Origin of the sequence: Pseudomonas sp. MS15a(2019) (genome assembly GCF_013277805.1) — a bacterium.
Classification (GTDB): Bacteria; Pseudomonadota; Gammaproteobacteria; order Pseudomonadales; family Pseudomonadaceae; genus Chryseomonas; species Chryseomonas benzopyrenica.
The window spans coordinates 1-57,671 of record NZ_VBTN01000023.1; the positions used below are offsets into that span (position 1 = coordinate 1).

Genomic DNA, 57,671 nt, shown 5'->3' on the forward strand with positions numbered 1-57,671 from the left:
AATCGGCTTTTAGCGCCTGCTCTAGCGTGACGTGAAAAGGGCTGAGTTTGTTAAAGATCGCGCGGCGTTGGTAGACCGGCGGCTTGGCCTCAGGTGCTCTGACCCACTTGCGAATCGTGTTGCGCGCCAACCCGGTGCGCTTGGCTATCTCATGCAGCGACAGCTTGTCGCGGAAATACATCCGGCGGATTTTGCCCATCATTTCCATACTGATCACCCTGTGTTCTCCTGCTCAAAAATTGAGCAGAAGCAGTTGAACACCTGGGTCAGTTTTCAGTCGGCAGAACAGCCTCTACTGGGTCAGTTTTCGGTCAGCGGCAACACTGCAGGTTCTTCTTGAACAGGTCGAGCTGATCCACCTGCTCGCCGGCTTCCTTCACGGCTGCTTCGGCCTTTTTCACGCCGGCGCTGTCGCCGTTCTGCTCGGCGACACGCTTGAACTCCAGCGCATGCTGGCGTGATTCCTGGGCCAGCTTGTAGCGCTTGGAGAAGCGCTCCTTGGCCGGCGCGCAGTAGTAGCTGAGCTTGCTGGCAGCGGCCTTGGGGTCGAAGAAGGCCAGCGCAAACGCCGCCACTTCCTCCCAGTGGTAAATGCCCTCGGCATCCAGCTTCTTCTGCAGGTCATAGATGAGCTGCGGGTCGGTCACGTCAGTCAGCTCGGCCTTGGTGTAGTACGGCAGAAAGGCGTCGAGAATGTCCTGGGCGTCGTTGAAGAAGTCGAGGATGAAGGTGGGTTTGCTGTCGCCGAAGGTGCGGTTCAGCCGCGACAGGGTTTGCACGCAGTCCACGCCCTGCAGCTTCTTGTCCACGTACATCGCGCACAGCTTGGGCTGATCGAAGCCGGTCTGGTACTTGTTGGCGGCGATCATCACGTTGAAGTCCTGGGTGTCGAAGGCTTCCGCCAGGTCGCGCCCATTCAGGCCGGGGTTGAGCAGGCTGCTGCTTTCCGTCACTTCTTCGGGGATCACGCCATCCGGCAGCACACTGCCGGAGAAGGCCACCAGCGGGTGCACATCGGTGTAGCCCATCTGCTTCACATAGGCCTGCACTGCCAACTGGTAACGCACTGCTTCCTGCCGGCTGCTGGTGACCACCATGGCCTTGGCCTGGCCGCCCAGCAGGTGGCGGATATTGGCGCGGAAGTGTTCGACGATCACCTCCACCTTCTGGCTGATGTTGTACGGATGCAGGCGCACCCAGCGCGCCAGTTTCATGCGCGCCTTCTTCGAGTCCACTTCCTCGTCGTCGCCGTCCGGGTGGGCGATCTTCCAGGCGGTGCTGTAGGTGGTGTAGTTCTGCAGCACATCAAGGATGAAGCCTTCCTCGATGGCCTGACGCATGGAGTAGAGGTGGAACGCCTCGGGCTTGTTGTCGGCGCTCGCCGGCAGCGCCGGGTTGGCCGGGCGGCCGAACAGCTCCAGGGTCTTGGCCTTGGGCGTGGCGGTAAAGGCGTAGTAGCTGATGCGCTCGTTGGGCGCGCGGGCGGCCACGGCGGCGTCCAGCAGCTCTTCGGCGCTGATCTCTTCGGCGTCCGGCGCATCGCTGCCGAGAATCTGCTTCAGCTTGCTGGCCGATGAGCCGGTCTGCGAGGAATGCGCCTCGTCGGCGATCACCGCATAGCGGCCGCTGGCCAGCTTGGGGTATTTGTCCAGGGCATCGAACAGCGCCGGAAAGGTCTGGATGGTGACGATGATGATGCGCGTCTGCTCGGCCAGCGCCTCGGCGAGTTGCTCGGACTTGCTCTGGTTGCCGATATCGCGGGTGATGCACTTGACCACGCCCTGGGCATGCTCGAACTGGTAGATGGTGTCCTGCAGCTGCTTGTCCAGCACGGTACGGTCGGTAATCACGATCACCGAGTTGAACAGCCGCTGGCCCTCGGCATCGTAGAGCGAGGCCAGTTGATGCGCCGTCCAGGCAATCGAGTTGGACTTGCCGGAGCCCGCGCTGTGCTGGATCAGGTAACGCTTGCCCGGGCCTTCGGCACGGGTGGTCTCGATCAGTGTGTTGACCACTTCCCACTGGTGGTAGCGCGGGAAGATCATGGTTTCTTTGGTGACGCGCTTGCCGTCGGCATCCTCTTTCACGCTCTTCTGCAGGTGCAGGAAGCGGCCCAGCACCTTGAGCCAGGCATCCGGCTGGAACAGGCGCTGCCACAGGTAGCCGGTGGCGTACTGGCTGTCATCCGGCGCAGGCGGGTTGCCGGCGCCGCCGTCGAGGCTGCCCAGGTTGAACGGCAGGAAGAAGGTTTCCTTGCCGGCCAGCTGGGTGGTCATCGCCACTTCATCCTGGCTCACGGCAAAGTGCACCAGCGCGCCACGTTTGAAGGTCAGCAGCGGCTCGGGTTTGCGCGTCAGCGGGTCTTTTACCGGGCGGTCGTAGCGGTACTGGCGCTTGGCGTTTTCCACGCTCTGCTTGAACTCGCTTTTCAGCTCCAGCGTGGCAACAGGAATGCCGTTGACGAACAGCACCAGATCCAGACGGGGGTTGTATTCCCCCTCGCGGAAGTGAGGGGAATAAGACACCTCCGGCACCACGCGCAGGCGGTTGCACTGGTAGCGCTTGAGGGTGTCCGGGTTCATGCCGTGGTCGGGTTTGAAGCTGCACGCCTCGACCTTCACTCCCGGCAGTTTGAAGCCGTGGCGCAGCACATCGAGGGTGCCGTCCTGCTCCAGCTCGCGCACCAGTTTCTGCACCAGCACGGCGTCCGGGTTATTCGGGTTGGCCTTGGCGAACTTGTCCCAGCGCTCCGGCCAGGCGTCTTTGAAGTAGACGAGAAAGTCCTCGGTATACAGCGCCGTGCGCCGGTCAAAGCCGCTGGCCGGGCCGGTGAGCCAGCCCTGGGCGACCATGGCGGTGATGATGTCCTGCTGAAACTGGGCTTCCTTGCTGTCCGCCATTTATACGGCCTCTGCTACTGCTGTTTCGGGGGCTTGGGCGCTGGCTGGAGGCTGCCAGCCGCGTACGTCGATTTTGCCGGTAACAGCGGCAGAAATTAGGGCAGAGCGGCGCTCTTGAAGAAGTCCTATCGTGCCTCGGCACTCTGCAAGCAACGAGTCAAATTGTCCGGTTTCACTGTTGAGGTAATCAGCAATTAGTTTTTGTTCTTTCTCCGGTGGCATTGGCACCACGAGACCACGAATATCCTCAACGTTCACTCGCTTGAAGGTCGAACCAATCATCAGGTTATCAAGCTGAACGGTTACTACCGGGGAGCGCAAAACGGCCTGCAAGTAATCACTAGAAAGCCATTGGTATTGTTTTTTCAGCACACACACGTCTTGACCCATGGCAAAAGGAGGATGCCAATTAGCGACTTGCGCGACCTCACCAACCGTTGCGTTACGGCTGAATATTAAATCGCCTGCGACAAGCTCTCGGCCACCCTCAATAAGCTGCCGATAAAATACTTCCGTGGTCTGCTTTGCGTTATCGAGATCGACGTAACGACTCTGCACTTCACGAATGCTCGCGAGAGGGATGCCTTCGTCCACAAACTCAGCAGTGATGTGCTTACAGTCTGTTACTGACCAGAACCTTTTCAGGCCAGCCACCACCCAATGCGCCGGCACCTCACCCAGCCACTCCACGCCGGAGTCTTTCATCGGTGCAGTGGGGTCGAGGCCTTTGGTGACGGCGTGGGAGATCACGGCCTGGCGCTTTTCCTTGAGCAGCTCGATCAGGCGCTGCTGCTCTTCGATCAGCGCGTCGATGCGGGCGGTTTCGTGGTCGAGGAAGCGGGCGATTTGGGTTTGTTCGGCAACAGTTGAAACAGGTAAAAGGATTTCGCCAATCAAGGTTCCGTTTAAATTGGCAAGCCCAGTTGTCGAGTTTGAAAGCAAGTCCAGTTGAGCTCTAGCCAGCTCATTGTTCATGACATACCAAGCCAGTTTCGGAGTAAAGCTTGAATTGACCCTCAGCCTCTGCATGAAATTTCCATAGCAGCAGCCCTGTTTAGCTATATCAGCCGTTACCAAAGTCGTTTTGCCAATGTGCAAAGAGCTTCCACTGGACTTCGTTACTACCAAATCGCCCTCAATAAGAAGCGCACTAGCTCTTTCCTTGGCGCTAAGGTTCCGTGGAGCGGGGTCGGTAAGCTTCCAGTTTCCGTCTACGGTTTGATCCGTAGAACGCAAAACTAAAGTGTCACCTTCGCCCGTGGGGTCATCTCCCCAAACACCGCCGTCGTTACTGTCGAGCAACCACTTGAACGGTTTAACCTCCCAGGCTGCTGGGACTTCACCGATCCAAGGCACCCTTGAGTCCTTGTACGCCGGATACTTTGGAAACGTACTCGGGCTTTCCCTGCCCTCTCCCTGCGGGCCAACGGCTGCGCCGTTGTTCAAATTTGTTCCAGACAAATTTGTCATGCTGACAGCCCCTCGATCATCAGCTTTATGCGGTCAGTGCAGGCTTTCAGGTCGCGGTCGATCTCGGCCAGCGGACGCGGTGGCTGGAACACGTAGAAGTGGCGGTTAAAGGGGATCTCGAAGCCGACCACACCGACTTCGCCGTCCTGCGCATCCGTCTTGCTCTCGTCGATCCAGGCATCCGGCACATGGGGTTTCACTTCGCGCTCGAAGTAGTCATACACCGACTCGCCCAGCGGCACGTTCTCGTTGTCGCGCAGCCCGGCATCGGCTTCCGGCTGGCCTCTGACCAGGCAGATATCCGCTTCCGGGTCACGCTCACTCAGGGCGTTGAGGATGGCCTTCAGCTCCGGCGTGCTGGGGGATACGTCGTGAGCGTTGAGCGCCTTCTTCAGCAGCTTGCTGAACTGCTCGCGGTTGCGGTGCAGCACGCTGGCGTCCATGGATTGCAGGGCTTCAATCAGGCGCTGGCGGGCCGGGGCTTCCATCTTCTCGATGGCTTTTTCTTCCAGCACCTTTTCAATGCGTTCGGGGCTGGTCTGGAAGTTCAGGCGCAGCGGACGCTCGACAGTGATGCGCCGGTAGCCGAAGGCTTCGACAGGGAAGATCTTGCTCTGTGGGGTTTCCTCGAAGCGGCCATACAGGCGCACCAGTTCATCGATTTGGTCTTCGGTGAGGTACTGGCGCTTGCTGCCCAGCGACTTGCGCATCTTGGCAAAGTGCTGGCTGCCATCAATCAACTGCACCTTGCCCTGGCGGGCGGCGGCTTTGTGATTGCTCAGCACCCACACATAGGTGGCGATGCCGGTGTTGTAGAACATGTCGGTGGGCAGGGCGATGATGGCTTCGACCAGATCGTTCTGCAGCAGGTAGCGGCGAATCTCCGACTCGCCCGAACCGGCGCCACCGGTAAACAGCGGCGAGCCGTTGAGGATGATGCCGATGCGCGAGCCGCCTTCACGCGGGTCACGCATCTTGCTGACCAGGTGCAGGAGGAACAGCAGCGAGCCATCGGACACGCGCGGCAGGCCGGGGCCGAAGCGGCCGTTGAAGCCCTTTTCGCTGTGCTCGTCGGTGATCTGCTTCTGTACCTTCTTCCACTCCACACCGAACGGCGGGTTGCTGAGCATGAAGTCGAAGCGGCTGTCGGCCAGTTGGTCGTCGGACAGGGTGTTGCCCAGCTTGATGCTGGTGACGTCCTGGCCCTTGATCAGCATGTCCGCCTTGCAGATGGCATAGGACTCGGGATTGAGCTCCTGGCCATGCAGCGACACGGTGACCTGCTGGCTGATGGACTGGATGTACTCGTCGCCCTCGGAGAGAAAGCCACCGGTGCCGGCAGTCGGGTCGTAGATGGTGACGATGCTGTTGGGCTTGAGCTTGTCGTCCTGCCCGGTGATCACCAGCGAGGTGGTCAGGTGCACGATATCGCGCGGGGTGAAGTGCTCCCCGGCGGTTTCGTTGGAGCTTTCCGCGAACTTGCGGATCAGCTCTTCGAAGATGATGCCCATGCCGAAGTTGCTGATGCGCTCGGGGCTCAGGTCGGTGGCGGCAAAGCGCTGCACCACCTGATACAGCAGGTTGGCGGCGGCGAGCTGCTGCACGAAGTCTTCAAAGTGGAAGTGCTCGAAGATCTCGCGGGCGTCCTTGCTGAAGGACTGCACGTAGCTCATCAGGTCGGCTGCGGTCTGGGTGTCGGACAGCGTGCCCAGGGTCAGCTTGGAGGCATTGAAGAACTGCTGCCCGGCAGCGCGCAGCAACAGGCGCTCACGCACCAGGTCAGGCCGGCCTTCCTGCGCATAGGACTCACGGATCACCGCTTCCCTGGTCGGCTCCAGCACACATTCCATGCGGCGCAGCAGGGTGAACGGCAGGATGATGCGGCCGTACTGCGACTGCTTGAAGTCACCGCGCAGCAGGTCGGCAATCGACCAGAGAAAGGCGGCGGTCTGGGAATGGTTTTCTGTGTTCACGCAGCTGCTCCTTGAAAGGCGTGCAAAGCGCCGAGTGTAACTGAAGAGGGGCAGGCGAAATCACTTCGAACCCAAAGCCGTTGGCGTTTAAAGCGCTGATGCGTCCAGACCTATCTACAGAGGCAAGTCAGCCGGCGGCACCTTCCCGATTTGTCCTGACCGTATGCACTCCCATATCGACGTGTCCAGAGCTGCTCACCAAGAAGGCAGCATGTCTAGTGCCTGTTCTATACCACAATCTCAGAGTAATTATGTCGGTCTAAAATAGCGGACAAACCAGCATCAACGCGCGAACGATGAAGATCAGTCAGAAGATTGTCGTGCACATATCGGTTGACTAGATGAACATAGTATTCAAGTGTAGTTCTAACATCAGTGTGGCCCAGCATTTTCCTGAGATCTTCGTCGAGCGCTGCATCGTAAACAAAACTCCTTCCAAGTCTATTCTGGGCTTTCAACGCCTCATAAACAAAATATGTCGCACAGGTGTGCCTGAGCATTCGTGCATTGAATCGTATGGCTTTAAAATCAGTAGCGCTCTCGGAGTTCTTCGCTGCAGAAACCACCTTGCTAAAGTTATAACCAAGCATTCCATGAGTAACAACATCACCACGAGCGGAAAGAAACAAGTCGCTATTCCTTGGTGGAATGCCATGCTTAGCCTCATATAGCTTCGCTCGTTGCCGCCTTAAGGGTAAATAATACTCGCAAATAACTCTCCACAGCTTCCCTGGAAAGTCTATGGAGCGCCATTTTCCCTTGGACCTAAAATAATAATAGATCGCGCCATTATCTAACCCTTCTGGGTACTCACCCTCATCATAAGGAATGAATCCATAATTTTCATTTCTCCCTCGGTAAGGCAATTGAAAAAGATCAATCGGTCTAAGCCCGGTAATTCGTATGATCGCTGCGATAATTTGATAAACAGGATCATTCAACACGCTGAGAGCTATTTCATAATCAGTTTGCCTTACAAATTTCTGCATTTCTCGTTGATGCATTGCTGGTCTACCACTGGGCAGATTAAATCCCAAGGTAGTAACTTTAACCACTGGGTTGATATGGGCCAGGAGTTTCTGGTCTTTCAGCATGTATCGGATATCAGTCCTACTGATATCCAAATAGTGTTTATAGCCCTGCTTTTCGGCCCACTGATAGAAGCTCCAGACCCTTGCCGCAATGTGATACATGGTTTTGTGAGACGGACCATCAGGAAGCGCATCCGTTGGAGATGCTATGTGAACAAGGAAGGCATCAAAAACATCCTCATCCACCAACTGCCAGTTCTGCGCGCCAAATACAACTTCAGCCCCTTCGATTGGGCTATCGTCCAACCACTGCAAAAACCTTCTCAGGATATTCGCATAGTTTCTTGTCGTTTCATCACTCCTTGAACGTATCTTCGAGACAGCCATCGCCCACATGGTCGGTGCTTCAAGGACGTTATGATTATCATCAAAATAAATCCCTACGCGCTCTCGCATATAGCCAGAGTGGCTGGCCAAACCGTTTCCAAAATGAAGGATACACATAACTATTTTGGCCTCGACAAGGGGTACACCACAAGCGAATTAGAAACTTCATTTAAATAGTCATTAAACTTACAAAGCGAAGCAGACAAATCTCCTAACCGCTGCTCTAATTCTTCATCATGAGTTAAACCATTTTGGTGAGCACAATTGGCATCCGCACTGCGCCCATAAAGAACACCATGCGCTCTTAATTCGGACTCAAGATCACGAAGCAGAGTTACTACCTGTGAGTTTTGATAAATTATGCTTCGCTGAATCCCACACGCTTCAACCAGCTTTACTCTTGAAAGCCTAGTCATATCTGCTGAAACGAAATCAGCCCAGTCTCCCATGCGACGTCGCTCTTCAACAAACGATTGGAAACGCTTTAGACCATTCACTGATTTCAAGCCAAGATGATTGAGTCGAAATTTTCGCTGAATTGTATTTCTTCGAACCGCGCAGCCACAACTTTGATGGATGAAATATTCAATTCAAGAGCCGCACCATTGAACTGTTTTTCGGCCCTAGAGATACAGGCATCAAGGCCTAGACTAAATCGAACACAGTGCACAGGCGCGTTAAATTCTTTCCTAACCCTAGAAACTAACAAATTCCGAGTTGAAACTGTATCACTTGCCCCACTGACATATAAGGATACGCCTGGAGTAGGTGGCTTGTGATTATCAATCCAAGATGACTTGCCGCACATTGGAAGACCACACATTATGTAGACTGCGGTAACAAGTGAAGATCGATTCTGACTAGATAACGAATCCAGTTTCTCCAAAAAACTCAGAATGGCCTCAGAATCTGAGCCTGCATTAGGCACTTCCAAAATAATCTTTGAAGTGATAAATCCTGATACCGCAGGAGTTAATGATTCAGCAAGAGCCGCCTTGAGATCTGCACGTAGGATTGCGTTCTGATTCTTCTGATGAGTTAGCTCTTGAAGGAGCTTAGCCTTCTCAACTTGCTTAGCAGGCTTTTCACTAGCCAACGCAAAGTAATATTGTACCCTGTCGATCAACTGATTATATGTGGTGCTAGCGCGCTCCCTTAGTAGGGCTAACTGCTCCTCCAACTCTTTCAGTCGATGATGTATTTCTTGAGTATTTTTGAGTGGCTTTTTGACATCCTCACTTGAATCCTTTGTATAAACCCCAGAATGAGTTGTTCCTTTTATGACTTCTCTGACCTTCACCCAGTCAGGATCATGCTTTTGATTGATTGTTGCACGACCGACACCAGATAATTTAGAAACTTCCATCACTGATAACTTTTTTCGGCCGTCGCTTTGGAGCGCTGAAATAGTCGCATACACCCGATTGAGGAGATCCTGCTTAGCCATGCGCTACCTGCTTTAGGAAATTATGTGCTTCATCCCCTACAACCTCGTGAAGTCGCTTAAAGGCTTCAGCGATACGCCTCTGCGAATATTCCTTCTGAGTCGCTCCACAGTACCTATGCTTAATCATATTATCGTGGAAAATTATCTCATTTTTTAATGATGGAACATTGGCCTCGACAAATGCAGCATATCTACAATTATATGGGTCACACGCAAACAAGTTTGGATGAAGCCTCGACCCAGGGCTATCATTCTTAGCATCACAAGGTGACTCGCTGGAAAGACCCGGCGTTCGCATACAGATTGCAAGATTCGTTCTATGCAGAAGCTTCACACCTTCATCAAGCAAAGAGGCGACATACTGACTTAAACTCTCTTTTCCCGCGTTTTGCAATTTAGCCCTGAGTATTGGAGACGAATTAGCAGTCTTGGCCAACCTTTTGCCGCCAATGCCCCCAATTTGACCAGAAATTACACCTTGCAAAACCTCGACGAGAATTTCCGTATTTTCTTCAATCAACGTAGCTTTGACTTCATCGTTCATGCCTGGTAAAGAAAGGATGTACCTTAACGTCATTTTTAAGCTGCGGTGAGAAAAGAGGCGTTTAATAATTTCAAGATTCCGCGAATCTTGATGAATTATATAAAGGGCAAGTGACTTCCGAAAACGATGTGGGTGTACTCTATAATCAATACCCAGGTTGTTTGCCACTCGATTGCAAGCTCGCTCTACCACAGTGGACTGCGGAGTGTTTCCAAAACTTAACTTTGGTATCTTGACAAACAGATAGTCGTGATTACCGTAAGCACGAGCATCCCGCCCTATTTCAATTATTACTTCAATTGCGTCAGCAGCAATTTTTGGGATAGGTATTGTTTTAATGTCGCCCTGTGACGAAATGGAGGTTTTGAAAACAGTATAAGTAAGCCAATAACCCTCAGACTTAAACGAAAGACAATCCACCTTAAGACCAATGACCTCTGATCGGCGCATCCCAGTAAGACATAGAAGAAGCACGATACACGCATCGATCAGAGAGACAACAACGCTAATCACAGCAGTTTGATTTATATACTCCCCCTCATCATTCTCATGCGTTCTTTCCTTGATTTCTATTCCCCACCAGGGAATACCGCTATCTAGTAACTTAGGTTTATAAGCCCTAAATCTTTTAACTCCCTCAACGGACGCCGTTGACACACCAATATTCATCGCGGCAAGCTTTCCGGGGTTCTCAAAAGCACCTACTATGGTTGGCGCAAAATTTTTATACAGCCAAAGGACGTCATCACTATAGTTTTCAACAAACCCCACACAGTATCTAAATATTTCTGCATAGTCATCGAGCGGAATGGGTTCGAAAGGTCGAGAGGACTCGTCGTATTCTCTTCTATATTTGGCGACAAGCTCTTTAGTTACGTATGAATCGTATAGTGAGTACTCTGACGGAAGCATACCCATCGATGACACGCCCTGCCAGAAGGACATTAAGTAACAGAATTCCCACTTAATCCCAGATGTGGGCAGCGACTCTATATAGTGCTCCACACTCGACTTGGCCAAATCATTCACCGTCCTAAAATCTGGTGAATTTTCCGAACCTAAATATAGACCTTCGGCTTGAAACAACCCGACAAGTCTTAATACTTTTGTTTTATCTGACTCAAGAGATGTATAAGCATTAATGCGACCATGAATTCCGAAGTGCGGTACACGGTAAAATAGTAGCGCCCTAGCAATATTCACCCAATGTTCGTGACCTACTCCACAAACATTCACGCCATACATATTCACATAATCAAAATTGATACGTATGGGAAATCCATTAGGGGAGGGGTAATCCCCAAAATCCCAAACCGGATCGCCGAAAGAGCTTCTAGGACTTACCCTAATATAACTCCACTCGTTCTTATCAATTCTGGAAAGATTGAGTAAATTTATACTATCGCAAATGATCCCAAGTGAAGAGTCGCCACTCAGAATCTCATCATCTTCTTCAGTAGCGATAGGCTCTGACTCTTCCTCGTGACAACCCAGTCCATTCCTTATTTCTTCTAAAACGGCTTTTATTTGGTCACGTGTTGGAGTTGTCATGAGAGCCCTATCATTGTCAATGGCAGTGCAAAATCGTTATGTACTGATCGATCTATTGCCTCAGCAACCTCAATCGGATCCCCCCAGCCCTCTAGAACCCCCTTCCACGCTAAATACTCAGCGCGATAGCTTTTCTCCCATTCTAAGGGATTTAACCGCTCCCTCAGACCGTCAAGGTCGGAAATTCTTCTTGCAATAAAAGGTAATGCTTCTTTGAAGATCACACACTGTGAGCATAACGGGCAACGATTGAAGTAGTTGCAAGGCGTATCCGTCCTAAGGAATCTCCGAACAAGTCCTCAAATGTGGTGAAATCCGCCTACCCCCCGATCCGAGCCACCCATGAGCCAGATGAGCTTTTCCGATTTCGAATATGCCGGCAAGCGCAAGCAGACACGCCGCGAACGCTTCCTCGCCGAGATGGATCAGGTCGTGCCCTGGGCAGGTCTGCTGGGCCTGATCGAGCCGTTCTACCCCAAGGCCGGTGGCGGTAGAAAACCTTATCCTCTGGACACCATGCTGCGCATTCATCTGCTGCAAAACTGGTTCTCCTTGAGCGACCCGGCCATGGAAGAAGCGCTCTACGAAATCACACCCATGCGCCAGTTTGCACGCCTGACCTTGAGCGCCCCGATACCTGAAGACACCACGATCATGAACTTCCGGCACCTGCTGGAAAAGCACCAACTGGCCCCTGCAATCCTCGCGGTCATCAACGGTTATCTGCAGGAAAAAGGCCTGTCTCTGCGCCAGGGCACCATCGTCGATGCCACCATCATTCACGCCCCTTGCTCGACCAAGAACGAGGAGGGAAAGCGCGATCCCGAGATGCATCAGACCAAGAAAGGCAATCAATACTTCTTCGGGATGAAGGCGCATATCGGCGCCGATGTCGAGTCAGGACTGGTTCATCATGTTCATGGTACGGCGGCCAATGTGGCCGATGTCACGCAGGTCGCCGAACTGTTGCATGGCGAAGAAAATGCGGTCTTTGCAGACGCTGGATACACCGGTGTCGAGAAGCGTGCAGAGCATGAAAATCGTGACGTCATCTGGCAAATCGCGGCGCGGCGCAGCACCTATTCCAAGGTGGGTAAACGCAGCGTGCTCTACAAGGCCAAGCGCAAGATCGAGTACTGCAAAGCTCAAACACGGGCCAAGGTCGAGCACCCGTTTCGAGTGATCAAGCGTCAGTTTGGTTACGTGAAAGTGCGCTTTCGTGGGCTGGTCAAAAACACGGCTCAGCTGACCACGCTGTTCGCTCTTTCAAATCTTTGGATGGTTCGAAAACAGTTGATGGGTATGGGTGAGTTGCGCGCATAACACGGAAACCCGGGCGGAAATGCCCTCGAAACACGCTGCATCAGGCCATTTTCAGCGGAAAGCGCTGATTGCTGAGTGAATTTTCGGCTTGCCGCTGCCGCGCGGCAAGTTGTTCGGAGCATCCCTAAGAAAACTTTCAGCGCCTGGCCAATCTGGTCGTCTTGAATTTAGACAACTTGCAATGAATGTCTGACCTTCCGGAGAAAGCAACTGTATTACCGAATCTTCAGAAGAATTCAGCCTGCCGACTAATGGTGCAACAACTGACCGTAGTTTTTCTTTGCTACCGCAGCGTAGAGTGGCTTCACGCAGCTCAACCAAAGACACATCTGTAAGAAGATTTGCTGAGTAACGCCTAAAATCTTCTTCATGCTTTCTCTGAATCTTTCTTAGACGCCCATTTAATATTTCTGCCGACCCCCAGTCACTATCATAATGATTCACTGTGGTATCGATATCCGAATGCCCCATCATTGTCGAAACTTCGTCTATATCTAAACCCTGTTCTCTCCGTCGAGTTTCGTAAGTAGTTCGAAGACGTTTCGTTTCAATTCTGGGGGATTTGGTATCCGTATCCAATTTTATGCGGTGGCGATGTAGAAACTCCGTTGATGCGTGCCCAAAATTCGTAGTGGTCACCGGCGTGCATAAGCGGCCAAACTTATTCCACAGATTCTTCGAAATGACACACTGAAATAATTTACCCTTTAAATAATGAGGCGACGAGAAATGCTTGGTTACTTCAGCGGCAACAAAGCGCAAGATCTGATACGTGCCAAACTTATCTCGCTTGTTTGATCTATGCATTTGGCTTTTGTTGGACCGTCCCTTGTACCCATAAATAATCACATAGTCATCATCCAGAAGGTCCTCCTCAATGTGGTCGTCTAGGTTATCGCTTATCGATACCACGACCTCAAAGTTCCAGCCCGTCTGCAACATCACGAAGAGAAAGAATGGGAATATAGTTCCCATTGTGAAGGCTACTCTGCTGAAGTATGCCATTTGACCTACTTCATAGGGTAGGTGCTCTGGCCCAACCTTCATATACATCAAGGCCGACCGTAATCTTTTTTCCAGCGTAGAATATTTTTTGTTTGTTCCGTGAGCGGTGTTTTTACTCCACTCAGTGGAAAAGAGATGTCCAGCTTCCTCGAAGCTCACTTGCATAGGCCAATCAGGATAAAGTCTTCCTACATTTGCAGTTGCAATTCGCCCAGATTCTTCTCGATCACAGCCATACACCATCCCCCGTTCACTGACCTCAGTACCAACTACAGGGCGACCTTTAGCCGCCAGTTCATGGGCGCGGGCTCGGTAAATGCCCAGAAACCTCTCTATACTTATTCCATTTGCCCGTATGTATTCTTTAACATCTCCAGTGGAGCGTATAACCCACTCAAACCCTTTAATGTGTGTCGCCTTGATTGACCCGTTGGATCTTTTAGTTTGCTCTTTTACAACCAGATCAAACATCAAGTTTTCTAATGAAAGATCGTATGCCAGAATTGGCTTCTCGCCTTCCACTACACTGTTGTAACTCTCCATCCACTTCATAATAAACTTAATATCGATCAGGCATCCCTCCACAAGCTTATTATGAATCTCCCTGCTGTATCCTTCTGTTATTTGCTCGTTCATCCCCGGTCCAGTCGGCCATTCAAACCCTTTGCCGACCCAGCCCTGCCCTTTATATTTATTTTTCAACGAAAGGAAGATATTTTTTAATGCGCCGTATCTTTTTCTATTTACGGTGCGACCTGGATACGAACGAATTAGAAATGACCTAAAATTCACGCATACCTGCCCATCGACATCAGCAACACCTTTGACTGATTTATTGATCGGCTCAGCGCTGTTAAGAAACAGCACAAACTCTTGAATTGAGTAATAGATGTCTTGATGGGATTGATATGTGATCAATCTCTTTGCGGAATGGAGCTGCGCACCTATAAGTAACTGCTGGACAATTAATTTATGGTGCGGATACTCAGTGACAAGATCTGTGAAGTCACGGACGTATTCCCTTGTGCCAGTAGTCTTGTTTCGGACAAGCAACCCTTGAGCTGAAACATCGACTTGTCCCCTAGCAGTGCTTCTTTCTTGAATCGCTTGGGGGGTGTTTTCTGGGAGCTTTCGCTGGAGGGTCGGTCGTTCTCGCGACTCAAGTGCAGACTTGGAGAAAGGCTTGCGAGGCATCTGACGTCCATTTGGATGGGTCTCTAGCCAGCAGTATCAAGGATAGCTAGACACTCTGGCCATACATTTCTTTGTCAACGATAACGGTTCGTCAGGGGCACGATATGCTCCTTGTCTCGCTTCATGCGTTCCGCCGGGATGGTCCAGCGTCTTGCGTCGAAGTCGAACTCCGCCCACCGTGCCTCGCGAACCTCGGCATTGCGCAGTGACGTGAGGATCAGCAGCTCCGCCGCACGGGCGGCTGGACCGTCCAGGGAATCCAGGCGATGCAGCACGGATGGACAGCTTTCCGCCGGCGCCGCTGGATGGTGCGTGACATTGCGATCGTGGCGCGGCAGCAGCTTGTCGAGGTGGCCACGCCACCGAGCCGGATTGGCGCCTTCGCGAAACCCCAGTGCCTGGGCGGCATCGAGCACCGACTCGATGCGGTTGCGGATGCGCGCGGCGGTGACCTCGATCTTGTCCCAGATCGGGCGGAGCACCTGCAGCACCAGGTCGGTATCGATCTCGGCGACCGGCCGGCGACCGAGTACCGGGAAGACATAGCGTTCCATGGAGCTGACCCATTGACGATGGTGGTCATGGCTCCACGAAGCACCGTGGGTGGTGATGTACTGCCTGGCCAGGGTCTCGAAGAGGTCGGGTCCCGCGGCCGGCGATTGAGCCGCAGGCGATCGCCGGCCCGGTAACTCAGGCGTCCCCTCCGCGATCTTCAGTCGGCGCCGGTCCGCTTCAAGCCGGGCCTGCTTCAACGATACCGCCGGATAGCCACCCAGCCCTACGTCATACCGCTGACCTCGGAAGGAAAATCTGAAGATCCAGCGTTTGGCCCCGGTCTTGGCCACACGCAGGATGAGGCCGCGGCCGTCCTGGTAGACGCCTGGTTCGGATAGCTCTTTCACCTGCTTCGGTAGCAACTGGCCCACGGTAACTCTCCACATCGACCGCCGAAGGCTATCACCCAATCCTGCGTATGCAACTACCCGAACCTCTAAAAACTGAGTCGTACAGTACGGGGATATTATATCCCCGTACTAGGTCTACGGAAGCCGCGTCATAGCTGAGATGTGTCTTGTTTATATTGGTCAGAGCCCACAATGAGCCCCACACGGCTGAGGCGGCCGCGATTCCAGGTTCAGCTTCTGACCAGTGTTGATCCGCGCATCTCTCACGGGCTACCGACGCTCAAAAGCGACAAACGCTCGCAAACGTTAGCTAACGTTAGGAACTAACCGAACATACCTAACCTTATTGTTTGTTAGTTGTGTTTGGCATTACTATGCTGTTTTCCATTACCCGGAGGCGGCCATGGCTGAACGTAAATTTACAGACGCAGAGGTCATCGCCGCCGGCGAGCAGCTGCTGGCAGGTGGGCGCAAGGTCAATGGCTGGGCGTTACGGACTACCCTCGGCGGAGGCCGCCCCGAAACGCTCCTCAGCGTCTGGCAGCGACACCACACTGGGGTACCGGGTGGGGCCATTCCAACCAGGCCGCTGCCGGAGGAAGCTACGGCCATTATCGAAACCGCAGTCGCCAAGCAGACCAAGGCAATGCAGGACGCTCTGGCCGGTGCCCTTGACTTGGTAGCGGCTGCGGCGCGCAAAGAGGTTGTGCTGGAGCTCGAGCAGGCGCGGCAGGAGATCGCCCGCCTGGAGGCTGAGCAAGACGATGCCAGCGGCGTGCTCGAAGGCCTCGAGGCCGATCAGGAGCGCAGTCAGCAGCAGATGGACGGGTTGGCCAGCGAGCTTCAGCTGAAGGACAGCCAGCTCAGTGCTATGGCTGAGGAGAACGCCAGTCTCGCCGAGCGGCTTGCCGAGGCAGAAGGGCAGGCGCAACTAGCTCGGGACCAGCTCGCCGAGAGCCAGGCTGAGCTGAGCCTGGCGCTCGCCCAGAAGGCTTCCGTAGAAGCGGCGAGCGCAGAGCATCAGCGTTCTGCTTCCGCAGCTGAGGAGCGCCTTGCTGATACCCAGGTCGAGCTCCGCGAAATGCGCAATCGGCTTGCCATCGCTCGCTCCGAGGCTGATAGCGCCGCGGGGCAAATCCAGGAAATGGAGCGCACGCGCGCCCAGGATCTAGAGATCCTCGCAGAGCTGCGGGTGGAGAATCGCGCCCTGGGTGACAAGCTTGCTCGGGCCGACGCCGGCCGGGAAGCCGCGGAACGTTACTTGGAGCGCGTGCAGAAAGACAGCAGTACTCGAATCGCAGCATTGGAGCGCCAGCTTGCCAAAGCGGCTTCGAAGCCGGCTTCAAGGGGCACCGGTAGGGCACCCCGGGCAGCTAGCCCTGCTTCCGGGGAATGACCGTGGCCGAGCAGTTCGAGGGCTTCCACGTTTACGGCGGATCTGCCGCGCTGAAGTTCGAGGTGGTGCTGAATCAGGCGCAGGAAACCGTGCTCGCAGTGGACGGCGCCGGGCGCAAAGGATCCAGCGAAAAATTCGACTGGTCCGAGAAGCTGACGCTCCAGATTACGCCTCGCGAAATGCCGGCGTTCATGTGTTGCGTCCTGGGAATTACGGCAACGTTCGAAGCGCGCAATCACGGCGCCGCCGGCGACAAAGGGCTGACCCTGGTTAACCAGCCTGAGCGCGGTGTGCTCTACCTTCGCCTGCTCCAGCAACGCCAATCGATCAACGTGCCGATCACCCCGGACAAGGTCTTCCATCTTGGTGCCCTGGGCATCCGTGTGCTGGCCAAACAAGTTCATCTGGACGTACCGACATGCCTGGCGATGTTGCGGGGCACGGCGGGGCGATTGCTGGTAGCGCCAGGACGCGAGTAATCCACCAGCTCGAGCTGCACGTAGCATCTGCTGCAGAAAAGCACCTCAACCGCGATTTACGCGAGGCGTCGAACGGTCCGCTTCGCTGGGCGCTGGCTATCCAGATCCAGCGTCATAGCATCACCCTGGCCATGACAGCTGGATCGGCAGTAGTCGGCACTTTCCTGTGGCTTTGGGGCTGAGCCGAACCGGTGTTCATCGACGAGCGCTTCTTGGCCACGTTCTACGCGAGGTTTCCGCCCTTTCCAGGCATGAACTGCTCATATCAGAGCGCTGGTGGCAGAGACAATGGCCGTCAAGCGAGCGGCGTTCGCCCCGTCTCGGGTAGACATGCCTGGGCTCTGCACTATGGAGTGGTCTCTTGAAACCCATACCTATGAAGCGAGAGAGCTACGTCGTCCGTAACTGGCCGTGGCTCGGCCTGCTGCTGTTGGTCCTATTCATCTGCACGTTCGGTTGGTTCACACGCGGCCTCGATCCTGCACCGGTTGTTGAGGTGCATCCAGGCTGGTATGGCTTCGTAGTTGCTGAGCTGCTTGGCCTATGTGCGCTCGAGGCGCGAGCAACTGATACTGCGTCCGCCCGGGTGATCAGCCGCCTTGCCATCGGCGGCGTAGGCGTGGCCATTGTCTGGATGTGCTTTTTCGCCGGCTAAATGGAGATGACGGGACGGCTCCGACCTGCTGAGCGCTGGCAGGTGTGTCAGCCTCTTGCACGGCGCCACCGGCCCCCCTGTGGATCACCGGTACCCCCAGTTGCGGGGCACTGCTGGCCGACTACGGATCGCCGCGAGTGGCGAGTATCGGTACGTCTCAACCTGTGAGCAGGTGCCGATACAGCAGCTCTTGGATGTCCTGCCCATCACGGAAGATGGCGAGCACGACGGTTTCGCGCCGCGCCTCGTCGACCAGATATCCCGCTCGATAGCCAGACTTGGAGATCTCGCGATACCTGGTGATACCAAACTCGGCACCGGCGGCGGCAATCGGGTGAGCGAGAGGGGACTTCCGGAGCTCGATGGCGACCTCGTCAACGACGCTGGTCATCTTTGCAACTGCGTCGGGGCGAGAAACCGATTTTGCGAGGTGGTGCACCTGGTCATGCGCGCAGGTCCTCGCCGAAGCGCTGAACCGGACCTGGAAAGCCCTGGCTGTCATTTGCTATCGCCCCCGAACCGCTGTTGCAGGCCTTCTTTCAGCTGCTCGGATGATATGTGCTTGCCACCCTCGTACTCCTTGGATCCCAACGCCAACAGCTTGACCAGGGCGATGGACTCATCGCGGCGGACACGATCCGCATAGGCCTCGATCACATAGGCTGGCTTGCCATTCTGGGTAACAATCATTGGCTCAGTGAGCTCAAGATCGGCCGCATTCTTTTTCAGGTAGCTGATTGTTTCGACTCGCATTGATAGATCCCAATGTTCACTGCAATGCGGCCCACTCTATCGTTTATCGGCCCAAATTAGAACCAAATATGGTCCTATTCTTTCGGCGATGCATTCTTGTGTCAGGGCTGGAGGCATTTCCGGCACCGCTGCGCAGCCCTGCGCTGGCCGGCAGAACTTGGTGCTGCTGCGTCGACCTCGATCGTCAGTTGCCGCCCGCGCCGCCGCGCGGCGCAGGCCGACCGACAGGACCTGGTGCAGCTGCAGACCCAGTTCAACCTCGATCACCAGACGTCTCCGGTGCCTAGACCGCGTAGTGCGGTGATGCATTCTCGCGTTGACTGTCATAATCTGGGGAGCAGATTGCAATCAAAGGCGTCCATCACGACTGTTTGACGAGGGGGTCATTGATGCGTAATATGATTCACAAGAGCGCGAAACCAGCTGCCCCGCAGCGGCTATAGCTGGCGTAGGAACCTCGTTGATAGTTGCGGTATCAGCGTCAGGTGAGACCTCTTCATCCTGGTCTGAGGATGCAAATATCAGGCAAACACTCTTAGGGCAGCTCATAGCTGCCCTTTTTCTTTGCTCTCGATTTCATATCGGCGGAACAAGAGCTCACCATGACGATGCTTGTTCATCGACCTGGCGTCGCTATGCATGAAGTTCCAGAGCAACAGCCCATCTTTCACAGTCACGACCACAAGCATCTGATTCTTGGCCTCATATGCCCCGATGAAGGCCAGCCGGTAGTCGTCATTGGTATAGAGCACCTTCCAGACCTCGAACGGGCCGGTGAGGGTATCCAGGGCATAGCCAACATACCTCTCCCTGGCATCCGCGCGCTTCTCGACGATGTGGGGAAGGCTGTCCCGTAGAATCCGCACAGCACCTACAGGCGTAGTTACATCCACAGAGGTGACTCCGCCAGTAAACCCAAATTGAGTAGCTATGCACTCAACCGCATCGTCAACAGTTGCTGCTGGCGCTACTAGCTCAGGAGCTAGCGCCCTAAGCTCGCGGGTAAGGGAGCGAAGGTCCGGTAGCTGGTGCTCCTTCCAAGTCTGCTGGCCTGAAGCCTCACGGATCATCATCCGGGGCGTTTCAGCCGACATTGCCAGCTCCAAACTTCAATGACGGCATCATTCGGTTGGCCTATTGATCGCCTCGACAATAGCTTCACAGGGACCGACGATGCGTCTGATTAGGGCCTCTAGTTCGGCAATTTTCTGGTTGGCGACCTCTAGCCGGGCTGTATTACGAACCCCTAAGTTGGCAGCCTGGATGATTGCCTTAGAGGCTGTTTTCTCTCCGGTCAGAGCAGAAAAGGCCTCGATTTCCTCATCGGTAACGTTACGAATAGTCAGCGCCATGACTCAATATATCCTGATAGCAAAGTCGCGTATCAATGCGGATCTGGTGGGGAGTATTGATTGCATTTTAACGTTTTTGATAGCAAAAAGGTATTCAGAAAGACTACTTTCACGCGTAATAGCTCGCGGGGCTTGATCACCGGGTGGCGCAAGATCCGCCGCGCTGGACCGCAGGACCTGGCGCAGATGCAGATTCTTGCTGCCCCCGATCATCCACTGCAGCTGGCGCCGCTGCGCGGTCTGGAATGGCCGGCGGGACCTGGCGCGGCTGCAGATCCTGGTCTGCCCCTATTACCAGCTACAGCCGGCGCCGCTGCGCGGCCCGGCTTGGCTGGGCATGGCCGGAAGCGCAAGGTGCAGCTGCAGACCTTGATCGACCTCAATCACCATTGGCTAGCAAGTCTCGCCATCCGCCGATCCGAAGTAATGGATGCGGCGGATCGTAGCTATCAAGCAGCTTCGTGGTAAGTCACGCGCGAAGTACCAGGGTGGTGATGTCGGTGTGACGCAGCATGTGAGAGGTCTGGCTGCCCAGCAGGAAGCGCCTGGCGGCAGAATGGCTGTAGGCGCCCATCACCAGCAGGTCGGCCCGAGTGGCATGCACCCGGTCGGGAATCGCCTCCTCCGGATGCCCGGCGACGAGATGCGTCGTCACCGTGCTGCCACAGGACCTCAAGAGATCCGCAGCGGCTTCCAGTCCGGCCAGCCGGGCCGGGGTGGTGTCGCCGACCTGCAGGATCTCGCCCTCGAGCCCCGACAGCAGCAGACTCTTGGCGACGCGCAACAGACCCTGGTGAGTGGTTTCGCTGCCATCGTAGGCGACCAGAAAGCGCCGGGGCTCGATGAAATCGGCAGCGCAGACCAGGATGGGCTTGTGCAGCATCCGCACCACCGTTTCCAGCTGGCTGCCGATCCCACGGCTGCCGGAGTGCTCACCGCGCTTGCCGATCACCAGCACGCCCAGCTCGGCCTCCAGTTCGCGCAGGGTATCCGCCAGATAGTCATGGCGCTGAAGCGTCGTCGGAGCCGTCGCCACCCCCCGCGCGTGCAACCGCTGCAGGGCTCCGGCCAGCAGCGCCTCGCCGTCGGCCCGCGCCAGGCGGGCACGCTGCTCGTCCAGCCGGGCCAGCGCTTCGAGCAGGTGCTCGCGCGAGCCGAGGCCGATGGCGCCGCTGGTGTCAGGTGAGGTCGGATAGAGGCTGCGTTCCAGGACGTGCAGCAGGGTGATGGGCAGCGCCAGGCGGTGGGCCAGCCAGGCACTGTGGTCGCAGACACTGCCCGCCAGGGGCGAGCCGTCGATACAGGCGATGATCTTGCTCATGGGTGTCTCTCCTCAGTGGCCCAGCAGTTCGCTGCCGGCCCCCGGCTTGTCGTGAATGCCGAAGCGATCGACCAGAGTCGCGCTGGCCTGGTCGAGGTCGAGCACCTGCACGGTCACGCCTTCCCGGCGATACCTGAGCACGACCTTGTCCAGGGCGGCGACGGCGGTGATGTCCCAGAATTGGGCCGCCTTGAGGTCGATGCGCACCTCGTCGAGCACCTCCTTGAAATCGAAGGAGGCGAGGAAGGCCGCGGTGGACGAGAAGAACACCTGGCCCTGCACCTCGTAGCGGCGTACGCCGGGCGCCTCCAGGCGGGAGGTGATGGTCAGCTGGTGCCCCACCTTGTTGGCAAAGAACAGCGAGGCCAGCAAGACCCCGACCAGCACGCCGAGCGCCAGGTTGTGGGTAGCGACCACGACCACCACGGTGGTCACCATCACCAGATTGGTGGAAAGCGGATGGCGCCGCAGATTGCGGATCGAATCCCAGCTGAAGGTGCCGATGGAAACCATGATCATCACCGCGACCAGGGCCGCCATGGGGATGCGCGCGAGCCAGTCGCCCAGGAACACCACCATCAGCAGCAGGAAGACGCCTGCACAGAGGGTGGACAGCCGCGTACGGCCCCCGGACTTCATGTTGATCACCGACTGGCCGATCATGGCGCAGCCCGCCATGCCCCCAGCAGACCCGCGGCGATGTTGGCGATCCCCTGGCCCTTGCACTCGCGATTCTTGTCGCTGGGCGTATCGGTGATGTCATCGACGATGGTGGCGGTCATCAGCGACTCCAGCAGGCCGACCACGGCCAGTGCCAGCGAATAGGGCAGGATGATCAGCAGGGTGTCGAGGGTCAGGGGCACCTGCGGCCAGAGCAGTACCGGCAGGGTATCGGGCAGCTGACCCATGTCGCCCACCGTGCGAATGTCCAGGCCCAGGGCCAGGGAGACGGCGGTCAGCACCAGGATGCAGACCAGCGGCGACGGCAGCAGCCGGCCTACCACCGGCAACAAGGGGAACAGATAGATGATGCCCAACCCGGCGGCGGTCATGGCGTAGACCTCCCAGCCGACATGGGTCAGCTCGGGCAACTGGGCAAGAAAGATCAGGATCGCCAGGGCGTTGACGAATCCCGTCACCACGGAGCGGGATACGAAGCGCATCAGCGCGCCCAGGCGCAGATAGCCGGCGGCGATCTGCAGCACCCCGGTCAACAGGGTGGCGGCCAGCAGGTACTGCAGGCCGTGTTCCTTGACCAGGGTCACCATCAGCAGCGCCATGGCGCCCGTGGCCGCCGAGATCATCCCCGGCCTACCGCCGACGAAGGCGATCACCACGGCGATGCAGAAGGAGGCGTAGAGCCCCACCTTGGGATCGAGCCCGGCGATGATGGAAAAGGCGATGGCTTCCGGGATGAGCGCCAGGGCGACCACCAGGCCGGACAGCACGTCGTTCTTCACATTGGAGAACCAATGCGTCTTGAGGGTATGCAGCATAGATAACTCGCACCTGTGCCTGACCCGTCGAGCAGGTGGCAAACGCCGGATCAGGCGTGAATGTCAGGGTGGGCAGCCGCCACGTCACGGGCGCGACAGGACGGCAAGCGTCCTTGCAACAGGCAAGGACGAGGAAGGCGCGAGCTATGGGGGACTGGGTTGCCAGTCGAGAGATGGGTATTGCATGCCTGCAATCGTAACACATACCGCGGCGACGGCCTTGGGAGGACAACTGGGCGGTTGAGCACGTTGGAAAATGATCCTGACGAGACCCCGATGTATTAAAGAGGTCCAGCCAAGCCATTTAAATATACCACCCCTACACACACCCTGAACTCCAAATCACCCCTGCACCCCCTCAGCCCGGGCTCGCCTACCGATCACCCGCGCCCCGCGCGCGATAGAAGGAAAAGCAGGAAGGGAGCGAGCTACTAGCCCCATATTTGAACTGACGTCCACCTCAGCGCGGCAGAAGGGAAGGGGAATATAGTGAGAAAAAAGCCTTGCTCATTTCGTCTACTGCGACATTGACAAATTTCTACCGCGCTCTGCTATTTTGTGCCGCTGAGCACTACTTTACGCACTACAAACCTAATCTACTTGAGCTATTGAGCACCGTTACTGCCGTTGACTGCCAATGGCGGCAGCAGATAAGACGAAGGTGGAAACTTTAGTAGAAAGCGTGTCTGCCCTTCTGAACATTCCACGCATGCCCCACCTCCATGATAAGCCATGATCGCGCGTACGATCGCCAGCCCCAACCCATTGCCGGCGGTATGGCGGTCACTGCCACGGTAGAAGCGCTCGAAGAGCCTGGGCAGCTCCTCGGTAGCGATCGGGGGGCCTTGGTTGGTAACCGCCACGCACCCGACGCCGTCTTCTCGCCTAAACAACGTCACCGTCACCTCAGTCCCGGGATAAGCATGTCGAATGGCGTTCGATAGCACGTTCGAGATGGCACGCTGGATCATTAGCGTGTCGCCCTCGACCAGCAGCTGCCCCTCGACGGCCAGCTCGAGTTCGCGCGCCTCGGCATAGGCTTCGAACAGGCTGCAGACCCTGAGCGCCTCGTGCTCGACAGCCACCTTGCCCAATGAACTCAGCGGTTCGTGACTGTCCAGGCGGGCCAGCAGCAGCATGTCCGTGACGATTCGGCTCAGGCGATCCAACTCGTCCAGGGATTCCTCCAGGGCCTGTTGATACGCGGTCTCGTCACGCTTCCGGCTGAGTATCATCTGCGTACGCCCAATGAGGATCCCGAGCGGCGTACGCAACTCGTGGGCAACGTCGTCGGCGAAGCGGTCGAGCAACTGCACCCCGGCGTTGAGGCGCTCCAGCATGGTATTCAGCGCAGTGGCCAGCTCAGCCACTTCTGCAGGCAGGTTGGTGTCGTCGACCCGCAAGGTGAGCTGTCGGGTAGTGATCGACCGTGCGGTACGGCGGAAGCGCCGCAAGGGTGCAAGGCCCTGATAGCCCGTCCACCACGCTGCGGCGCCGATCAGCAGCAGCAGAATCGGCAGACTGATTAGGGCCGCGCGGAGGAAGGCGTCCAGGAGGAAGCTGTCGTTGCTGCGATCCTGGCTCAGCAGTAGCTGCAGTGGCGGTAGCCCTGGAATGGTCAGGTTGGCTCGGGCAGTCAAAAGGTCATGACCGTCATCGGAGTGCCAGGCCAAGGTCTGGGCATCCGGCCAGCGTTCTGGCCGGAGCTCGTCGGCATAGGCATGGGAGCCCAGCCCGTACAGGGGAGTGTCCCCGGTGGCCGACAGCACCGTGACTGACAGCTCCTCGTGGCCGAGCAGCGTATCAGCCAAGCTGTGCTGCCAGGGCGCCTTTGGATCCGTGGGACGCTCTTCCAGGCTGTGCTGGATCTGACCCAATTTGGCTTGCAGCTGGTCGGCAGCGCGCCTGCCCAGCTCTCGATCCAGAACGCTGTACACCATGACGACCAGCAGGATGGCCAACAGCAAGCCCACGCCCGTGACCATCAGCCCCAGGCGCAGGGCCAGGCTCATGGGCCTCACGAACGACGCTCCATCACGTAGCCAACGCCTCTTACGGTATGGATAAGGGCTTCCCCGAAGGGCTCATCGACCTTCATCCGCAAGCGTCGAATCGCAACCTCCACCACGTTGGTGTCGCAGTCGAAATTCATGTCCCAGACCCGCGAGATGATCTCGGTGCGGGAGAGCACTTCGCCCTGGCGCTGCATGAGCAGATGAAGCAGCGCAAATTCCTTGCTGGTCAGGTCGATGCGTTGGTCGCCGCGAAAGGCCCGATGGCGAAAGGGATGCAGTTCGAGGTCGGCCAGTTGCAGGGTCTCGCTGAGCACTCGCGTCTCGCCGCGCCTGAGCAGCGCGCGGATGCGGGCGAGCAACTCCGGAAATTCGAAAGGCTTGGTCAGATAGTCGTCAGCGCCGGCGTCCAGTCCACGGACGCGTTCGCTGGTGCGGCTCTGCCCCGTCAGCAGCATCACCCGGGTCTGCTTGCGTCGGCGCAGCAATTCCAGGACTTCCAGGCCATCCATCGTCGGCAGATTGATGTCCAGCAGGATCAGGTCGTAGTCCTGCTGGAGGGCCAGATGCAAGCCATCGATTCCGGTCGCGGCCCGATCGACCACATAGCCATTCTCCGTGAGGCCCTGCTGCAGATAATCCGCAGCCCGGGCTTCGTCTTCCACTATCAGTAAGCGCATCGTCGGTGTCGGTCGTGTCGAGAGGGCGACGCAGGCTGCAGCCTGTAGCCAGTAGAGGGTCAAGCGACCAAGCCTGCCGCTATCCTTGCCCGGCGGCAACTTCCTTGCAGCTTTGTAATGTTGGTGTCACCGGAGCGATAGGTGGCGCTCCCTAGAGTCGGCTTCGCTATCGAGCGTCGCTCCCTTCGAGCGTCGCGCCTTCTGCACAGGAGCCGCTGTCGTGCCGCTATTCTTTTCTTGTCGACATCCCGCCCTATGGCACCTGATGGTGCTGGGGCTGGGCCTGCTGCTCGCCGGCGGATCGGCCCAGGCCTCAGCGCTGACCCTGGAGCAGGCGCTGGCCCAGGCCCTGCGCGACAATCCCGACTACCTGGCGGCCCGCCAGGAGACCGCCGCGGCCGCAGGTGCACGGCAGCAGGCAGGCCTCCTGCCCAACCCGGAACTCGCCTTCGAGGTCGAGGACACTCGCTCTGCCAGTCAGACCCGTAGCATCACGCTCACCCAGCCCTTTGAGCTGGGCGGCAAGCGCGCCGCACGGGTGGCGGTGGCCGAGGCCAACGCTGGCGTGGTCGACGCGGACCTCGAGGCGCGCCGTTATGCCCTCCGTGCGGACATCATCCAGGGCTTTTACGAGTTGCTCTTGGCAGAAGAAGCGGTGCGGCTCGCCAAGCAATCGCAGGCGCTGGCCCAGCGCAGCCTGGACAGCTCGGGGGCGCAGATTCGAGCGGGCAAGCTTTCACCGGTATCGGGTACCCGCGCGGAGGTGGAACAGGTCACCCAGCGGCTGGAGCTGAGACGCGCACTGCAGCAGCGTGACAACGCGCGGGTAAGTCTTGCCCGCCAACTGGGTGTCTCAGTGATCGAACTCGGTGAGCCGGTCGGTGACCTGGATCGTCTGCCCGAACCTCCCGGCGAAGCCCGGCTGCTGCAGGCGATCCGCCAGACACCGGCGATGCTCAAGGCGCGGCAGCAGGTAGCCGCCGGGGATGCCGACGTCGATCTGCAGCGCAGCCAGCGCTATCCGGACGTGCGGGTGAGCCTGGGCAGCCAATACGACGAGCTCGAGGGGGAGCGGGTGAATCTGGTGGGCTTCTCGCTCCCGCTACCGCTCTTCGATCGCAACCAGGGCAACCTGCTCGCCGCCTCCAGCCGCGCCGACCAGGCCCGGGATCTACAGCGAGCGACCGAGCTGCAGATTCAGGCCGAGACCCTTCAGGCGCTGCGCGACTGGCGTAGCGCGGCAGCGGACGTCGACGACTTGCGCAACCGGGTGATGCCGGCGGGCCAGCGCACGGTCGATGACCTCACGCGCGGCTTCTCGCTGGGACGTTTCGCCCAGTTGGATGTGCTGGAAGCCCAGCGCGCCCTCATTGCGGCGCGGGGGCAGTACCTGCTCGCCCAGCGGGCGCAGATCGCTGCCTGGGCTCGCCTCGAACGCCTCCATGGCCCGCTCTTCACCTCCCCATGACGCTACAGATCCCGGTAACGAACCGGGTGCGGAGTTCTTGCATGACCATGATTTCATTCAGGCCGAGACTGCTGCGGCCGCTGCTGATCGCGGTAATCGGCAGTGGGCTGCCGTTCGGTACGCTGCAGGCGGGTGCCGGCCACGACCATCCCGAATCCGCTGCACCCCCGGCGAAGGCGGCCGCTGCCAAGGCGGTAACGGCCCCGTCGCACGCGGCTCTGGCCGCAGAAAAGGACGGCCAGGCAGCAGACGAGGGCGCCCATGGCGAGGGCGAAGAGACGCATGCCGAAGGCGAGATCGAGCTGAGCGCGGAGCAGATTCGCGCGGCCGGTATCGAGACCCAGGTGGTCACACCGGTCAGCGTGGGCGCGTCCTTGAGTCTCCCCGGAGAAATTCGCTTCGATGAGGATCGTACCGCTCACGTGGTGTCTCGCACCCCCGGCATCGTCGAGGAGGTGAAGGCCAATCTCGGGGACCGGGTGCGCAAGGGACAGGTGCTGGCGGTCATCGCCAGCGAGCAGCTGTCCGAGGTGCGCAGCGAGTTGGCGACCGCACAGCAGCGTTTGCAGCTGGCGCGCACCCTCTATGCCCGCGAGCAGAGCCTCTGGCAGGAGCGGATCAGTGCTGAGCAGGATCTGCTGCAGGCGCGGCAGACGCTGCAGGAAGCCGAGATCGCCGTCCGCAACGCCCGCCAGAAAGCTCAGGCTCTGGGTGGCGCGGCCTCCGCTCAGGGCGGTAGTCGCTATGAGTTGCGCGCACCCTTCGACGGCGTGGTGGTGGAGAAGCACCTGGTCCTCGGCGAGCGAGTGGACGAAGCCAGCAACCTGTTCACGCTCACCGACCTGTCCCGCGTGTGGGCGACGTTCGCCGTTCCGGCGCGTGACCTCGATCGAGTGACCGTTGGCCGACAGGTGGAGGTGGTTGCAGGAGAGCTGGACAGTCGCACCGAGGGCACCGTGGCGCATGTCGGCAATCTGCTGGGCGAGCAGACCCGGGCGGCGACCGCCCGCGTCACCCTGGCCAATCCGGCCGGCGCCTGGCGCCCGGGTCTGTTCGTCACGGTACGGCTCGCTGACGAGCGCAAGGCCAAGGTACTCGGCGTGCCCAGTGGCGCCGTGCATGTCGTGGAGGATCGCCCCGTGGTGTTCGTCCGGACGGCGGACGGATTTCAGGCGACCCCCGTGGTCACCGGGGTGCGGGACGGTGAGCGCACCGAGATTCGTCAGGGCTTGAGCGCCGGCCAGGTAGTGGCCGACCGCGGCAGCTTCATTCTCAAGTCGGAACTGGGCAAGGGCTCGGCCGAGCACTCCCACTAAGGGCGCATCATGTTCGAACGTATTCTTCGCTTCGCCATCGAGCAGCGCTGGCTGGTGCTGCTCGCCACGCTCGGCATCGCCGCCCTGGGGATCTACAGCTATCGCCACCTGCCCATCGATGCGGTGCCGGACATCACCAACGTCCAGGTACAGATCAACGCGGAAGTACCGGGCGCTTCGCCGCTGGAGGTCGAACAGCGGGTTACCTATCCGCTGGAAACGGCCATGGCCGGCCTGCCCGGGCTGGAGCGGACCCGGTCGTTGTCGCGCTCGGGCTTTGCTCAGATCAGCGTCATTTTCGCCGATGGGACGGATCTGTTCTTCGCTCGCCAGCAGGTGAGCGAGCGCCTCCAGGGGGCGCGCGAAGCCCTGCCGGAGGGCGTGGAGGTCAATCTGGGGCCGCTGTCCACCGGGCTCGGGGAAATCTTCCTCTGGACAGTGAAGGCCGCGCCTCAGGCGCGCCGGGCTGACGGCGAAGCCTATACGCTCACCGATCTGCGCGAGATCCAGGACTGGATCGTCAAACCCCAGTTGCGTACCGTACCCGGGGTGGCGGAAGTCAACACCATTGGCGGCTACGCCAAGGAGTATCAGATCGCGCCCGATCCCAAGCGCCTGGCCGGCTATCGCATCACCCTGGAACAACTGGCGGTGGCGCTGGAGCGGAACAACGCCAATGTCGGCGCCGGTTTCATCGAGCGCGCCGGGGAGCAGCTGGTGATTCGGGTACCGGGGCAGCTCGCCTCCGTCGAGGACATCGCCACCATCGTGCTGGCGACGGTGGACGGTACCCCGGTACGGGTCCGGGATGTGGCCACGGTCGGGGTAGGGCAGGAGTTGCGGTCCGGGGCGGCTACCGAGAATGGCGAAGAGGCGGTGCTCGGCACCGTCTTCATGCGGGTGGGCGAGAACAGCCGCGAGGTGGCCCTGGCGGTGGCTGGGCGCCTGGCGCAGATCAACCGCAACCTGCCGGAAGGCGTGCAGGCGGTCGCCGTGTACGACCGCACCACGCTGGTGGACAAGGCGATCGCCACGGTACGCAAGAATCTGGTGGAGGGTGCGCTGCTGGTCATCGCCGTGCTCTTCGTCTTCCTCGGCAATCTGCGCGCGGCGCTGATCACCGCGCTGGTGATCCCGCTGTCGATGCTCTTCACCTTCAGCGGCATGGCCGCGAATCGGGTCAGCGCCAACCTGATGAGTCTGGGTGCGCTCGACTTCGGCATCATCGTCGATGGCGCCGTGGTGATCGTGGAGAATGCCATTCGCCGGCTGGCTCATGCCCAGGAACGGCACGGTCGGGTACTCGATCGAAGGGAGCGCTTCCAGGAAGTGTTCGCCGCCGCCCGCGAGGCGCGCAGACCGCTGATCTTCGGGCAGCTGATCATCATGGTGGTCTATCTGCCGGTGTTCGCCCTGACGGGTGTGGAAGGCAAGATGTTCCATCCCATGGCCTTTACCGTGGTGATCGCCTTGCTGGGTGCCATGCTGCTGTCCATCACCTTCGTCCCGGCGGCCGTGGCGCTGTTCGTCACGGGTCGCGTGCAGGAAAAGGACAATCGACTGATGAGCGCGGCGCGGCGCGGCTATGCCGTCGCGTTGGATGCAGCCATGCGTCGGCGGCCACTGGTGTTCGCCGGCGCTGGCCTGAGCGTGGTGCTGACGGTGCTGCTGGCGCTGCGCCTGGGCAGTGAATTCGTACCTAGCTTGAGCGAGGGTGATTTCGCGCTGCAGGCGCTCAGGGTGCCCGGTACCGGCCTGGGGCAATCGGTGGACATGCAGCAACGCCTGGAGCGCTCCATCCTGGATCAGGTACCCGAGGTGGAGCGGGTATTCGCGAGGACCGGGACCGCGGAGATCGCCGCAGATCCGATGCCGCCGAACATCTCCGACAGCTACGTGATGCTCAAGCCGCAGGCACAGTGGCCTGATCCAGGCAAGTCCCGCGAGCAGCTGATGGCCGAGCTGGAAGCAGCGGCGGCGCGTGTACCCGGTAGCAATTACGAGTTGTCGCAACCGATCCAGCTGAGATTCAACGAGCTGATTTCCGGCGTGCGCAGCGATGTGGCGGTCAAGGTCTTCGGCGACGACATGGCGGTGCTGAACAAGACCGCTGCGGAGATTGCCAGGGTGTTGCAGAAGGTCACCGGCGCCGCCGAGGTGAAGGTGGAGCAGACCGGGGGGTTGCCGCTGCTGAGCGTGCAGATCGATCGTGAGCGAGCCGCGCGTTATGGCCTCAATGTCGGTGACATCCAGGATGTGATTGCCACGGCGCTCGGCGGACGCAAGGCCGGCACGCTTTTCGAGGGTGATCGCCGCTTCGATCTGATGATCCGCCTCCCGGAAACGCTGCGCAGCGATCCGGCGGTGCTGGCGCGCCTGCCCATTCCATTGCCAGCGGTGGAAGGCCGCGTCGAGTTCATTCCCCTGGCCGATGTGGCGCGCCTGGAAACGGTGCTGGGGCCGAATCAGATCAGCCGTGAAGACGGCAAGCGCCTGGTGATCGTCAGTGCCAATGTTCGCGATCGGGACCTGGGTAGCTTCGTGGCGGATGCCACCGCCGCCATTACGGACCAGGTACGGATTCCCGCAGGCTACTGGACCAGTTGGGGTGGCCAATTCGAGCAGTTGCAGGCTGCCGCCGCCCGCCTGCAACTCGTGGTGCCGGTGGCCTTGCTGCTGGTGTTCGTGCTGCTGTTCATGATGTTCGGCAATCTGCGCGACGGCCTCGTGGTCTTTACCGGTATTCCCTTCGCCTTGACGGGCGGAGTGCTGGCGTTGTGGTTGCGGGACATTCCCCTGTCGATCTCGGCAGGCGTGGGTTTCATCGCGCTGTCGGGCGTCGCGGTGCTCAATGGCCTGGTGATGATCTCCTTCATCCGTGGCCTGCTGGAGGAGGGCAAGCCGCTGGACATCGCCGTGCGCGAGGGGGCGCTGGTCCGCCTGCGGCCGGTGCTGATGACTGCGCTGGTGGCCTCGCTGGGCTTCATTCCCATGGCCCTGGCGACGGGCACCGGCGCAGAGGTACAACGGCCGCTGGCGACCGTGGTGATCGGCGGCATCCTGTCTTCCACCGCCCTGACGTTGCTGGTCCTGCCCGCGCTCTACCACAGTGTCCTGCGCCGTCGCGAACAGCCCGGGGAAGGATGACAGGATTGTAATGCGCGGCTCATCCTGGCGTTAGCCGCGCCCCTCTAGAGTGGCTCTCATACCCACACTGCACCCTAGAAGGAGAAACACCATGACGTTCCTTAAAACTGCCCTGTTTGCCGCCACCCTCGTTGTTGCGAACCTCAGCTATGCCGCAGACGGCAGCGAGCGCTCGATCTCGCACAACGAAAATTTTCGAGAGCGCCAAGCGGCGCTCCAGCAGCATCGAGAGACGCATGAGATGGTGGCGGAGGAGGTCAATCAGTCAGGTAAGCAAGATACAATTAAAAAGACCGACTAATTTTAACAGCCAAAATTGGCATTTTGTCGCTTGTGGCTTTTTAGGCTCTGACTGAGGGTATGGTAAGTTTTTAAGCAGAAGTACCGTACTCGAATGCCTAGGCTCAAGGACAGGCAGGGTGGCCAACTAGATAGCGCTAGGGACATACGAGCATGAGAGGCACAGTGTTGCAGCTGATCAAGAATGCTAAACGGCAAGGAAGCATCTCCGATCTCACTTCGTTCCGTCCGTCTGGTTGGTCAATAGGCCCCAACGTACTGACCTGCTAGTGCCGCGCTCGCGTCGTATTAATTAGGACATAGAAGCACCCATCGAAGTGTAGCGTCAGATTTTTGATATCTGCCGCGGCTTGAGCCGCGTGAAGACACGAAGCAGATCTCCATCATCACAAGGGGGGCGATGCGCATAAAAATTCGATTGTACAGGCTTGGCGAACCAAAAATTTTAATCGACATGAGTAGCGGCAGTTAGGCACCGGCTGCATCGATGGCGCCGATGTGAATCGGCCCCGCTTTCCTAGACACTCTCCAAGCTCTGGAAATAGCGTTTCTCAAACTCTATGGCGATAGCTGCCTAGCGCTGCCGTGCCATCGTTTAGGGTTATAAGACATCTCGATGTAATCGTACACATTACTACGGGCTTCTTCGCGGGTGCCGTAGGTTTCTCGTCGGATGCGTTGGCGCTTCAGCAACTGGAAAAAGCTTTCCTCCACCGCGTTGTCGTGGCAGTTGCCGCGTCGACTCATGCTGCTGATCAGGCTGTTGGCCTTGAGGAAAATCTGCCAGTCCGAACTGCTGAACTGGCTGCCAAGGTCAGAGTGAATCATCACTTCCTGCTTGGGCTTGCGCCGCCACACCGCCATTAGCAACGCATCAATGGCCAAGTCGCTGCACATCTGTGGTTTCATCGACCAGCCAATTACCTGGCGTGAAAGCAGATCCAGCACCACCGCCAAGTACAACCAACCCTCATAGGTACGGATGTAGATGATGTCGGTGACCCAGACTTTGTTCGGTTCACCGACGTCGAACTGCCGCTCCAGGCGATTGGGCGAGGCCACCGTCGGCCTGCCGCCGTAGTAGCCGGGGCGCTGACGATAGCCGGTCTGCGAGCGCAGCCCTTCTTCCCGTATCAGGCGAGCCACACAGTGCCGGCAACAGGACTCCCCCAGCTCACGCAGATCGTTGTGGACCCTGCGGTAGCCGTAAACTCCACCGTTTTCCAACCAGGCATGCTTGATCAATCCGCGCAGGAGCTGATCTTCCTTGGCGCGTACGGATTTCGGCTCGGCCAGCCTGGCGTAGTAACCGCTGGGATGCACCTGGAGCGTCTGGCAGAGACGTCGCACCGGGTACTCCACCGACAGCTAGCTGATGAAGGCCTACTCCAGCCGGACTCCTTGGCAAAGTACGCGGCGGCCTTTTAAAAATGTCTCGCTCTTCGGTCACCCGCTTGAGTTCGGCGCGCAAACGACGCAATTCGGCATGCTGATCGTCTTTTTGCTGCCGCTGTTCTTAGGGCTTGCCGTAGCGCATGATCCAGGCATACAGGCTATGCACCGACATGCCCAACCGCGCCGCTACCTCAGTAACGGGGAGGCCACGCTCGGTCACTAGCTTGACCGCTTCGATTTTGAATTCTTCGGGGTAACGTTGGTCGCTCATAGCACCTCCTAATGGGCGTCATTATGAAGCTTGGAGGTGTCTACGAAACTAGAGGCGATTCAGTTGGGCGATAGGTTAACTATCATAGCTGCGCGGCTATTCCCAGAAATTAGACCCAAAAAAAGGGTGCCAATTGGCACCCTAAGACGTACACCCTAACCAAAGGAGAACAAAGATGTACGTAAATAAATTTCAATTAAAGCAGGGAGAGGGGGTATTCGGTAATGATCCTGATTTCATCTAGGTCTGACTCAAACTTGCTTGCGCGCGTGGTAGCTTGTCTCAACCGGAATGATAGATCTTTCGCAGGTCCGCTCTGCACTACATAGCGCGCCTCTATATCACGCTCCCAGCGATGTTGGTTTTGTAATGGTAGACCATTCTCGTCACGCCGCATATATACGGAGTTTGCGTTCGAGTAGTCCGCATTCCAGCCCTTCCCATATCGGGCCATCAGAGTTAGCCCAGGAATCCCATACTGCGCAAGGTTTATATCATAGCGTAAAAGAACTGACTGCTCTTTCGGGGAGTTGAAGTCACTATACTGAATGGAGTTGTTAAGGTAAATTGAGTCAGATTGTCTCAGGTAGTCGAAATCGTTGTCCCCGTTGTTTTGCTGGTAGCTCATGGTTATAGAGTGCGCACCCGCTACAATGCCACTGCTAACACTCCAGATATTTGTGGAAAACTCCCCAAGAAACTTTCTACCGTCGTCGACCGATCTATAGAAGTTTAACCCCGCTGTTAGAGCTAGATTATCGTTAATAGGATAGCTGGCGATGGATCCAAAATAGTATTGGCGCCAGGAATTATCTAACTTGCTTGTATAGAGGCTGCTTGTGAGGTACTCATTTATCTTGTACTCACCGCCGAGGTAAGAAAGGTAAGACGACTTCACTTGACCAGCATAGAAGGTTACAAAATCACTTCCCGTCTCGCTTTGCTGCGGCTGGCTCATGGCGTGTAAACGCCCGCCATTAATAGTTATGGCGTCGAAGCTGTTGTTCGTTGCGGTAATGCCTTTAAAGCTTTGTGGAAGTAGGCGTGAGTCGCCAAAATGCACAACAGGTGTAGTAGGGAATACGTCGCCAAGCTTTACCTCAGTATCTAAGAATTTCAACTTTACGGCGCCAAGTAATTTGGAGTACTCGGTCGTGGGATCACCGTTCGCGTCTGCGGGAAGCAAGTTAACGCTACCGCCCTGGCCCGTTCGGCCCCTTCCGCTGTCTAAACGTAGGCCAAGAAGCCCAACTGCGTCTACCCCAACGCCTACGGTACCTTGTGTATATCCTGATCTATAAAAGGCTAATAGACCATGCGCCCAAGTTTCAGAGTAGCCGTTGCCTGCAGAGTTTGCTTGGCCCTTTCTAAAATCCCTATTGAAGTAATAGTTCCGATTCATAATTGAAAGTGAGCTATCTTCTAAGAAGCCTCCAGAGTTTTCTGAAGCTGAATTCGCACTCACTACCTGCGGTATAAAAATAAATGGAATTATTAAGGTCTTTATAACGTTGGTTTGCAAGACGGTGCTCCTTTGGGGTGAGGCAGGTCGATACTGATGTATTTTTTGTTAGTCCTGTGATTTTCAAAGAGTAATCCTTTCAGGACGATTGCTGCTAAATTACAATTTTGTAATCTTAATATCGAGTTCTCATTCATAACAGTTTTGTAATTGCAACGTCATTCTCTCGATATGCGTTCTAGGTAAAGTAAGGTCAAGGTTTTGGATTTCGACTAACTCAAATGATAGAGGTGCCGTTGTGAGATATAAACAGGCGGTCTTAGGTTCTTTGCTTATTTTTTCTTCTTTTGTCTCGGCGGCTAACGTTGCTAGTAGTCGCTATCCAAGCATTCCCGCTGATGCCGAGCGTGTAAATCGTTTACTTAGTAGTGGGGCCGATGGGAGGGTTCGGGTGCCATTCAAGTCTGAAAGGTTTCATGTTGTTGATGCGCGGTTTCAGGATAATACGAATTAGATATTTAAAAAGTTGAGGTCATTGATTCGTTGACGGCTACAGCCAGTTTTGCTGGCTGTGCCTCTGGTTATTAATTAGCCTGTCGAAGGCTGATAATCTTGTAAATTCTCCCTCAACTTAACCTAGAGTCAGTTGAAGTGGTTTGGTTTTCAGAGTTAAAACCTAAGGGCTTAAATTATGATTTTAGCAAAAATGGCTTTTGTAACGCTCCTTTTTTCCGTATCTAGCTTGCTGTACGCTGCTGATGGCGCAGAGCGGTCGATACAACGAAACGAGCAATTCCGCGCGGACCAAGGTAGGGTTGATAGAGATCGTGCTTATCATCGAGCATTAACAGAAAAAGAGAATACAAAGCTTAACAAAAAAACTGATAATTGAGTGGCTTCGGTTATCAATCTGCACATCTTTTGATTCTTCGGAGGCAGATGAAATAGGGTGTCTAAAGATTGCCTATTAGCTGATACTGATCCATCGTCTCGATCATACTATGGGTACGGTCATCGGACTAATGTCGGCATTTTCTATAAGTATCACATGCTCAGTACGGTCTCTTAAAGTTGTATAGATAGCTGTGGCATGTATTCAGAAAGCTATGAAGTAGCATCGAATAGCTGGTGACTATGTGATACGAGTGTCGCTTGAGATTAAGTTATACTGACACTATGGCTTTAATATAAGAGGTTTAGATAGGTGTAATAAAGTTAATCGAGAACGCTGGCAGCACCAGCAAGGCGGCACGGGTATTGAGCGTAAGCCAGCCCGCTGTCAGCCAGGCGATTCGCAAGTTAGAAACAGCGACTACGTCAACACTTAACCTTGAAGGCCGCTTAATGACTGCTCTTGGCTGGGCGTCGGGTGGCGAGGCATACAAGTAGGCATACACGGTTGCTGATAAGCTGAGCTGGATCTGATGGTTCCAAGGTCTTTTCTTTTCGTGGAAGGAACCGAATCTTTGTTAGAACGTGGCTGCTTGCGGTCTATTCGAGTGACAGCCATTGCTTCTGTGGTCCACAACGACTAAAGACAAATTTTAATAATTAATTAAGTTTATTATAAGCTAGAGAATTTCTGTGTGACTCTTTGGTGGCTTAATTTGAAATGAGCGTCGGGAGTAACTCCGCAGTATGATTGCTGATTAATAAGAATTTGCTAAATATCACAATCCTCATTGTCTGTTATGGTCATTCAATTTTACAGGGCTTACGTGTTTGTGGGGATTAATGCTCTGAGCTTTCTCATTACTTCATCGCGTTCCGCCTCACTTCCATCCTTGAACTTTTGTAGTTGCTCGAATAGTGCGTAGTCTGATAATGCTTCAGGCTCAAACCCGAATTTTCTGGTGTATCTGTTAAGCTTACAGATGCCGATTGTAAACCAGCCCTTGTCAGTTTTGTCGGAGTAAAGCTTGTTTCGATGTACCTTTATATGCTCGTCGTATTCGTCTATCGACGGATGAACAATTTTGAAACGCTCAGAGGATTTTGGATAATTTGTAGCATCCCCGTTAAGAGTTTCCGTTTCTTCCTCGTTTAGAATGGCTTTATCATTTTTTGCAAGATTGCAGTCTGCGCAGATAACACATAGATTTTTGGGTTCAAATAGAAACGCTACATGCTTCGATTTTGGCAATATGTGCTCCACAGTCGCGTTTCCTGCGGCAGTTACGGACAAAGTTCCCTTGCAGTAAGGACATACTCCTTTCTGCTCAAGACGGTAAAATTCACGGACTTTACTGCGTAACTTCATTAGCTCATCTTTAGACCAGTCTTTATGGTTGTGTCCCTCTTGTGCGACTAAATCGCTAATTATCTGTTTATCCTCATCGTCTAAAATATAATGGTTATTTATCAGTGGCATAGTATTGGCACACATCCACAACAGTGTTGATCAGCTCAAAATTTGGATCCACTGCTTCCAGTTTGCGCTGCATTGTCTGTAGCTTTCTCATCTCGGCTTTTATCTGGTCGGATATGGTTTTTTCCGATCTGATTTTTGTGAGCAATGAAAACGCTAATCTGGTGATGTACTCGTTCATTATCCCAGGTGCGTCAAAAAGCTCTGCCAGCTGATAATCTGCGGATTTTTCTAGGTAATCATTTGATCGATGGAGTTTGTTTTCGTCAATCACTGTTATGAAGCAGTTTTCGGCAGAAAGTCGAGAAACAATCTGGGGTGAATGCGTTGCTATTATGAAATGGCACTCTTTGTATTGAGAGAAAACAGTCGTTAGAGTTTTTATGAACTGTTCCTGCCAAGCTGGATGTAAGCTGATCTCCGGCTCATCTATTAATATCAAGGATCGATGTTCGATCTGTCCGGCAATGCCTAGTGTCATTACGAGCATGCATTGTTCGCCGGAGCTGTGAAGTGACCCCCGAAAGCTGGACACCACCTTGGAGGTGCCCATGCCCAAGTATTCCCTTCCTTTCAAAATGAAGATCGTCGCCCAGTATCAAAGGGGAGACCGCACCTACGGCCAACTTGCCAAAGAGCACCGCGTCAGCGTGGTACAGGTAAAGGGGTGGATTGGCACCTACGCCAGTCACGGAAAAGTAGGTCTACAGCAGCGCTATCGGTACCACAATGTCGATTTTAAGATTGAGGTTGTACGGCAGATCGTCGAAGGGCTATCCATCCGACGGGCAAGCGAGCGGTTCAACCTCAATCGCTCCCAAATGCAGCGCTGGGTCAACGCGTGGCAGCAGTATGGTATCGAGGGGTTGGCCAGCAAACGTAGAGGTGATGCCTTGCCCCTTTCTCCCACTCCAGATCCATCCGCTTTCAAGTCCAACGTCGCAAGCCCCGTCCTAGAGCTGGAAAGGCAGGTGGCCTATCTGCAGGTGAAAAACGTTTTCCTGCGCAAGGCCATGAGCCTGGGTCTCAAAGACAGCGATTTGGACAATCGGCAGAAGGCACTTATCGTGCAGGAGCTACGGTCACGGTATCCGCTTGATGCGCTTCTCAAAGGGGCAGGGCTTCCTCGAAGCAGCTTTTACTACCACCTCAACGTTGCACGCCAACCGGACAAACAGCATGCGCGCAAGGAGAGCATCCGAGCGATGTTCGTCTGTCATCGGGGTCGCTATGGCTATCGTCGAATCACCCAGGCATTACGCAACGAAGGGCAGCAGATCAATCACAAAGCGGTACAACGTTTGATGGGCGAAATGTCTTTGAAGTGCACGTTGCGACGTCGTCGTTACCGCCCCTTCACAGGGCCTGAGTCCTACGTTGCCCCCAACCTTCTAGAGCGGCGCTTCACCGCACCGCAGCCCAATCAGCGATGGGCGACTGATATTACCGAGTTTCGCGTCAATCAAGATCGGCTTTACCTGTCGCCGATCCTTGACCTATTCAATAGAGAAATCGTGGCTTATGAGATAAGTGAGCGCGCGACGTTCAATATGGTCTTGCGAATGTTGAAGAGCGGAATAAAAACGCTTCGACCTGACGAGAAACCGCTGATTCACTCCGATCAGGGTTGCCACTATCAATACCCTGCCTACCAACAGACGATTCGCCAGCATGGCATTACCCAGAGCATGTCCAGGCGAGGCAATTGTCTCGACAATGCAGCGATGGAAAGCTTCTTCGCAGTGCTGAAATCCGAGCTCTTTCACTGCGCAAAATTTGCCACAGTGCAACAGTTAGCGGCGGCAATTCGAGACTATATCCACTACTACAATCACGAGCGCATCAAGCTGTTACTGGGAGGCCGCAGTCCCGTCGGATACCGCAAGGCAAAAGCGGCAGCCCGCGATGACTGTAGCTAGTGGAGCGCTTGCCGTATCGCTCTCTCGAGATCTTCGTACAGCCAAGGCTTTTGCAGAAAGACGACGTGGGCGGGAAGCTCGGCACTCACCGAGTACTCATAACCTGTCGTGATGATCGTCGGCATGTCCGGCCAGCGGCTCAAGAGCATCTGGGCAAGCTCTGCCCCTTTAAGCTGTCCAGGCATCAGGTGATCGGTAATGAGCAAGTCAGGACGCAGGCCGCCTAGGACAGCAACGAGAGCATCATCGCCGCTGGCGAAGTGGTGGAGCGTCGCGCCGTTCTCTTTCAGGAAATCATCCAGAATCTGACCCAGCGTCAGATTGTCCTCCACCACCACAACACGTATAGCCGTAAGGTTCAGCATCAGCTGCTCAAGGGTGAGGTCAAACGCTCATTTTAACAGGTGCCTTGAGGACTTACCTCATCACCGGTGTTGCTGGTATCAACGGCACCTACGCTGCTGACAACCGCTCTCGAATGACCTCTTCGATCTGCTGGTAGGTCCAGGGCTTGGCGATAAAGGCTGCGTTAGGGGCCAGGCTGTGATGCTCAGTACCGCTATAACCGGACGTGAGCACCACCGGCAGCGCAGGCCAACGGTCCGCTACGATCTGCGCCAAGTCAAAGCCGTTGAGCCGCCCGGGCATCATGACGTCAGTGACAACCAAGGCGATCTCACCGGCATGCTGTTCTAGGTAAGACAAGCCATGGTCGGCACGGTCAGCCGTTACGGCGGTGGCGCCCATATCGGAGACGATTTCTGACAGAAGCAATAGCAAAAGCGGTTCGTCGTCGACGACCAAAATCTGAAGTGGGAGCAAAATTGATCACTTGAAGGCTACAGCCGACATATTGGATGGCAACGCCTGGTAGACCGTCCGATGCTGGTGCCGTTGCTTGAAGTTGACGGATGGTCAATTATCGAGCACCTGTCTGACTTTGACGGCCAGATCCCGCAGCGTAAAGGGCTTGGGCAGCAGGGCGACCCCCTGATCCAACGTCCCGTTGTGGACGATGGCATTACGGGTGTAGCCCGTGGTGTAGAGCACCCGCATAGAGGGTTGCGACAGGCCGATCTGATCGGCCAATTGACGCCCCGTCATCTCGGGCATGACAACATCGGTAAACACCAAGGAGATCTCCGGATGCTGGGTGAGCAGGTTGAGCGCCATCGCGCCGCTGTCGGCATCAAGCACCTGATAACCCAGCTCCATCAGGGACTCGACCGATATGACGCGCACCCGCGGATCGTCTTCCACCACAAGGATCAGCTCGCCTTCCTGGGCGACCGGAATGACATCGGTCGAAGTAGCGTAACGCTCGGTAGGTTTGGCATCACCCCGATAGCGCGGCAAGTAGATCTTGACCGCGGTGCCATGCCCAAGCTCGCTGTAGAGCTTGATGTGGCCCAGTGATTGTTTGACGAATCCATAAACCTGCGAGAGCCCGAGTCCTGTGCCTCGGCCTACGTCCTTGGTGGTGAAGTAAGGTTCGAACACCCGCTTAAGCGTCGTCTCATCAATCCCACTTCCGGTATCCGTCACGGCCACCAGGACATACTCGCCCGGCTCGATTTGGTGCTGGCCTGCATAGTAGTCGTCGATGTAGACGTTGCCGGTCTCAACGGTGATGCGGCCGCCGTCTTCCATGGCATCCCGGGCGTTCACGCACAGGTTGAGGATGGCTTGCTCCAGGCTACCGATATCGGCCTGTGTCAGCCACAACCCGGCGTGCCGGACGAATTCCACCTGGTAGGCACTGCCCAGGGTTCGCTGCAACATACCTGAGAGGCCGGTGACCAATCGATTGAGATCGACCGGCTCCGGCGACAAGACTTGCTGACGAGAAAAGGCCAGCAGCCGATGCGTGAGTTCCGCAGCGCGGGTAGTACCTTCCAAGGCCAGATAAGCATAGCGATCCACCTGGGTGTCGCCCCGCTGTAACCGGGCTTGCAGCATGTTCAAGCCGCCCATGATGACGGTCAGCATGTTGTTGAAGTCGTGGGCGATACCCCCGGTGAGTTGGCCGACCGCTTCCATCTTTTGAAGCTGGCGCACCTGATCCTCGGCGGACTCGCGGGTATGTCGTTCATCGCTCAAATCTTGGCGTGTTCGATCCAGTGCGACTTCCTGGCTGACGTTGACGGACCGTAGCGCTACGGCGTCCTGCTCGAAACGAGTGGAGCGGCTCTGTATCGCATCGACGTCTGTACAGCTCGAGAACCAGCGGATGACTTCTCCCTCTAGGTTGCGGATGGGCAAGGCACGGCACAGGCACCAGTGTGGCCCCTCACCTACGGTCTGCATCTGGAAGGTGGCCTCCCAGTCGCGCTCGTCAGCCATCGCCTGTGCGCGCTCAGCAACGATGTGCTGTCGCGCTTCCTCAGCGATAAGTGAGTGCCAGCCATTGTTGACCAATTGCTCGGTCGAAAGGCCGGAGAATGTCTCCCATTGAGGGTTGAAATAGAGGTCGCGGCCCTGGACGTCCGAGATCCACACCAGTTGAGGGATGCTCTCTGCGAGCTGCTGGAATTGCTGAGCCAGCTGTTCCGTGTGCAGTTGCCGGCGCTGCTCCGCTTCGACCCGATCCGTCAGGTCACGGATGACTTTCACTACACCCACGAGATGCCCCTCGTCCCACATGGGCATCATCAAGCCACTGGCCCAGAAGCACTCGCCATCGGCGCGCAGGTGCCAGCGATCATCAATGGCTCGTCCCTGACTGATCGCTAGGCCAATCTCTCGCTCTGGCACCCCCATATCGCGGTCTTCAGCGGTGAAGAACCGGTGCATGGATTTCCCCAGCATCTCGTCCCGTGACCACCCCAGAATCTGGTGAGCGCCGGCGCTCCAGTCCGTGATTCTGCCGGTCATATCACCCACGACGATGGCGTAGTCCAGCGCGCTGTCGAGTACAAGACGACTGGAGCGCTCGGCGCGATCGAGCCGCTTGCGCAAGTCAGCATTTTCCCGACGCAATTCGTCGAGAGAGAGAGCGTTTCGATCCGAAGCCAAAGAAAGCGCCTTGTCAGCGAGTGACGGCTAAAGTTGAAGGTGCACCAACCGGCAGCGCTGCGAAGCCTGATACCGGCATGCTTGACGGGGCAGCTCAAGCGCAATATCGCCTGAACGCGGTCAGATTAAGATGATTATTAGGGGTTGCCAATGCCACTGTCTTTACTCGACGGCATCTGCATCATGGCGGCGTCCCGATGAGCTCCCGCATGCGCGCGGCCAAGACGTCCATAGCGAAGGGCTTGGTCAGCACCGACATGCCCGGTTCCAATTGGCCGTTGTTGAATAGCGCATTCTCGGCAAAGCCGGTGATGAACAGGACCTTGAGATCAGGTCGACTGGTCCGTGCAGCATCGGCCATTTGCCGGCCATTCATGCCACCCGGCAGGCCGACGTCGGACACCAGCAAATCAATGCGCACATCCGACTCCAGCACCTTGAGTCCGGAGATACTGTCGGCGGCTTCAATCACGACGTAGCCCAACTCCTCCAGTACCTCTGTAACCAGCATGCGCACCGTGGGCTCATCGTCTACCACCAATACGGTTTCACCCGTACTCGCGGTCTCACGCTCGCCGAGATGACCTGCTATGACGTCAACATCAGCTTTGCCGACATACCTAGGCAGGTAGATGCAGACCATGGTGCCATCGCCTTCCTCGGAGTAGAGGCGAACCTGGCCTCCAGATTGTTTGGCGAATCCATAGATCATCGATAGGCCCAGCCCCGTCCCCATGCCCAACGGCTTGGTGGTAAAGAAGGGGTCGAAGGCTTTGGCCATAGTAGCCTTGGACATGCCCGAGCCATTGTCCGAAACACACAGCGACAGGTACTGACCGGCCGGAATGTCGTGCATTTGGCCACCGCGTTGATCAATCCAGCGATTGCCCGTTTCGATGGTGATCTTGCCACCGCTGGGCATGGCATCCCGCGCATTGATACAGAGGTTGAGCAGGGCATTTTCTAGCTGCGACGCATCAACCAGCGCCGGCCACAGCCCGCAGGTGCCGACGCTTTGCACCTCGATAGCGGGCCCGACCGTACGCTGAATGAGGTCGAGCATACCGCTGACCAGCTGATTGATATCGGTCGGTTTGGGGGCGAGCGTCTGCCGACGCGAAAAGGCGAGCAGGCGATGAGTCAGCGCCGCGGCGCGCTTCGTGGCGCCCTGGGCGGCTGTGAGATACCGATCCAGCTCATTGACGCGGCCTTGGCTGATCCGCGCGGCCATCAGTTCCAGTGATCCTGAGATGCCGGCCAACAGGTTGTTGAAGTCGTGAGCCAATCCACCCGTCAGCTGGCCGACTGCCTCCATCTTTTGCGCCTGACGCAGGGCTTCTTCGATCTCACGCTGGTCAGTCAGGTCGCGGCCGACAAAGTGAAATAGCTCGGTACCAGGGTCTGGCGCAGCGGTCCACATGATGGTGCGCCGCTCACCCTCACGGGTGATGACGCGGTCTACGAAGCCCGTGATGGTCTCGCCTTGAGCCAGACGCTCTAATACCTGTAGCGCGCCAGGGTGATCCTCGGGATCTACAAAATCGATGAAGGGACGACTTAATAGCTCGCTCTCGCTCCACCCCAGCAGCTGCTGCCAGGCCGGGTTTACGATCTTGAGGTAGCCTGACACGGTCGCGCTACCCATGAGGTCGTTGGTGGTTTCCCAGACCCGGTTACGCTCGCGGGTTCGGTGCACCACCTGTTGTTCCAGCGTCGCATTCAACGCCTGCAAGCGCTGCTCGGCCCGTCGGCGCTCGACGGCGTAGCGCGTGAGCTCAGCGATATCCCTGACGAAGGCAATCTCATCCTCTCGCCACTGCCGGGGATGTGCGCACACGACAAAAAACGCGGCGACAAAGCGGCCGCGCTCCATCATCGGAAAGTTAATCAAGCTCTGGACGTTGATGGCCGAGAACTGAGTGACCTGATCGTGAGTGCGAGGATCCAACGCCACGTCATCGATGACCACAGTCTGACCCCGGCGCAGATCCTCCACATAGGAGCCGTACTCCTCGAAGAGGTAGCGGCCGGCCAAGCGCGTGCCGCTTCCAGCCGTCCAGTCCCGCTCAACGTGGACATAGACGCCGTCCTCATCCATGACCGCATAGGCCGCGGCTTGAAGATCAAGCCGCGCTCCCATCACCTGAGCGGCCATGGCCGCCATGTCGAGCGGGTCATCCAGATCCCGGATGCGATCCTTGAATACGTTCAGAAAATCACGTGACTTGAGCCGATCTCGCTCCTCCTGGCCGGTCTGGATCTGCAGGCAGAGCTGCTGGTTGGCGCTCTCCAATGCTTGTTGCTGCTGAACCGGCCTCGTCGTTTCAATGCAGCCGCCTAGAAAGCCGCCTACCGTACCGTCATCCAGACGAATAGGAGTCCAGAAATAGGTGAAAAAGGCGTCTTCGGCGTAGCCCAGGCGCTCGAGACGCAATGGAAGATCACTCTGCGTAAAGGCGTCGCCGCCGTAGGCACGCGCGACCAAGGGCGCAAGCTCCGGCCAAACCTCCGGCCAAGCGTCTCGGAAGCTCTGGCCAAAGGCAGCCGGATGGCGCAAACCGAGAATAGGCGCACAGGCGTCGTTGTAGAGATAGGTAAGGCTATCTCCCCACACAATGAACATCGGGCTAGCCGTGCTGATCATCAGGGCAGCACTGGATTGCAAGGACGCAGGCCAATCCTCGAGCCTCCCCAGCGGAGTAGCGGACCAGTCATGCTCGCGCAAGGCGGTGACCATCTCACTGTCAGGCAGATACGGAAGCGTGTGATCGAGCACGGCAGTAGCTCTCAGGTGAGATGGATGATCAAGAAAAAAGCGGCTTCACAGCAAATCGAGCGAACCCAAACGACGAAAGGGTTAGCGGCAGAGCCTGTCGAGCACCGGGGCGAACGCGTGAAGATTTTCTGCGACGATGGCTTGCACATCGTTCAAGGCGGACAGATAGGCAAGCGCTTGCCGAAAGTGCAGTTCAAGCCTCTTCAAATCAAGCGCCTGATCCCTGTAAGCGACAAAGCCCGCCATGGCAAAGGCTGCACGATCATTAGGTAGGGGAAGCAGGATTGGTGGCATCTATCAGCAGGCTTGCTGGCATGCGGCCATTATGGTTATCGCGATCATCGCTTTCTTAGATGATAGCGCTACAGATCTTGTGGGTCGAGTCAGAACGGGCCCGTCCACTGATGACCCTCAGTCAGGTCACGTTTAGGCATAGAAGGTGATCACTCACCGCAGCTGTCTCGACAGCTTCGCCGATCGTGTTCACAAGCTGAGCACTTTTGAATCCGTAGGGCTGCACTCCCCATGCACAAGCTGTGTCTACCCAAAGCCTTTACCGCCTGAGAATCCATGCTATATCGAGACGACTATGACTATCGGCGACAAAGAACTCCGCTTAGGTAACATGCTTCACCCTAATCTGAGCATCACGCTCAAGGACCAAATATGCGCTGATGCCTGCTCCAGGGAGCAAGTGATCAGTGGGCTTGGAAAGCGTTACCTGGCTGAGCGGCCGGACGAGGATGAGACTCTCACGGAAAGGAGCCCCTCGACCCGAGCCACGCAGGGCTCGGCCTGGTGAGAGATCCCGACAGCCGTCTAGCTACTGCTGTCTTGGTACTAGGAAACCTAGTGATTGGGATTGCACTGCTCTCATCTTTTTATGACTTTTGGTAGCTATCTAGGCTGAGCGCCGGTAGTCACCTTGCGTAGACTGCACCCTGACACAACACTGCCACTGGGGACGTAAGCCCGCCTGCTCACGGCATGAAGTGTAGGTGTGTAGTGGTCAACTAATCCCGGACACTGGTTTAAGTCGTTCCTCGGCAATGGCGGGCGGTAGCCCGCCATTGAACTGATGCGGCCGTTGCCAGTTGTAGCGTTGCATCAGGAACCGACCGATGTCCTGTTGTGCCTGCGTAGCACTCAGGTAACCCTGGGTTGGTATCCATTCCGTCTTGAGGCTACGGAACAGCCGCTCCATGGGTGAGTTGTCCAGGCAGTTACCTCGTCTACTCATGCTCTGGTTGAAGCGGTAGCGCCAAAGCCGCTGGCGAAAGCGTCGACTGCCATATTGGCTCCCCTGGTCGCTGTGAAAGAGCACCTCTCGAGGCCGACCGCGCTGCTCGTAAGCCCTGTCCAAGGCCTGGATGACCAAATCAGCATCAGGCGTGGCGGAAAACGCCCAGCCCACGACGCGACGGGCAAACAAGTCCATGACTACCGCGACGTAATGCCAGCGACCCTGCGCCCAGACATAGGTGATATCGCCACACCACACCTGGTTCGGTGACGAAGTCTCGAAGGTTCTCTCCAGTCTGTTGGGTATGTCTGGCCGTTCTTCGGTTTTCCGTCTGCAGACAGGCGCGCCAGGCTGCTTGCTGACCAAGCCCATCTCGCTCATCAGCGCACGCACCTTGAATCGCCCAATCACGATGCCTTCTTCACGCAGTTGATGCGTGAGGCTTCGGCTGCCAGCCGCGCGGCGACTCTGGGTAAAGAGTTCGCCCACTCGCACCCGCAACGCTAGCCGGGCAATGTCCGGTGAGCGCTGCCTGCGACGGTAGGCGTAGTAGCACGAGCGGGTGACTTCAAATACCGAGCACAGCAGTTCGACAGGCGCTTCGCTGCGAAACTGATCGATCAACGCGAGCGCTCGTGTTCCTCGGCCATCAAGAGCGCGGTAGCCTTTTTTAGGATCGATTTCTCCCGCTCCAAGCGATTGATCCGCGCTTCCAGCTCCTGGATCTTCTGCTGCTCGGGCGTAAGGGCCTTGCTCGCCGGTGTGACTCCGCCGCGCTCTGCCTGCAGTTGATTGACCCATCGGCGTAGTGCCGACTCGACCAGCCCAAGCGAACGGGCTGCATCGATACAGCTGTAGCCCTGATCCAGTACCAAACCTGCGGCCTCGCGCTTGAACTCGGGCGTAAAAGAACGACGTTGTTTGCTCATGGAACACCTCTGTGTGGCGATCATCTTCGCCTAAAAAGGTGTCCGGGGTGAGTGGACCACTACAGTGCAGCCCTAGAGGCCGAGAAACAGTTTCAGGCCCGTCTATTGCAGCTAAATCCCAGAAAGTCAGAAGCGTCTAAATAGGCCTACATCTCCGCCAGTTAGCACGCCGCCATCTGCGTCGCGCGATTTTCTGATCAATCTATACTTAGGCTTTGGGCTCGGTCAGCCCCCAAGGCATTGAGCCAAGGCCAGCACGGGAGTTCTGGCCTTTTTCTTCTGGGCCTAGGGCGCTCACATTCGGCTTGCCAAGAGAGCCGTATCGGCCTCAAGTGGGAGATGCGACCCTTTGCGCCGCAACTCATTGACCGCATGCAGGATGATCATATTGGTCTGGCCAATATCTTTCATGATTGACCACTCGATGACGCGGGATACCATCGCGGGCACCGAGGGATCCACCAAGCACACGAGCCAGCCGTCAGCGCGCCAATCCAAAAATGATTTCACCGGTGGGTCCAGGGCTTCCAAGCGCTCTCGTAAGCTATCCATCTTCTAGCCCTCAGTCGACATCACGCTATATCAGGCTAGTCGAGAACGGATAGGTCGCAACGAGCTATCGCAAAAAGCAGGTAGGAATGGAGGCAACGACCTGTTTTCCATGAACAGTCATGCGCTGGATGGCCGTCGGCGGTGATGCCCTTGCTGGGAGAGCCCCCTTGCTTTGAGTAACTCGATCGATGAAGCTCGATCCCGATGTCTAACTTTCGGGGGTCACTTCACTGGCCCTTCTTAGGGACAATTCTCGAGTGTCACCGGGCTCGTGTTCTTTCCAGATTTTTAAATCAAAAAGTTTTACTATGTTGTGATTTAGCAAAGTTAGCACAGCCATAGCGAAATGCTTGTCAATAAATCCTTCTCGGTATCTGCTTATATAGTCAAAGTCTAGTTTGAATAGGCTGTCTCTCTTGGTGTCCAGCCTTTCCATTGTGTAATTCAGAGCATGTGCTATGTCGTTTTTTATCTCTTGCGGTAAAGATCTAAAGTTTTCAAATATGCGATCTTCAAGTATTTCTTCAAAACTATCGTCTATTGCGTTGCCACGGGTGTCCGTAAGCAATATCCCTACATCTTCGTAGTCGACAAAGTATCTTTGATCCGGGTTTTCGGGATCCTTTATAGCAATTTTTCTGTTTATGTTTAATTTGAAAACAAAGCTTAGTTTTGCCTCAATTTTCAATAGTCTGAATATTTCGTTTAAATTTTCGTGTCTCTCAGACTCTAGATACTTGTTTATTAGTCCTTTGGTGGCTGATGACATCAAGGCCATGGCATTCGTCGCATACATGCCGGAGCTGCGCATGCCAATATAAGAATATATTGAGCGGAAGCTAGTAGTTTTGCTCCTGGGTACGCTGGGGAATTTATCAAAAGGGCTAGTTGATACGGCCAAAATCTTTGATGGAATAAAGTCATTGGCACGAAAAAAATAAGTGCTTTTCTCGTCAATCATTTTTGAGTAATTAGAGACGATTTCGCTTAAGAGTCTGCTTTTTCCTGTACCATTTCTTCCAATAATAATTGAAAAGCAGTTTTCATCTTCAAATAGGCTCTTCTCTGCTAGCGGTATAAACCTATCTTCAAAGGGGAATTCGATGATGCGTCCCATTCTGATCCCTTGCTATGCCAATATTAGGGCCGTTGGTACCTCTCGATAACTGTTAGGTCTATCCTAGATAGCTGCCTATACGGTTGCTTCATCGAGGCGCTCATCATCGTGCAGATTGAATCCGCTTTGGTGAGCGGCGACGGAAAATCCCATGGTGGTGCAGGGTTTTGCAGGTTTTTCGTTGCCTATCAAACAATAGTCTAAGCCACGTCCCATGTGGAAACGTTCGTCCTGCAGGGGTGCAGAAAAACCGACACATTTAGCCCGCAGGTGTGGCGGGAGGACAACAGCGCGCGCCAGGTGATAAGGCTGTGGTGGCCGGTGGCGTTCACCTGGGAACGCAACGCTTGTCGGCCGCCGTCAGGGCACCGCCAAACCCTCTGCTTTCGAGACGCCAGCCAAGGATTCGATGATCCGGCATTCCGATATGGTCCCGCCGTGGCAGCACGCCAATAGACGTTGCAATTCGCCCTCTAGGGCTTGCAGGTCGGCAAGGCGCTGCCGCACCTGTCGTAGGTGTTCTGCAACCAGACTATCCACGGCATCGCAAGGCGCCTGCTGCCGATCCGCCAGGCCGAGTAGCTCACGGACTTCTTCAAGGCTGAAGCCCAGGGTGCGGGCACGTCTGACGAAGAGCAGCCGATCCCGTTCGGCCGGGCCGTACAGCCGGTAGCCAGATGCTGAGCGCATCGAGGTCGGCAGCAAGCCTTCTTTTTCGTAGTAGCGGATGGTGACGGTCTTGGTATCCGTGGCCTTCGCTAGCTGACCGATGGTGTAGGCAGAAGCGTTCATGGCATTGACCTTATAGTGACTATAACCCTCAGCCTAAGCCAAATCCTGAGTGTTGCAGAGAGGTTGCCATGGACAGTTGCTGCGAAAACAAGGCTGGTGAGCTGGCTCAGCTGCGGAGTCGGCAGAGTCGAGTCCTCTACATCGTGCTGACGGTCAATGCTGTCATGTTCGGGGTGGAGTTCACTGCCGGTTGGCTGGCCGGCTCGACGGCGCTGCTAGCGGATTCCCTGGACATGTTCGGCGATGCCTCGGTCTATGCCCTGACGCTGTTCGTGTTGCATCGGAGCGATAGAGCACGCGCTGGTGCTGCCCTGGTGAAAGGTGGCTTCATGCTGCTGTTCGGCGTGCTGGTGATTGCGGACGCGGTGCGCAAGGTGATCTTGCAGGAGGTGCCCCAGGCTGACTGGATGGGCACTGTCGGACTTGTTGCACTCTTGGCCAACACCTACTGCTTCTATCTGCTGTACAGCCATCGGGCGGACGATCTCAACATGAGGTCCACCTGGATCTGCTCACGGAACGATCTGGTCGCCAATACCAGCGTGGTGCTGGCCGCCGTCCTGGTGGCTGTCACTGGCAGCCTCTGGCCAGACGTCCTGGTCGGCCTTGCCATCGCCGCGCTGTTCCTGCACTCGGCTTGGCAGGTTAGTCGTGAAGCCTACGGCGCATGGCGCCGTGGTGCGGAAGGGCAGGTTGCACGGCCACAGGAGGCACGACCCGCTTCAATGCAAGATAACCCTGCGCCTTCATGCTGCGGAAGTAAGGCGCTAGCTGTCATCGCTGAGCCTGAACATCGCGCTTCGGTAGCTGCTTGCTGCTCCTCCAATGGCAGGTGTGGCGAATGACGTCGAATGAGAAAGGCCGCCCGTAGGCGGCCTGTCGCTGGCCAGGAAGAGCTAGGCGGTGCGCTGCTGGCCTTTCTCCTCGAGCAGCACAAGTAGGTTGGCCCGCTTCCGGGCGAGCATTGTGGGACTCGATGCTTCCTGGCCCGTGAGTTCGTAGGCTACGGCGGGAAGCACCTGCAGCGCCTGTTCGTGCGGATCTGTGTCGGCCGGCTCAAGCCCGATCCCAGCCGCGTCCACCAGCTTTGCCAGCAAACGTTCGAAGCGTCCTCGGGCCGCTTGCTCGCAATCGCTGCTAGCGACCATCCCTTCGCCTAGGACTGCGCGGAGGTGCCGTGCCTGCTGACGTCCTGCCAGCTGTAGCCAGGCGCGGCCCTCGTCGCTTGCGAACATCGCAGCGGACGCGGCGGCGAGACGTGGGCGTAGTTCTTGGCCGGCTTGGTCTGCAAGAACCGGTGCAGCCCTTCAAGCGGGTTGTGCGTGGCCCGCCCGGTGACCCTGGCAAGGTCGTAGATCTCCTTGCAGAAGCGGCGCACGTTGCCCATCTGGTCGATGATGCCTTTGCGCTCCATGCCCCTTAAAAACTCCATCCACTCGATGGGCATGATGTCGGTGAAGGGACGCGGCCCGTAGGCCGGGAAGACATGCAGCTCGAGGGCGCCGATGATTCGTCGGGCGGTGCCTTCCTCCCAGCGCGGCTTGCGAGCGTCATACCACTCGCGAGCCAGCTTCTCGAAGGTGTTGGTTGCGGCCAGCGCCTCGGCGGCCTTGCGCTCACGTTTGGTCACCATAGGGCTCTTGCCGCTGGCGGCCTCGGCTTTCAGCTCCGCAGCCTTGGTGCGGCGGCGGCACCGGTCACGGCAGGGTAGGCGCCCAGGCCAAGCCAAGACCATTTGCCGTCGGGCTTGTTGTAGCGAAGCTCCCAGCTTTTCTGGCCGTTGGGTTTGACGCGGAAGTACAGGCCGTTGCCATCCTGCTCGCGGTAGACAGCGGCTTCAGGCTCGAGGCTGGAGAGGGTGGTATCGGAGAGGGAGCGACGCTTGATGTCCTGGCGCTTCATCCTTGTATGCCTTTGGTTCGAATTTTCCCGCGGCATACACATCGGCATACACGGTGCGGTGGAATGACCAGAGACTACATGGAACCACCAGAAACAACAAAGCCCGCACTGGGCGGGCTTTTGAGGCTGTTTTTAGTACCACTTGGGGCAACCAGAAACAAGGGAATGGTCGGAGCGACTGAATCCAGCTCTTTCACCGAACGGGTGGCCGGCTGGTCGCAACCGAGGAAGCGCACGCCCTGATGGTGGACGATAAGCTGTTCGTGGGCATGGATGCCATCGAGCACCGGATCAAGAGCCTGAAGCAATCCGGTACTGGAAGGCTGGCCATTGCGGTGCATCCCGTGGTCGGCAATACCTTCACGCCTCGGGCGCTGGCGGAATTTGATCTAGCGGAGCGGGATATTCGCGTGTCCTTACGTGTGCAAAGCTCGCGAGAGGTACATCAAGAGGTATCCGCCGGTCTTTGCGACTTCGGGGTGATGGCGGATGAAATGCCTGTGGTTAGGCTCGAACATTCCGAACTCATCAATGAACCTGGTGTGATCGCTTTGCCTAAGGGGCACCCGCTGATTGACAAGTCTTCGATTTGTGCCAAGGACCTGAGTGGCTACGACTTTATCGCCCTCAATCCGGAGGACAGTGGCCGGCGTTGCTTAGAAGTGGCACTCGACCTGGAAAACGTTTCGCTCAACGTCCGTGTCGAGACGGCCGATGCACACACGATCTGCAGTACGGTTTCGCAGGGTATTGGTATCGCCTTCATCAAACCTTTGGCTGCGGTGGATTTTATTGATCGCGGGGTAGTGGTCAAGGCGTTCGATCTCGATATTCGAACGCGAAGCCTTCTCCTATTTCGTCCAGGGAAACCACTCGCGGAGTCGGCTAAAAAGCTGCTGGCTTTCATGCGGGTCCAGTTGGCGAGGGACCTGAAGCTCGTGAAGCGATATCTATAGATATCTCACTGGATGAAGAGGGTGATAGGAGCGGTAACAGCTGATAGTCCTTTCTTGTGAATCTACAGGAAGCGCGCCCGTTATTCGTTGGCAGTACCTCTCTAAGGTAACCAGCGCAGCTACAGCTAAGCACCGGATTCGCTTCCGAAAATATACCACCCCTGCACGTGCCCCTTACTCCAATCCCCCCTGCACCCCCTCCACCCGGGCTCCCCCCATTATCGGCCCGCGCCCCGCGCGCGACAGAAGGGAAAGGGAAGGAAAAAAGAGAAGGAGAGAAGGAAGGAAAGGGGTGAGGCGACCTTGTGGTGGAAGGGGGAGAGGTTAGATAGGCGCTTGCGTTGTACAGGGGTGGTATATTTTTGTGGTTGGGGAAGACGCCCGTGAGGAGGGCATTGCCATGTACGAAGGGATCCAGCGTGCGCACCAAGTGCTCGTCGAGCAGCTGGCCAGCTTCAATTCGACCTGGCCAGGGTTGGTGGTCGGCGGCCGCGTATGGCAGGTACCGCTGCTGAACGAGCAGAAGACGCCGGACGTCCTCGAGGTCCAGGAGGTCGACGGCCAGGCGGCGATCGCGCTGGCCACCGCGGCCTTGGCCAGCCACCAGCGCGACGTTGGCCAAGCCGCCGGTACCGTCATGCGCCTACCGGGCTACTTTCGTCTGCAGGCGAGCGTGCTGCCGCAGGTGTTGGCCATCAATGCGAGTAAGCAGGTGGTCACCGACGAGATCGAGGCGCTCCGGCTCGCCCTGGGCTACACCCCCGAGATGCGGCCGCGGCTCTTGCGGCGCGCCCTGGGCGCCGACGTCACCACCAAGCAGCTGCAGCGCACCATCCACGCCTTCGATGGCGCGCCGCGGAGGATCTCGTTCACCTGGGCTGGCCACACCACCAGCAACCAGCGGATACCGGTGGCCACCGTGCGCGAGCAGCTGCAGGCGGAGGCCGAGAGTAGGGCGCAGCAGCAGGGGATACCGCTCGAGCAAACGCCCGAGCACCAGGATCTGCGCACGATCGCGAACCTCGCTGACGACCAGGTGCTGATCAAGCACAAGGTCGTCGCCCCGCACCCGCGCTGCACGCTCTGGTTCGGCGAGCGCGGCGAGAAGTGGGACGCCATCATCAAGGCCAATCTGCCGGTGTTCGTGCTCGCCGGCGAGGCCGAGCCGAAGGTCTCGGCGCTGCGCGACTTCGATCGTGCAGCCCGAGGCCGCCAGCGCGGCGATGTGAAGGCGCGCGCTGAGGTCTGGGCAGAGCGCAACCTCTACCTGCCTACGGGTAACCAGCGGTCGCAGCAGGGCGACCGAAATCCGCTCCTTACGCCCTCGACGTATCGACTAGGTGGTATTACCTACGAATCACCGACGTAACGTAAGTTGAGTCCTCGTGGCGGAATAGCGGCACCCTACCAGCCTCGATATCTCGGACGAGATAGAGGCAACTCGACGCGCTAGGTTAGCAATCACAACGCATCAGTCGCCCAGTGATATGTAGGAAAAAACAGCCGGGGCTTATGCCGAGCCAGGCGAGATAGGCTTTGCAGCGGCTGCCCACACACCTGAAAAGTTCGCGGCACGAAGGGCAGGTTGGGTCGCGAGGATATCAGTCCTAACAAGTCCATGAGCAACGAAGGGGTCAGCCGCGAGCATCTGCTCGATCTCTGACAACGAAGACCCAAAAGCGAGGATGAAACCGCCGGCCTTGTCCTCAAGAGGACCTGCGAAGAGTATCCGCTCGGCGCTCAGATGGTGAATCAACCACTCCTTGTGTGCGTCAAGGCAGGCGTTAATGGCTTCCGAGGTGCTAGTGTAGGTCAAGTTGATAGCGTAAATCATGGTTGAATCCTCGCTACGATATCTGCGTTCAATTGGCCGGAAGACTGGCCACGATGGCGCGGATTGATGAAGACGCCGATTCGATCCCGGCTTGACGGACTGCGTCTCCTCGCGATGTACCTTCAGCACGGACAAACTCGACGTCCTTTACGCCTAGAAAGGCGAAGAATGCTCGAAGGTAACGCTCTTGAAAGTCCATGTCCTGGAACGAGCCGTCGGCATAGAAGCCTCCTCGTGCAGATACCACGACGATATACTTGTCACGAGTGAGTCCAATCGGACCTCTATCGGTATATTTAAAAGTACGATTTACCTGCGCAATCCTATCTAGCCAGGCTTTCAGTTGGGTCGGCACGCTGAAGTTATACATAGGGGCGCCTATGACCAGCACGTCGCTGGCCAGAAACTCCGTTACCAGTGCTTCGGATAGCTGATGTTGCGCTAAGGCTTCCGGCGCAACATCAGCCTGCGAAGGCTGGCGAAATCCTGCAGCAATAGGACCGCTCAGATGGCTTATCTCTTCCGTCGCCAGATCTCGGTACGTTACTCGGACATCTGGTCGATCAGCTTGGATAGCCGCCACAACGGCTGCGCTGAGTTCACGTGTAACAGAAGCGTTGCCCATGATGCTGGAGTCGATGTGAAGCAATTTCATGTTGATATCCTCAGGGTTGGGGGATAGGCATGGTCTTAGCGGGGCGATGATCTTTGTCATGGGGCACTCCCCTAGCGGCCTCATCGATCAGGCGAGCGACGACCTCCGGTTGAGATAGCAGCGACAAGTGGCTGGAAGGTACCGAATGGAGGGTGGCGCCTAGGCGTTGCGCAATGGCCTGCTGTACCCATGGAGCTAGCGCCTGGTCGTTGAGCGTCTGCAGGTACCAACTTGGTTTGTCGCGCCAGGCAGCGTGCTCAATAGGGGTGCTAAAGCTGTTCGCCGCTATGGGTTGTTGGCGAGCCGCCAAGGAACGGGCTGCAGCGATGGGCAAGTCGGCCGCCATGACGGAGTGGAAAAGGGTCGGACTGTCTAACCACAGCAGACCTTCACGGTCGGGAGCGAGCGCCATTGCGGGCGCATTCAGATGATTGAGGAGATCAATTGTTGACTCGCCGCTATCAGGGGCGAGCGCGGACACATAGACGAGACCTTTAACGTTCGTAGCATTACCTGCTTGAGTGATCACCGTTCCTGCCCATGAGTGACCTACCAGCAGGACATCCCCTTTTTGTCTTTGCAACACTCGCTCGGTGGCCGACACATCATCGCTCAGTGAGGTAAGCGGATTCTGAACGGCGGTGACGTGGTAGCCCATCTCGATCAGCTGCTCCAGCACGGGAGACCAGCTCGACCCATCAACGAAGGCGCCATGCACCAAAACGATATTCTCGATTCTCTGGGCAGGCGCATCAGCCGATGCGGGCGAGCTGGCCAATCCAGTGGATAGGCCAAGCAAGGCTCCTATCCGTATCAGCCAGGCCCAGGCAAGACGAGGTGCTTGGCCTAGGAGCAAAAGGTCAGGAGACAGCTTCATGTTTGGCTACTCAGGTGAGTTGTGGAGCTAGTCTAGGTAGCCGTAAAACAAGACGTGAGATGCCAAACCAGCCATAGTTCATGGAAAATTCGCCATTTCCAAAGAGAAGGACTGAGACTGTGCGTATTGCTATCGTTGCCCTTGAAGGCAGCCTCCTGTCCGCTATCGCCGGATTGTCAGATCTGTTCTGGATGACCAATCAGACTTTGCGATCGCCGCCTTTGGAGTTACCCCAGAGCCCGGGGCACGCTGCTCGGCCGGAGTTTGAAACGGTCGTTGTTAGTGCTGACGGCAACTCGTTGCGTGATCCCCAGGGCCGCTTGATCTCGGTCGATGCTTCGTTCCGCGACGTGGAGGTATGCGATGCCGTACTCGTCACGGGCATGGCATTGGCCGCCGATCGCGCGCCGCCATTGACTAAGTCGGTCATGCAAGCCTCGGATTGGATTAGCGCCTGTCACCAAAAGGGGGCGTGGGTTGGTGGGGCCTGTGCCGGTACGTTCGTACTCGGCGAAGCTGGCCTCCTTGATAGACGCCGATGCACCACAACATGGTGGCTCCACCACGTTTTCAAACGGCGGTTTCCTAGGGCTTTACCTGTGTGGGGGTCCGCGATGGAATCGCACGACCAGGTGATTACGACAGGAGGCCCGCTTTCCTGGATCGACTTGGCGCTACAAATAATCAGGAATTCCGCTGGCGTTGAGATAGCAAGGCTGGCCGCAGATATATCCGTGGCGGACAGCCTGCCCTTGCCCCAATCGATCTACGCCCCCAGAGGGTTCATCAATGGAAGCGATCCATTCCTGCTCGAAGCAGAGCAGCTTATCCGCCGCAGCCCCGGTGGGCTAACTGCCTTGGAACTGGCTAAGGCGCTGCACGTCAGCGACCGTACGTTGCACAGACGCCTCAAGCATTTGACGAATGAGTCACCTAAAGAATTGATCACGCGGGTAAGGATAGAAACCGCCTGTGTGCTGCTCCAGGCACCGAGCGCGAGTATCAAGCAGGTGGCACTTGAATGTGGCTATAACGAGGACACATCTTTCCGCCGCGCATTCACGCAAATTACCGGAATGAACCCAGCAGAGTATCGCCGTTGGGCGAAGGGAAGAATTGGGTAGGGCGTGGTCCGGCACCGATGTCATACCGAAGGGATGTATTGCACTGTCCAAGGCTGCGACGGTGCGTCACGCCGGATCTCCTTCACCTAGGCTGGGCTGGCCACACCACCAGCAATCAGCGGATACCGGTGGCGACTGTGCGCGAGCAGGTGCGAGCGGAGGCCGAGAATAGGGAGAGGCAGGAAGGGATACCGCTCGAGCAAACACCCGAGTACCAGGATCTGCGCACGATTGCGAACCTGGCAGACGACCAGGTGCTGATCAAGCACAAGGTCGTCGCCCCGCACCCGCGCTGCATGCTCTTGTTCGGTGAGCGCGGCAAAAAGTGGGACGCCATCATCAAGGCCAACCTGCCGGTGTTCGTGCTCGCCGGCGAGAA

The 57,671-nt window shown here is 56.9% G+C and carries 46 protein-coding genes and 5 pseudogenes (1 of these 51 running past the window's edge); 16 read left to right on the forward strand and 35 right to left on the reverse strand.

Going from position 1 to position 57,671, the window contains the following annotated elements; genetic code table 11:
* The 8 genes and pseudogenes from FEZ61_RS23825 to FEZ61_RS23860 form a co-directional block, all read right to left on the reverse strand.
* Window positions 1-199, reverse strand: a pseudogene (locus FEZ61_RS23825) (IS21 family transposase); the annotation flags it as partial.
* A gap of 124 nt (window positions 200-323) precedes the next feature.
* Window positions 324-2,900 (reverse strand): annotated as a pseudogene (locus tag FEZ61_RS23830) (DEAD/DEAH box helicase family protein); the annotation flags it as partial.
* On the reverse strand, window positions 2,901-4,370 hold the full coding sequence (locus FEZ61_RS23835) for a restriction endonuclease subunit S (RefSeq protein ID WP_145156340.1): 1,470 nt from the start codon (window positions 4,368-4,370) through the stop codon (window positions 2,901-2,903). It lies immediately after the preceding pseudogene.
* On the reverse strand, window positions 4,367-6,343 hold the full coding sequence (locus FEZ61_RS23840) for a class I SAM-dependent DNA methyltransferase (RefSeq protein WP_070746558.1): 1,977 nt from the start codon (window positions 6,341-6,343) through the stop codon (window positions 4,367-4,369). Before FEZ61_RS23840 ends, FEZ61_RS23835 begins: the two co-directional genes overlap by 4 nt.
* Before the next feature lie 227 nt (window positions 6,344-6,570).
* Window positions 6,571-7,851: a site-specific integrase gene (locus FEZ61_RS23845; RefSeq protein ID WP_169311241.1), complete on the reverse strand. Its 1,281-nt coding sequence runs from the start codon at window positions 7,849-7,851 to the stop codon at window positions 6,571-6,573.
* A gap of 29 nt (window positions 7,852-7,880) precedes the next feature.
* The gene (locus FEZ61_RS23850) at window positions 7,881-8,210 is read right to left on the reverse strand and encodes a hypothetical protein (protein ID WP_123789211.1); all 330 of its coding nucleotides are present in this window, start codon (window positions 8,208-8,210) and stop codon (window positions 7,881-7,883) included.
* A 53-nt stretch (window positions 8,211-8,263) separates the two neighbouring features.
* A complete protein-coding gene (locus FEZ61_RS23855; RefSeq protein WP_023083569.1) occupies window positions 8,264-9,208 on the reverse strand; it encodes a hypothetical protein in 945 nt (314 codons plus the stop codon).
* Entirely contained in the window at window positions 9,201-11,303 is a 2,103-nt protein-coding gene (locus FEZ61_RS23860) for a site-specific integrase (RefSeq protein ID WP_023083570.1), read from the reverse strand. Before FEZ61_RS23860 ends, FEZ61_RS23855 begins: the two co-directional genes overlap by 8 nt.
* Window positions 11,304-11,645: 342 nt before the next feature.
* Between FEZ61_RS23860 and FEZ61_RS23865 the strand changes: the two genes are divergently transcribed.
* Window positions 11,646-12,626: an IS5 family transposase gene (locus FEZ61_RS23865; RefSeq protein ID WP_007158801.1), complete on the forward strand. Its 981-nt coding sequence runs from the start codon at window positions 11,646-11,648 to the stop codon at window positions 12,624-12,626.
* Between the two features lie 51 nt (window positions 12,627-12,677).
* On the opposite strand, the gene FEZ61_RS23870 is transcribed toward FEZ61_RS23865, so the two are convergent.
* Window positions 12,678-14,825, reverse strand: a complete 2,148-nt coding sequence (locus FEZ61_RS23870; protein WP_173150580.1) for a site-specific integrase — start codon at window positions 14,823-14,825, stop codon at window positions 12,678-12,680.
* Window positions 14,826-14,899: 74 nt separating this feature from the next.
* Window positions 14,900-15,727, reverse strand: a complete 828-nt coding sequence (locus FEZ61_RS23875) for an integrase arm-type DNA-binding domain-containing protein (RefSeq protein ID WP_346342876.1) — start codon at window positions 15,725-15,727, stop codon at window positions 14,900-14,902.
* Between the two features lie 406 nt (window positions 15,728-16,133).
* Between FEZ61_RS23875 and FEZ61_RS23880 the strand changes: the two genes are divergently transcribed.
* The 3 genes from FEZ61_RS23880 (at window position 16,134) to FEZ61_RS23890 (ending at window position 18,260) form a co-directional block, all read left to right on the forward strand.
* Window positions 16,134-17,126 carry a DNA-binding protein gene (locus tag FEZ61_RS23880; RefSeq protein WP_145156170.1) on the forward strand — a complete coding sequence of 331 codons (993 nt, stop codon included), beginning with the start codon at window positions 16,134-16,136 and terminating at the stop codon, window positions 17,124-17,126.
* The gene (locus tag FEZ61_RS23885; protein WP_017638805.1) at window positions 17,123-17,605 is read left to right on the forward strand and encodes a hypothetical protein; all 483 of its coding nucleotides are present in this window, start codon (window positions 17,123-17,125) and stop codon (window positions 17,603-17,605) included. Before FEZ61_RS23880 ends, FEZ61_RS23885 begins: the two co-directional genes overlap by 4 nt.
* Before the next feature lie 361 nt (window positions 17,606-17,966).
* Window positions 17,967-18,260 carry a hypothetical protein gene (locus tag FEZ61_RS23890; RefSeq protein ID WP_132833192.1) on the forward strand — a complete coding sequence of 98 codons (294 nt, stop codon included), beginning with the start codon at window positions 17,967-17,969 and terminating at the stop codon, window positions 18,258-18,260.
* A gap of 157 nt (window positions 18,261-18,417) precedes the next feature.
* Here FEZ61_RS23890 and FEZ61_RS23895 read toward each other — a convergent pair whose 3' ends face one another.
* The 4 genes from FEZ61_RS23895 to FEZ61_RS23910 form a co-directional block, all read right to left on the reverse strand.
* The gene (locus FEZ61_RS23895) at window positions 18,418-18,651 is read right to left on the reverse strand and encodes a hypothetical protein (protein WP_169854975.1); all 234 of its coding nucleotides are present in this window, start codon (window positions 18,649-18,651) and stop codon (window positions 18,418-18,420) included.
* Between the two features lie 107 nt (window positions 18,652-18,758).
* Window positions 18,759-19,013, reverse strand: coding sequence for a type II toxin-antitoxin system Phd/YefM family antitoxin (locus FEZ61_RS23900; protein ID WP_017638802.1), 255 nt, complete (start codon window positions 19,011-19,013; stop codon window positions 18,759-18,761).
* 545 nt (window positions 19,014-19,558) lie between these two features.
* Window positions 19,559-20,107: a PBECR2 nuclease fold domain-containing protein gene (locus tag FEZ61_RS23905; RefSeq protein ID WP_017638801.1), complete on the reverse strand. Its 549-nt coding sequence runs from the start codon at window positions 20,105-20,107 to the stop codon at window positions 19,559-19,561.
* A 27-nt stretch (window positions 20,108-20,134) separates the two neighbouring features.
* A complete protein-coding gene (locus FEZ61_RS23910; RefSeq protein ID WP_017638800.1) occupies window positions 20,135-20,365 on the reverse strand; it encodes a hypothetical protein in 231 nt (76 codons plus the stop codon).
* A gap of 60 nt (window positions 20,366-20,425) precedes the next feature.
* Between FEZ61_RS23910 and FEZ61_RS23915 the strand changes: the two genes are divergently transcribed.
* Window positions 20,426-20,833: a hypothetical protein gene (locus FEZ61_RS23915; protein ID WP_132833191.1), complete on the forward strand. Its 408-nt coding sequence runs from the start codon at window positions 20,426-20,428 to the stop codon at window positions 20,831-20,833.
* A 1-nt stretch (window position 20,834) separates the two neighbouring features.
* On the opposite strand, the gene FEZ61_RS23920 is transcribed toward FEZ61_RS23915, so the two are convergent.
* The 4 genes and pseudogenes from FEZ61_RS23920 to FEZ61_RS23935 form a co-directional block, all read right to left on the reverse strand.
* Window positions 20,835-21,686: a universal stress protein gene (locus FEZ61_RS23920; RefSeq protein ID WP_017638799.1), complete on the reverse strand. Its 852-nt coding sequence runs from the start codon at window positions 21,684-21,686 to the stop codon at window positions 20,835-20,837.
* 12 nt (window positions 21,687-21,698) lie between these two features.
* Window positions 21,699-23,182, reverse strand: a pseudogene (locus tag FEZ61_RS23925) (SulP family inorganic anion transporter).
* Between the two features lie 605 nt (window positions 23,183-23,787).
* Window positions 23,788-25,194, reverse strand: coding sequence for a heavy metal sensor histidine kinase (locus FEZ61_RS23930; protein ID WP_169854974.1), 1,407 nt, complete (start codon window positions 25,192-25,194; stop codon window positions 23,788-23,790).
* 5 nt (window positions 25,195-25,199) lie between these two features.
* Window positions 25,200-25,874, reverse strand: a complete 675-nt coding sequence (locus tag FEZ61_RS23935) for a heavy metal response regulator transcription factor (protein ID WP_026083573.1) — start codon at window positions 25,872-25,874, stop codon at window positions 25,200-25,202.
* Between the two features lie 220 nt (window positions 25,875-26,094).
* On the opposite strand from FEZ61_RS23935, the gene FEZ61_RS23940 reads away from it, so the two are divergent.
* The 4 genes from FEZ61_RS23940 (at window position 26,095) to FEZ61_RS23955 (ending at window position 32,106) form a co-directional block, all read left to right on the forward strand.
* Window positions 26,095-27,342, forward strand: a complete 1,248-nt coding sequence (locus tag FEZ61_RS23940) for a TolC family protein (RefSeq protein ID WP_231357402.1) — start codon at window positions 26,095-26,097, stop codon at window positions 27,340-27,342.
* A gap of 41 nt (window positions 27,343-27,383) precedes the next feature.
* Window positions 27,384-28,658: an efflux RND transporter periplasmic adaptor subunit gene (locus FEZ61_RS23945; protein WP_017638793.1), complete on the forward strand. Its 1,275-nt coding sequence runs from the start codon at window positions 27,384-27,386 to the stop codon at window positions 28,656-28,658.
* Between the two features lie 9 nt (window positions 28,659-28,667).
* A complete protein-coding gene (locus FEZ61_RS23950) occupies window positions 28,668-31,805 on the forward strand; it encodes a CusA/CzcA family heavy metal efflux RND transporter (RefSeq protein ID WP_017638792.1) in 3,138 nt (1,045 codons plus the stop codon).
* A gap of 91 nt (window positions 31,806-31,896) precedes the next feature.
* Window positions 31,897-32,106 carry a hypothetical protein gene (locus FEZ61_RS23955; protein WP_017638791.1) on the forward strand — a complete coding sequence of 70 codons (210 nt, stop codon included), beginning with the start codon at window positions 31,897-31,899 and terminating at the stop codon, window positions 32,104-32,106.
* Between the two features lie 516 nt (window positions 32,107-32,622).
* Here FEZ61_RS23955 and FEZ61_RS23960 read toward each other — a convergent pair.
* The 4 genes and pseudogenes from FEZ61_RS23960 to FEZ61_RS23980 all read right to left on the reverse strand — a co-directional run bounded on the left by FEZ61_RS23960 (window position 32,623) and on the right by FEZ61_RS23980 (window position 38,154).
* A pseudogene (locus tag FEZ61_RS23960) lies at window positions 32,623-33,771 on the reverse strand (IS3 family transposase).
* Between the two features lie 196 nt (window positions 33,772-33,967).
* On the reverse strand, window positions 33,968-35,263 hold the full coding sequence (locus tag FEZ61_RS23965) for an OprD family porin (RefSeq protein ID WP_231357420.1): 1,296 nt from the start codon (window positions 35,261-35,263) through the stop codon (window positions 33,968-33,970).
* Between the two features lie 1,684 nt (window positions 35,264-36,947).
* Entirely contained in the window at window positions 36,948-37,604 is a 657-nt protein-coding gene (locus FEZ61_RS23975) for an HNH endonuclease (RefSeq protein WP_074585320.1), read from the reverse strand.
* The gene (locus FEZ61_RS23980) at window positions 37,588-38,154 is read right to left on the reverse strand and encodes an AAA family ATPase (RefSeq protein WP_173150582.1); all 567 of its coding nucleotides are present in this window, start codon (window positions 38,152-38,154) and stop codon (window positions 37,588-37,590) included. Before FEZ61_RS23980 ends, FEZ61_RS23975 begins: the two co-directional genes overlap by 17 nt.
* Between FEZ61_RS23980 and FEZ61_RS23985 the strand changes: the two genes are divergently transcribed.
* Window positions 38,153-39,520 carry an IS3 family transposase gene (locus FEZ61_RS23985; protein WP_017638786.1) on the forward strand — a complete coding sequence of 456 codons (1,368 nt, stop codon included), beginning with the start codon at window positions 38,153-38,155 and terminating at the stop codon, window positions 39,518-39,520. The two genes, FEZ61_RS23980 and FEZ61_RS23985, sit on opposite strands and share 2 nt — an antisense overlap.
* On the opposite strand, the gene FEZ61_RS23990 is transcribed toward FEZ61_RS23985, so the two are convergent.
* From FEZ61_RS23990 to FEZ61_RS24005, 4 genes are all read right to left on the reverse strand, one after another.
* The gene (locus FEZ61_RS23990) at window positions 39,517-39,885 is read right to left on the reverse strand and encodes a response regulator (RefSeq protein ID WP_017638785.1); all 369 of its coding nucleotides are present in this window, start codon (window positions 39,883-39,885) and stop codon (window positions 39,517-39,519) included. The two genes, FEZ61_RS23985 and FEZ61_RS23990, sit on opposite strands and share 4 nt — an antisense overlap.
* An 88-nt stretch (window positions 39,886-39,973) precedes the next feature.
* Window positions 39,974-40,342 carry a response regulator gene (locus FEZ61_RS23995; RefSeq protein ID WP_017638784.1) on the reverse strand — a complete coding sequence of 123 codons (369 nt, stop codon included), beginning with the start codon at window positions 40,340-40,342 and terminating at the stop codon, window positions 39,974-39,976.
* A 93-nt stretch (window positions 40,343-40,435) separates the two neighbouring features.
* Window positions 40,436-42,478, reverse strand: coding sequence for a PAS domain S-box protein (locus FEZ61_RS24000; RefSeq protein ID WP_017638783.1), 2,043 nt, complete (start codon window positions 42,476-42,478; stop codon window positions 40,436-40,438).
* A gap of 238 nt (window positions 42,479-42,716) precedes the next feature.
* Window positions 42,717-45,311 (reverse strand): ATP-binding protein, encoded by a 2,595-nt coding sequence (locus FEZ61_RS24005; protein ID WP_231893092.1) that lies wholly within the window; start codon window positions 45,309-45,311, stop codon window positions 42,717-42,719.
* Between the two features lie 24 nt (window positions 45,312-45,335).
* Here FEZ61_RS24005 and FEZ61_RS24010 point away from each other — a divergent pair, with 24 nt between their 5' ends.
* Entirely contained in the window at window positions 45,336-45,584 is a 249-nt protein-coding gene (locus FEZ61_RS24010) for a hypothetical protein (protein WP_026083568.1), read from the forward strand.
* A gap of 736 nt (window positions 45,585-46,320) precedes the next feature.
* On the opposite strand, the gene FEZ61_RS24015 is transcribed toward FEZ61_RS24010, so the two are convergent.
* From FEZ61_RS24015 to FEZ61_RS24030, 4 genes are all read right to left on the reverse strand, one after another.
* Window positions 46,321-47,483 (reverse strand): IS3 family transposase gene (locus FEZ61_RS24015; protein WP_085984295.1). Its coding sequence is split into 2 segments (ribosomal slippage): window positions 46,321-47,228 and window positions 47,228-47,483, totalling 1,164 coding nucleotides; the frame shifts between segments, so codons are not numbered across the junction.
* 294 nt (window positions 47,484-47,777) lie between these two features.
* Complete coding sequence (locus tag FEZ61_RS24020) at window positions 47,778-48,014, reverse strand: hypothetical protein (protein WP_132833187.1); 237 nt, start codon at window positions 48,012-48,014, stop codon at window positions 47,778-47,780.
* A gap of 229 nt (window positions 48,015-48,243) precedes the next feature.
* Window positions 48,244-49,152, reverse strand: a complete 909-nt coding sequence (locus FEZ61_RS24025; RefSeq protein ID WP_132833186.1) for a hypothetical protein — start codon at window positions 49,150-49,152, stop codon at window positions 48,244-48,246.
* A gap of 360 nt (window positions 49,153-49,512) precedes the next feature.
* The gene (locus FEZ61_RS24030; RefSeq protein ID WP_017638776.1) at window positions 49,513-49,944 is read right to left on the reverse strand and encodes a helix-turn-helix domain-containing protein; all 432 of its coding nucleotides are present in this window, start codon (window positions 49,942-49,944) and stop codon (window positions 49,513-49,515) included.
* Between the two features lie 68 nt (window positions 49,945-50,012).
* Here FEZ61_RS24030 and FEZ61_RS24035 point away from each other — a divergent pair, with 68 nt between their 5' ends.
* Complete coding sequence (locus FEZ61_RS24035) at window positions 50,013-50,789, forward strand: cation diffusion facilitator family transporter (RefSeq protein ID WP_017638775.1); 777 nt, start codon at window positions 50,013-50,015, stop codon at window positions 50,787-50,789.
* Between the two features lie 51 nt (window positions 50,790-50,840).
* Here FEZ61_RS24035 and FEZ61_RS24040 read toward each other — a convergent pair whose 3' ends face one another.
* Both FEZ61_RS24040 and FEZ61_RS24045 read right to left on the reverse strand, forming a co-directional pair.
* Complete coding sequence (locus FEZ61_RS24040) at window positions 50,841-51,092, reverse strand: hypothetical protein (protein ID WP_017638774.1); 252 nt, start codon at window positions 51,090-51,092, stop codon at window positions 50,841-50,843.
* 104 nt (window positions 51,093-51,196) lie between these two features.
* Window positions 51,197-51,846: pseudogene (locus tag FEZ61_RS24045) on the reverse strand (integrase arm-type DNA-binding domain-containing protein); the annotation flags it as partial.
* A 242-nt stretch (window positions 51,847-52,088) separates the two neighbouring features.
* Here FEZ61_RS24045 and FEZ61_RS24050 point away from each other — a divergent pair.
* Entirely contained in the window at window positions 52,089-52,802 is a 714-nt protein-coding gene (locus FEZ61_RS24050; RefSeq protein WP_074585321.1) for a LysR substrate-binding domain-containing protein, read from the forward strand.
* Between the two features lie 400 nt (window positions 52,803-53,202).
* Window positions 53,203-54,171, forward strand: a complete 969-nt coding sequence (locus FEZ61_RS24055) for a replication terminus site-binding protein (protein ID WP_017638598.1) — start codon at window positions 53,203-53,205, stop codon at window positions 54,169-54,171.
* 141 nt (window positions 54,172-54,312) lie between these two features.
* Here the strand turns inward: FEZ61_RS24055 and FEZ61_RS24060 are convergent, their stop codons facing one another.
* Genes FEZ61_RS24060 through FEZ61_RS24070 form a run of 3 tightly spaced genes read right to left on the reverse strand, consistent with a single transcriptional unit; the run spans window position 54,313 to window position 56,168 of the window.
* A complete protein-coding gene (locus FEZ61_RS24060) occupies window positions 54,313-54,636 on the reverse strand; it encodes a YciI family protein (protein WP_017638597.1) in 324 nt (107 codons plus the stop codon).
* Between the two features lie 28 nt (window positions 54,637-54,664).
* Window positions 54,665-55,291 (reverse strand): NAD(P)H-dependent oxidoreductase, encoded by a 627-nt coding sequence (locus tag FEZ61_RS24065; RefSeq protein ID WP_017638596.1) that lies wholly within the window; start codon window positions 55,289-55,291, stop codon window positions 54,665-54,667.
* A gap of 10 nt (window positions 55,292-55,301) precedes the next feature.
* Complete coding sequence (locus tag FEZ61_RS24070; RefSeq protein WP_051226121.1) at window positions 55,302-56,168, reverse strand: alpha/beta hydrolase; 867 nt, start codon at window positions 56,166-56,168, stop codon at window positions 55,302-55,304.
* A gap of 119 nt (window positions 56,169-56,287) precedes the next feature.
* On the opposite strand from FEZ61_RS24070, the gene FEZ61_RS24075 reads away from it, so the two are divergent.
* Window positions 56,288-57,292 carry a helix-turn-helix domain-containing protein gene (locus tag FEZ61_RS24075; RefSeq protein WP_017638594.1) on the forward strand — a complete coding sequence of 335 codons (1,005 nt, stop codon included), beginning with the start codon at window positions 56,288-56,290 and terminating at the stop codon, window positions 57,290-57,292.
* A 137-nt stretch (window positions 57,293-57,429) separates the two neighbouring features.
* Window positions 57,430-57,671, forward strand: partial view of a hypothetical protein gene (locus FEZ61_RS24080; RefSeq protein WP_017638593.1) — the 5' portion only. 214 nt of this gene lie beyond the right edge of the window; 242 of the gene's 456 nt are visible here — the first part of the coding sequence; the start codon lies at window positions 57,430-57,432; the stop codon falls past the right edge of the window.

What these genes read in the sequence shown, in the direction of transcription:
- FEZ61_RS23835 (WP_145156340.1), bottom strand. Translation starts at nt 4,370, where the DNA reads ATGACAAATTTGTCTGGAACAAATTTGAACAACGGCGCAGCCGTTGGC.
- FEZ61_RS23850 (WP_123789211.1), bottom strand. Translation starts at nt 8,210, where the DNA reads ATGGGAGACTGGGCTGATTTCGTTTCAGCAGATATGACTAGGCTTTCA.
- FEZ61_RS23855 (WP_023083569.1), bottom strand. Translation starts at nt 9,208, where the DNA reads ATGGCTAAGCAGGATCTCCTCAATCGGGTGTATGCGACTATTTCAGCG.
- FEZ61_RS23860 (WP_023083570.1), bottom strand. Translation starts at nt 11,303, where the DNA reads ATGACAACTCCAACACGTGACCAAATAAAAGCCGTTTTAGAAGAAATA.
- FEZ61_RS23865 (WP_007158801.1), top strand. Translation starts at nt 11,646, where the DNA reads ATGAGCCAGATGAGCTTTTCCGATTTCGAATATGCCGGCAAGCGCAAG.
- FEZ61_RS23870 (WP_173150580.1), bottom strand. Translation starts at nt 14,825, where the DNA reads ATGCCTCGCAAGCCTTTCTCCAAGTCTGCACTTGAGTCGCGAGAACGA.
- FEZ61_RS23880 (WP_145156170.1), top strand. Translation starts at nt 16,134, where the DNA reads ATGGCTGAACGTAAATTTACAGACGCAGAGGTCATCGCCGCCGGCGAG.
- FEZ61_RS23885 (WP_017638805.1), top strand. Translation starts at nt 17,123, where the DNA reads ATGACCGTGGCCGAGCAGTTCGAGGGCTTCCACGTTTACGGCGGATCT.
- FEZ61_RS23895 (WP_169854975.1), bottom strand. Translation starts at nt 18,651, where the DNA reads ATGACCAGCGTCGTTGACGAGGTCGCCATCGAGCTCCGGAAGTCCCCT.
- FEZ61_RS23900 (WP_017638802.1), bottom strand. Translation starts at nt 19,013, where the DNA reads ATGCGAGTCGAAACAATCAGCTACCTGAAAAAGAATGCGGCCGATCTT.
- FEZ61_RS23905 (WP_017638801.1), bottom strand. Translation starts at nt 20,107, where the DNA reads ATGTCGGCTGAAACGCCCCGGATGATGATCCGTGAGGCTTCAGGCCAG.
- FEZ61_RS23910 (WP_017638800.1), bottom strand. Translation starts at nt 20,365, where the DNA reads ATGGCGCTGACTATTCGTAACGTTACCGATGAGGAAATCGAGGCCTTT.
- FEZ61_RS23920 (WP_017638799.1), bottom strand. Translation starts at nt 21,686, where the DNA reads ATGAGCAAGATCATCGCCTGTATCGACGGCTCGCCCCTGGCGGGCAGT.
- FEZ61_RS23930 (WP_169854974.1), bottom strand. Translation starts at nt 25,194, where the DNA reads ATGAGCCTGGCCCTGCGCCTGGGGCTGATGGTCACGGGCGTGGGCTTG.
- FEZ61_RS23935 (WP_026083573.1), bottom strand. Translation starts at nt 25,874, where the DNA reads ATGCGCTTACTGATAGTGGAAGACGAAGCCCGGGCTGCGGATTATCTG.
- FEZ61_RS23945 (WP_017638793.1), top strand. Translation starts at nt 27,384, where the DNA reads ATGACCATGATTTCATTCAGGCCGAGACTGCTGCGGCCGCTGCTGATC.
- FEZ61_RS23950 (WP_017638792.1), top strand. Translation starts at nt 28,668, where the DNA reads ATGTTCGAACGTATTCTTCGCTTCGCCATCGAGCAGCGCTGGCTGGTG.
- FEZ61_RS23955 (WP_017638791.1), top strand. Translation starts at nt 31,897, where the DNA reads ATGACGTTCCTTAAAACTGCCCTGTTTGCCGCCACCCTCGTTGTTGCG.
- FEZ61_RS23975 (WP_074585320.1), bottom strand. Translation starts at nt 37,604, where the DNA reads ATGCCACTGATAAATAACCATTATATTTTAGACGATGAGGATAAACAG.
- FEZ61_RS23985 (WP_017638786.1), top strand. Translation starts at nt 38,153, where the DNA reads ATGCCCAAGTATTCCCTTCCTTTCAAAATGAAGATCGTCGCCCAGTAT.
- FEZ61_RS23980 (WP_173150582.1), bottom strand. Translation starts at nt 38,154, where the DNA reads ATGGGCACCTCCAAGGTGGTGTCCAGCTTTCGGGGGTCACTTCACAGC.
- FEZ61_RS23990 (WP_017638785.1), bottom strand. Translation starts at nt 39,885, where the DNA reads ATGCTGAACCTTACGGCTATACGTGTTGTGGTGGTGGAGGACAATCTG.
- FEZ61_RS24010 (WP_026083568.1), top strand. Translation starts at nt 45,336, where the DNA reads ATGATCAAGAAAAAAGCGGCTTCACAGCAAATCGAGCGAACCCAAACG.
- FEZ61_RS24025 (WP_132833186.1), bottom strand. Translation starts at nt 49,152, where the DNA reads ATGGGACGCATCATCGAATTCCCCTTTGAAGATAGGTTTATACCGCTA.
- FEZ61_RS24030 (WP_017638776.1), bottom strand. Translation starts at nt 49,944, where the DNA reads ATGAACGCTTCTGCCTACACCATCGGTCAGCTAGCGAAGGCCACGGAT.
- FEZ61_RS24035 (WP_017638775.1), top strand. Translation starts at nt 50,013, where the DNA reads ATGGACAGTTGCTGCGAAAACAAGGCTGGTGAGCTGGCTCAGCTGCGG.
- FEZ61_RS24040 (WP_017638774.1), bottom strand. Translation starts at nt 51,092, where the DNA reads ATGGTCGCTAGCAGCGATTGCGAGCAAGCGGCCCGAGGACGCTTCGAA.
- FEZ61_RS24050 (WP_074585321.1), top strand. Translation starts at nt 52,089, where the DNA reads ATGGTGGACGATAAGCTGTTCGTGGGCATGGATGCCATCGAGCACCGG.
- FEZ61_RS24055 (WP_017638598.1), top strand. Translation starts at nt 53,203, where the DNA reads ATGTACGAAGGGATCCAGCGTGCGCACCAAGTGCTCGTCGAGCAGCTG.
- FEZ61_RS24060 (WP_017638597.1), bottom strand. Translation starts at nt 54,636, where the DNA reads ATGATTTACGCTATCAACTTGACCTACACTAGCACCTCGGAAGCCATT.
- FEZ61_RS24065 (WP_017638596.1), bottom strand. Translation starts at nt 55,291, where the DNA reads ATGAAATTGCTTCACATCGACTCCAGCATCATGGGCAACGCTTCTGTT.
- FEZ61_RS24070 (WP_051226121.1), bottom strand. Translation starts at nt 56,168, where the DNA reads ATGAAGCTGTCTCCTGACCTTTTGCTCCTAGGCCAAGCACCTCGTCTT.